This window comes from Sphingorhabdus sp. (genome assembly GCF_035329025.1).
In the GTDB taxonomy this organism is placed as follows: domain Bacteria; phylum Pseudomonadota; class Alphaproteobacteria; order Sphingomonadales; family Sphingomonadaceae; genus Sphingorhabdus_B.
Map to the genome: position 1 here is coordinate 1 of NZ_DAOLHN010000012.1, position 56368 is coordinate 56368.

The 56368-nt window shown below is 58.3% G+C and carries 59 protein-coding genes (1 of these 59 cut by a window edge); 27 read left to right on the forward strand and 32 right to left on the reverse strand.

Translation table 11 applies throughout. The annotated features are described in order from the left end of the window. The 3 genes from PKC81_RS04755 to PKC81_RS04765 all read left to right on the forward strand — a co-directional run. Nucleotides 1-1110, forward strand: a 1110-nt coding sequence (locus tag PKC81_RS04755; protein WP_324333634.1) for an AAA family ATPase, incomplete at its 5' end; no start/stop codon positions are given. A 158-nt stretch (nt 1111-1268) separates the two neighbouring features. Beyond that, entirely contained in the window at nt 1269-1574 is a 306-nt protein-coding gene (locus tag PKC81_RS04760) for a hypothetical protein (protein ID WP_324333636.1), read from the forward strand. A gap of 20 nt (nt 1575-1594) precedes the next feature. After that, nucleotides 1595-2215 carry a DUF3800 domain-containing protein gene (locus tag PKC81_RS04765; protein WP_324333637.1) on the forward strand — a complete coding sequence of 207 codons (621 nt, stop codon included), beginning with the start codon at nt 1595-1597 and terminating at the stop codon, nt 2213-2215. Here the strand turns inward: PKC81_RS04765 and rpoZ are convergent. After that, on the reverse strand, nt 2212-2556 hold the full coding sequence (rpoZ, locus tag PKC81_RS04770) for a DNA-directed RNA polymerase subunit omega (RefSeq protein ID WP_324333639.1): 345 nt from the start codon (nt 2554-2556) through the stop codon (nt 2212-2214). The genes PKC81_RS04765 and rpoZ overlap by 4 nt on opposite strands. 128 nt (nt 2557-2684) lie before the next feature. On the opposite strand from rpoZ, the gene PKC81_RS04775 reads away from it, so the two are divergent. Further along, nucleotides 2685-3893, forward strand: a complete 1209-nt coding sequence (locus PKC81_RS04775) for a cardiolipin synthase B (RefSeq protein WP_324333641.1) — start codon at nt 2685-2687, stop codon at nt 3891-3893. On the opposite strand, the gene PKC81_RS04780 is transcribed toward PKC81_RS04775, so the two are convergent. Further along, a complete protein-coding gene (locus PKC81_RS04780) occupies nt 3890-4516 on the reverse strand; it encodes a methyltransferase domain-containing protein (protein WP_324333643.1) in 627 nt (208 codons plus the stop codon). The two genes, PKC81_RS04775 and PKC81_RS04780, sit on opposite strands and share 4 nt — an antisense overlap. 140 nt (nt 4517-4656) lie before the next feature. On the opposite strand from PKC81_RS04780, the gene PKC81_RS04785 reads away from it, so the two are divergent. Both PKC81_RS04785 and PKC81_RS04790 read left to right on the forward strand, forming a co-directional pair. Next, entirely contained in the window at nt 4657-4980 is a 324-nt protein-coding gene (locus tag PKC81_RS04785) for an antibiotic biosynthesis monooxygenase (protein WP_324333645.1), read from the forward strand. Further along, the gene (locus PKC81_RS04790; RefSeq protein ID WP_324333646.1) at nt 4980-6290 is read left to right on the forward strand and encodes an MFS transporter; all 1311 of its coding nucleotides are present in this window, start codon (nt 4980-4982) and stop codon (nt 6288-6290) included. Before PKC81_RS04785 ends, PKC81_RS04790 begins: the two co-directional genes overlap by 1 nt. Here the strand turns inward: PKC81_RS04790 and PKC81_RS04795 are convergent, their stop codons facing one another. The 10 genes from PKC81_RS04795 to PKC81_RS04840 form a co-directional block, all read right to left on the reverse strand. Continuing rightward, a complete protein-coding gene (locus tag PKC81_RS04795) occupies nt 6291-6758 on the reverse strand; it encodes a CHAP domain-containing protein (RefSeq protein WP_324333648.1) in 468 nt (155 codons plus the stop codon). It lies immediately after the preceding gene. 159 nt (nt 6759-6917) lie between these two features. Continuing rightward, complete coding sequence (locus PKC81_RS04800; protein WP_324333651.1) at nt 6918-8927, reverse strand: 3-hydroxyacyl-CoA dehydrogenase NAD-binding domain-containing protein; 2010 nt, start codon at nt 8925-8927, stop codon at nt 6918-6920. 110 nt (nt 8928-9037) lie between these two features. Continuing rightward, the gene (locus PKC81_RS04805) at nt 9038-10240 is read right to left on the reverse strand and encodes a serine hydrolase domain-containing protein (protein ID WP_324333653.1); all 1203 of its coding nucleotides are present in this window, start codon (nt 10238-10240) and stop codon (nt 9038-9040) included. A 1-nt stretch (nt 10241) separates the two neighbouring features. Then, complete coding sequence (locus PKC81_RS04810) at nt 10242-11045, reverse strand: SDR family oxidoreductase (RefSeq protein ID WP_324333655.1); 804 nt, start codon at nt 11043-11045, stop codon at nt 10242-10244. A gap of 2 nt (nt 11046-11047) precedes the next feature. After that, nucleotides 11048-11821, reverse strand: coding sequence for an SDR family oxidoreductase (locus PKC81_RS04815; RefSeq protein WP_324333657.1), 774 nt, complete (start codon nt 11819-11821; stop codon nt 11048-11050). A 113-nt stretch (nt 11822-11934) separates the two neighbouring features. Then, nucleotides 11935-12996, reverse strand: coding sequence for a phosphotransferase family protein (locus PKC81_RS04820; protein WP_324333761.1), 1062 nt, complete (start codon nt 12994-12996; stop codon nt 11935-11937). 14 nt (nt 12997-13010) lie between these two features. Beyond that, nucleotides 13011-14102 (reverse strand): Zn-dependent alcohol dehydrogenase, encoded by a 1092-nt coding sequence (locus PKC81_RS04825; RefSeq protein ID WP_324333763.1) that lies wholly within the window; start codon nt 14100-14102, stop codon nt 13011-13013. Beyond that, nucleotides 14099-15385: an acyl-CoA dehydrogenase family protein gene (locus PKC81_RS04830; RefSeq protein WP_324333659.1), complete on the reverse strand. Its 1287-nt coding sequence runs from the start codon at nt 15383-15385 to the stop codon at nt 14099-14101. The genes PKC81_RS04825 and PKC81_RS04830 overlap by 4 nt, the downstream gene beginning before the upstream one ends. Nucleotides 15386-15433: 48 nt before the next feature. Further along, nucleotides 15434-16879, reverse strand: a complete 1446-nt coding sequence (locus PKC81_RS04835) for an MFS transporter (protein WP_324333661.1) — start codon at nt 16877-16879, stop codon at nt 15434-15436. Continuing rightward, entirely contained in the window at nt 16876-17721 is an 846-nt protein-coding gene (locus PKC81_RS04840) for an SDR family NAD(P)-dependent oxidoreductase (RefSeq protein ID WP_324333663.1), read from the reverse strand. The genes PKC81_RS04835 and PKC81_RS04840 overlap by 4 nt, the downstream gene beginning before the upstream one ends. A 163-nt stretch (nt 17722-17884) precedes the next feature. On the opposite strand from PKC81_RS04840, the gene PKC81_RS04845 reads away from it, so the two are divergent. From PKC81_RS04845 to PKC81_RS04865, 5 genes are all read left to right on the forward strand, one after another. Further along, complete coding sequence (locus PKC81_RS04845) at nt 17885-19045, forward strand: acyl-CoA dehydrogenase family protein (protein ID WP_115550098.1); 1161 nt, start codon at nt 17885-17887, stop codon at nt 19043-19045. Nucleotides 19046-19048: 3 nt separating this feature from the next. Then, nucleotides 19049-20185 carry an acyl-CoA dehydrogenase family protein gene (locus PKC81_RS04850; protein WP_324333666.1) on the forward strand — a complete coding sequence of 379 codons (1137 nt, stop codon included), beginning with the start codon at nt 19049-19051 and terminating at the stop codon, nt 20183-20185. Nucleotides 20186-20306: 121 nt separating this feature from the next. Next, a complete protein-coding gene (locus PKC81_RS04855) occupies nt 20307-21098 on the forward strand; it encodes an SDR family oxidoreductase (protein WP_324333668.1) in 792 nt (263 codons plus the stop codon). Further along, complete coding sequence (locus tag PKC81_RS04860) at nt 21095-22219, forward strand: serine hydrolase domain-containing protein (RefSeq protein ID WP_324333670.1); 1125 nt, start codon at nt 21095-21097, stop codon at nt 22217-22219. The genes PKC81_RS04855 and PKC81_RS04860 overlap by 4 nt, the downstream gene beginning before the upstream one ends. An 813-nt stretch (nt 22220-23032) precedes the next feature. Beyond that, nucleotides 23033-23386, forward strand: a complete 354-nt coding sequence (locus tag PKC81_RS04865; RefSeq protein ID WP_324333672.1) for a PilZ domain-containing protein — start codon at nt 23033-23035, stop codon at nt 23384-23386. 163 nt (nt 23387-23549) lie between these two features. On the opposite strand, the gene PKC81_RS04870 is transcribed toward PKC81_RS04865, so the two are convergent. Beyond that, entirely contained in the window at nt 23550-24425 is an 876-nt protein-coding gene (locus tag PKC81_RS04870) for a LysR substrate-binding domain-containing protein (protein ID WP_324333674.1), read from the reverse strand. 306 nt (nt 24426-24731) lie between these two features. On the opposite strand from PKC81_RS04870, the gene PKC81_RS04875 reads away from it, so the two are divergent. Beyond that, nucleotides 24732-27032 carry a CDC48 family AAA ATPase gene (locus tag PKC81_RS04875; protein WP_324333676.1) on the forward strand — a complete coding sequence of 767 codons (2301 nt, stop codon included), beginning with the start codon at nt 24732-24734 and terminating at the stop codon, nt 27030-27032. Nucleotides 27033-27123: 91 nt separating this feature from the next. Further along, entirely contained in the window at nt 27124-27561 is a 438-nt protein-coding gene (locus tag PKC81_RS04880) for a hypothetical protein (RefSeq protein WP_324333678.1), read from the forward strand. Here PKC81_RS04880 and PKC81_RS04885 read toward each other — a convergent pair. Then, entirely contained in the window at nt 27558-28091 is a 534-nt protein-coding gene (locus PKC81_RS04885) for a TetR/AcrR family transcriptional regulator (protein ID WP_324333680.1), read from the reverse strand. The genes PKC81_RS04880 and PKC81_RS04885 overlap by 4 nt on opposite strands. A gap of 92 nt (nt 28092-28183) precedes the next feature. Between PKC81_RS04885 and PKC81_RS04890 the strand changes: the two genes are divergently transcribed. After that, the gene (locus PKC81_RS04890; protein WP_324333682.1) at nt 28184-28618 is read left to right on the forward strand and encodes a hypothetical protein; all 435 of its coding nucleotides are present in this window, start codon (nt 28184-28186) and stop codon (nt 28616-28618) included. Here the strand turns inward: PKC81_RS04890 and PKC81_RS04895 are convergent. Then, entirely contained in the window at nt 28615-29286 is a 672-nt protein-coding gene (locus tag PKC81_RS04895) for a glutathione S-transferase family protein (RefSeq protein WP_324333683.1), read from the reverse strand. The genes PKC81_RS04890 and PKC81_RS04895 overlap by 4 nt on opposite strands. A 54-nt stretch (nt 29287-29340) precedes the next feature. Then, on the reverse strand, nt 29341-29550 hold the full coding sequence (locus PKC81_RS04900; protein WP_298604683.1) for a hypothetical protein: 210 nt from the start codon (nt 29548-29550) through the stop codon (nt 29341-29343). Nucleotides 29551-29746: 196 nt separating this feature from the next. Here PKC81_RS04900 and PKC81_RS04905 point away from each other — a divergent pair, with 196 nt between their 5' ends. The 5 genes from PKC81_RS04905 to PKC81_RS04925 all read left to right on the forward strand — a co-directional run bounded on the left by PKC81_RS04905 (nt 29747) and on the right by PKC81_RS04925 (nt 34892). Continuing rightward, nucleotides 29747-29953: a hypothetical protein gene (locus PKC81_RS04905; RefSeq protein ID WP_324333686.1), complete on the forward strand. Its 207-nt coding sequence runs from the start codon at nt 29747-29749 to the stop codon at nt 29951-29953. Between the two features lies 1 nt (nt 29954). Next, nucleotides 29955-31280 carry a sorbosone dehydrogenase family protein gene (locus PKC81_RS04910; protein WP_324333688.1) on the forward strand — a complete coding sequence of 442 codons (1326 nt, stop codon included), beginning with the start codon at nt 29955-29957 and terminating at the stop codon, nt 31278-31280. Nucleotides 31281-31363: 83 nt separating this feature from the next. After that, nucleotides 31364-32779 carry a DUF1800 domain-containing protein gene (locus tag PKC81_RS04915; protein ID WP_324333690.1) on the forward strand — a complete coding sequence of 472 codons (1416 nt, stop codon included), beginning with the start codon at nt 31364-31366 and terminating at the stop codon, nt 32777-32779. Between the two features lie 4 nt (nt 32780-32783). Next, nucleotides 32784-33908 (forward strand): DUF1501 domain-containing protein, encoded by a 1125-nt coding sequence (locus PKC81_RS04920; protein ID WP_324333692.1) that lies wholly within the window; start codon nt 32784-32786, stop codon nt 33906-33908. A gap of 81 nt (nt 33909-33989) precedes the next feature. Further along, nucleotides 33990-34892, forward strand: coding sequence for an aspartyl protease family protein (locus PKC81_RS04925; RefSeq protein ID WP_324333694.1), 903 nt, complete (start codon nt 33990-33992; stop codon nt 34890-34892). Here the strand turns inward: PKC81_RS04925 and PKC81_RS04930 are convergent. The 11 genes from PKC81_RS04930 to tgt form a co-directional block, all read right to left on the reverse strand. Then, nucleotides 34889-35797, reverse strand: a complete 909-nt coding sequence (locus tag PKC81_RS04930; protein ID WP_324333696.1) for an oxygenase MpaB family protein — start codon at nt 35795-35797, stop codon at nt 34889-34891. The two genes, PKC81_RS04925 and PKC81_RS04930, sit on opposite strands and share 4 nt — an antisense overlap. Nucleotides 35798-35848: 51 nt before the next feature. Continuing rightward, nucleotides 35849-36988 carry a serine hydrolase domain-containing protein gene (locus PKC81_RS04935; RefSeq protein WP_324333698.1) on the reverse strand — a complete coding sequence of 380 codons (1140 nt, stop codon included), beginning with the start codon at nt 36986-36988 and terminating at the stop codon, nt 35849-35851. Between the two features lie 25 nt (nt 36989-37013). Further along, nucleotides 37014-37787: an exodeoxyribonuclease III gene (xth, locus tag PKC81_RS04940; protein WP_324333700.1), complete on the reverse strand. Its 774-nt coding sequence runs from the start codon at nt 37785-37787 to the stop codon at nt 37014-37016. A gap of 31 nt (nt 37788-37818) precedes the next feature. Beyond that, a complete protein-coding gene (locus tag PKC81_RS04945) occupies nt 37819-38154 on the reverse strand; it encodes an iron-sulfur cluster assembly accessory protein (RefSeq protein ID WP_324333702.1) in 336 nt (111 codons plus the stop codon). A 104-nt stretch (nt 38155-38258) separates the two neighbouring features. Next, on the reverse strand, nt 38259-38975 hold the full coding sequence (locus tag PKC81_RS04950; protein WP_324333705.1) for a M23 family metallopeptidase: 717 nt from the start codon (nt 38973-38975) through the stop codon (nt 38259-38261). Nucleotides 38976-39085: 110 nt separating this feature from the next. Further along, entirely contained in the window at nt 39086-39883 is a 798-nt protein-coding gene (locus PKC81_RS04955; protein WP_324333706.1) for a ferritin-like domain-containing protein, read from the reverse strand. Beyond that, complete coding sequence (locus PKC81_RS04960; RefSeq protein ID WP_324333708.1) at nt 39874-40620, reverse strand: sulfite exporter TauE/SafE family protein; 747 nt, start codon at nt 40618-40620, stop codon at nt 39874-39876. Before PKC81_RS04960 ends, PKC81_RS04955 begins: the two co-directional genes overlap by 10 nt. A gap of 136 nt (nt 40621-40756) precedes the next feature. Continuing rightward, nucleotides 40757-41215: a peroxiredoxin gene (locus tag PKC81_RS04965; protein ID WP_324333710.1), complete on the reverse strand. Its 459-nt coding sequence runs from the start codon at nt 41213-41215 to the stop codon at nt 40757-40759. An 11-nt stretch (nt 41216-41226) separates the two neighbouring features. Next, nucleotides 41227-43917, reverse strand: a complete 2691-nt coding sequence (locus PKC81_RS04970; RefSeq protein WP_324333712.1) for a bifunctional [glutamine synthetase] adenylyltransferase/[glutamine synthetase]-adenylyl-L-tyrosine phosphorylase — start codon at nt 43915-43917, stop codon at nt 41227-41229. Nucleotides 43918-43920: 3 nt separating this feature from the next. Continuing rightward, nucleotides 43921-44226, reverse strand: coding sequence for a YdeI/OmpD-associated family protein (locus PKC81_RS04975; protein ID WP_324333714.1), 306 nt, complete (start codon nt 44224-44226; stop codon nt 43921-43923). Between the two features lie 15 nt (nt 44227-44241). Then, nucleotides 44242-45369 carry a tRNA guanosine(34) transglycosylase Tgt gene (tgt, locus tag PKC81_RS04980; RefSeq protein WP_324333716.1) on the reverse strand — a complete coding sequence of 376 codons (1128 nt, stop codon included), beginning with the start codon at nt 45367-45369 and terminating at the stop codon, nt 44242-44244. On the opposite strand from tgt, the gene PKC81_RS04985 reads away from it, so the two are divergent. From PKC81_RS04985 to PKC81_RS05015, 7 genes are all read left to right on the forward strand, one after another. Then, nucleotides 45368-45745: a DUF2282 domain-containing protein gene (locus PKC81_RS04985; protein WP_324333718.1), complete on the forward strand. Its 378-nt coding sequence runs from the start codon at nt 45368-45370 to the stop codon at nt 45743-45745. The genes tgt and PKC81_RS04985 overlap by 2 nt on opposite strands. Then, a complete protein-coding gene (gene prmC / locus PKC81_RS04990; protein WP_324333720.1) occupies nt 45742-46593 on the forward strand; it encodes a peptide chain release factor N(5)-glutamine methyltransferase in 852 nt (283 codons plus the stop codon). The genes PKC81_RS04985 and prmC overlap by 4 nt, the downstream gene beginning before the upstream one ends. Before the next feature lie 191 nt (nt 46594-46784). After that, nucleotides 46785-47480 carry a DUF4167 domain-containing protein gene (locus tag PKC81_RS04995; RefSeq protein WP_324333722.1) on the forward strand — a complete coding sequence of 232 codons (696 nt, stop codon included), beginning with the start codon at nt 46785-46787 and terminating at the stop codon, nt 47478-47480. Between the two features lie 137 nt (nt 47481-47617). Then, nucleotides 47618-48991: a DUF4139 domain-containing protein gene (locus PKC81_RS05000; protein WP_324333765.1), complete on the forward strand. Its 1374-nt coding sequence runs from the start codon at nt 47618-47620 to the stop codon at nt 48989-48991. Nucleotides 48992-49007: 16 nt separating this feature from the next. Next, nucleotides 49008-50558: a hypothetical protein gene (locus PKC81_RS05005; RefSeq protein WP_324333724.1), complete on the forward strand. Its 1551-nt coding sequence runs from the start codon at nt 49008-49010 to the stop codon at nt 50556-50558. Then, nucleotides 50555-52162: a hypothetical protein gene (locus PKC81_RS05010; RefSeq protein ID WP_324333726.1), complete on the forward strand. Its 1608-nt coding sequence runs from the start codon at nt 50555-50557 to the stop codon at nt 52160-52162. Before PKC81_RS05005 ends, PKC81_RS05010 begins: the two co-directional genes overlap by 4 nt. A gap of 263 nt (nt 52163-52425) precedes the next feature. After that, on the forward strand, nt 52426-53262 hold the full coding sequence (locus tag PKC81_RS05015; protein ID WP_324333728.1) for a LytTR family transcriptional regulator DNA-binding domain-containing protein: 837 nt from the start codon (nt 52426-52428) through the stop codon (nt 53260-53262). A 4-nt stretch (nt 53263-53266) separates the two neighbouring features. Here the strand turns inward: PKC81_RS05015 and PKC81_RS05020 are convergent, their stop codons facing one another. Both PKC81_RS05020 and PKC81_RS05025 read right to left on the reverse strand, forming a co-directional pair. Then, on the reverse strand, nt 53267-53665 hold the full coding sequence (locus tag PKC81_RS05020; RefSeq protein WP_324333730.1) for an acyl-CoA thioesterase: 399 nt from the start codon (nt 53663-53665) through the stop codon (nt 53267-53269). Then, on the reverse strand, nt 53646-53960 hold the full coding sequence (locus PKC81_RS05025) for a hypothetical protein (RefSeq protein ID WP_324333732.1): 315 nt from the start codon (nt 53958-53960) through the stop codon (nt 53646-53648). Before PKC81_RS05025 ends, PKC81_RS05020 begins: the two co-directional genes overlap by 20 nt. A 61-nt stretch (nt 53961-54021) precedes the next feature. Here PKC81_RS05025 and PKC81_RS05030 point away from each other — a divergent pair, with 61 nt between their 5' ends. Then, entirely contained in the window at nt 54022-54450 is a 429-nt protein-coding gene (locus tag PKC81_RS05030; protein WP_324333734.1) for a CBS domain-containing protein, read from the forward strand. Nucleotides 54451-54459: 9 nt separating this feature from the next. Here the strand turns inward: PKC81_RS05030 and PKC81_RS05035 are convergent, their stop codons facing one another. From PKC81_RS05035 to PKC81_RS05045, 3 genes are all read right to left on the reverse strand, one after another. Then, on the reverse strand, nt 54460-55170 hold the full coding sequence (locus PKC81_RS05035) for a hypothetical protein (protein ID WP_324333736.1): 711 nt from the start codon (nt 55168-55170) through the stop codon (nt 54460-54462). Nucleotides 55171-55318: 148 nt separating this feature from the next. Continuing rightward, entirely contained in the window at nt 55319-56056 is a 738-nt protein-coding gene (locus PKC81_RS05040; RefSeq protein ID WP_324333738.1) for a Bax inhibitor-1/YccA family protein, read from the reverse strand. A gap of 116 nt (nt 56057-56172) precedes the next feature. Then, a protein-coding gene (locus PKC81_RS05045) for an oxygenase MpaB family protein (protein ID WP_324333740.1) crosses the window boundary here: on the reverse strand, nt 56173-56368 show its end. The gene runs 1127 nt beyond the window's last position; 196 of the gene's 1323 nt are visible here — the last part of the coding sequence; its start codon lies beyond the right edge, outside the window; its stop codon occupies nt 56173-56175.

Below are 56368 nucleotides of genomic sequence, written 5' to 3' on the forward strand. Positions count from 1 at the left end.
AATGACGAGCGCGAGCAGACGCTGAACCAGCTGCTCGTCGAAATGGACGGTTTCGAGGCGAATGAAGGCATCATCATCATCGCCGCGACCAACCGTCCCGACGTGCTTGACCCTGCCCTGCTCCGCCCGGGCCGATTCGACCGCCAAGTCGTCGTACCGCGTCCCGATATCGATGGCCGCGTAAAGATTCTGGCCGTGCACATGAAGAAGGTGCCTTTGGCCCCCGATGTCGATCCACGCGTGATTGCACGCGGCACGCCGGGCTTTTCGGGCGCTGACCTCGCCAATCTTGTCAACGAGGCAGCACTACTCGCGGCGCGGCGTGGCAAGCGTCTGGTTGCCATGAAGGAATTTGAAGACGCCAAAGACAAGGTGATGATGGGGACCGAGCGCCGGTCGATGGTGATGACCGAAGACGAAAAGCGCATGACCGCCTATCACGAGGCCGGCCACGCCATCGTTGCGATCCACGAGCCCGCATCCGACCCGATCCACAAAGCCACCATCATCCCGCGCGGTCGTGCGCTGGGCATGGTAATGCGCCTGCCCGAACGCGACAATTACAGCTATCATCGTGACAAAATGCACGCCAATCTGGCGGTCAGCATGGGTGGCCGCGTCGCCGAAGAACTGGTCTTCGGTTATGACAAGGTCAGTAGCGGTGCTTCGGGCGACATCCAATATGCTACCAGTCTTGCGCGCGACATGGTGACCCAATGGGGTATGTCGGACGATTTGGGCCCGCTGCAATATGAAGAAAAGCAGGATGGCTATCTGGGCTATGGCTATAGCCAGCGCTCGGCCATGTCGGACGAGACCGCGAAGAAGATCGACGCCGAAATCCGCAAACTGGTAGAAGGCGGCTACGCCAAGGCTACCGCGCTGCTGAAAAAGCATCGCAAGCAGTTGAACCTTCTCGCCGAAGCTTTGCTCGAGTTCGAAACGCTGTCGGGAGACGAAATCAAGCAGCTGCTTGAGACCGGAAAATTCGAACGCGACGGTAGCAAGACCGTGCAACCGAAAGATATCCCGACTGTTGGCACCGCCATTCCAAAGGCTGGTCGGGGAAAGCGGACAAGCGTTGGTGGAACCAGCCCGCAAGGTGCGTGAGGTCACGGACTAGTACGCTGATTCACTTGCCATTCAAAATGGCGGGCTTACCGTCCAGCGGGTAACTGACTGGAGATTGGTATATGCGGAATATCGGTGCGTTTGCATGTTTTGTACTGGCGGGCCTTGCGCCCCCCGCCGTTGCTGGTCCGGGCGACATGAATGTTGCAACATTCCTTGCCAAAGCAGACGCACTGAAGGCCAGAGGTATGGGGGCGCTCGGTTCTCCAGACATCAAACTATTATATGGCGAAGCGAATGCGGCTGGCAAAACCTATCGCGAAACAATAGCCGCCGACAAGAAGGCCGGGCATACACCGCACAGCTGCCCGCCGAAAACGGCATCGCTAAATTCCGAACAGCTTCTTGCCCATTTGCGCACCTATCCGGCAGCCGTCCGGCCAAAGACAACGATCACGACCGCGATGTTCGATGCGATGAAGAAGCGCTATCCCTGCACTTGAACGAGCGCTAGCATCGCCTCATGCCAATATATTGTGACGAATCTGGTGGTGTCGGACGCGGAGTAATGACGCTGGCCGGAATTGACATTGAAGAGGACAGGGCTGAGGCGTTGATTGCGCGTTTCCGCACCGTTACCGGATATCACGGCGAGGTGAAGGGAAGCCGCATCGATTTCGCCGAACGCGCGCTGCTTTTCGAACTTGTCAAAGACAGCGAAGCGAAGATTTCAATTGGCATTGCGATATCCGCACTGGTTCCGGAAAAAGATGCCGACCGTGGCGATCATGACATTGATGTCTATGCAGCACTGCTGGAAGATGTGGTCGGCGCTATGCTGCCCGAAATTCCGGGCTGTGATAGCGTGATCATCGATGACGGACGGTACGGCCCCGAAACCTTGGCGGCAATCCGGGCCGATATTGCCAAGCTGGTTGGACCTTGTGGCACGACCCAACTCGAACACAGCCACCGGTTGGCGGGACTTCAGATCGCCGATGTTATCGCCAATACCTTTTTCAACCGTGCACTGGTAACCGAACGGCAGGGTCGGATAGCAGCTATCGCTGCGCCACTGCTCGAAAGTGGCCAGATAAAGCTGCGGGTATTGGGTGGCGGGGAAGCCCCCCCGCCTGCCGATTAACGGTCGTAGTCGCGGGCGACGCCGGCACTGCGGGCAGGCGCGGCAGCGGTCAGGCGAAGCGCTTCTGCCGATTTGGCGAGAGAGCCGATGTCATCAACTTCTTCGTCCTCGTCGACCTGAACCTTTTGCAGCGACTGCGTCAGGCCTTCCTTCAGATGTTCCGGACGGACGGTTTCTTCGGCGATTTCACGCAACGCGACGACGGGATTTTTGTCACGATCGCGATCAATGGTCAGCTCCGCACCACCGGAAATCTCGCGTGCACGCTCTGCAGCGAGCAAAACGAGGTCGAAACGGTTCGGAACCTTATCGATGCAATCTTCAACGGTAACGCGCGCCATGTCGGCTCCTGAATCACTTTGAATGTGTGGAAAGTCGAGCGCAAATAGGGGTTAGGGCCCGACTTGTCAACGGCAAGCACGCGCTTGCGCTGGTTGCGTGTCGCGGTGCGACCTCTTATCTGCCCTTTATGGAGGCATCGAAAACCGCATTGGATTTACCTGGAAAGCGGTTCGAAATCGCCGGAAATATTTTGCATATCCTGCACGATCCGCAGGAGCGACTGCAAAGCCTGCTATTGCTGATCGGGTCGGCGACACACAGCCTGACGCTAAGCATGTATATGTTTCACAACGACACCAGCGGAACCGAAGTGCGCGACGCACTGGCAGCGGCAGCGCTACGTGGTGTAAACGTCGAGGTGTTGGTCGACAGCTTCGGCTCGTCAAAAGTCCCGGCATCCTTTTTCCAGCCGATAGCCGAGGCAGGCGGCAGCTATCATTTTTTCAGTTCGCGCTGGCGGCTATCCTATCTGATCCGCAACCATCAGAAACTGCTGGTCATTGACAATGAACATGCCTTGATTGGCGGCTTCAACATCACCGACCAATATTTCGGACGACGCGGAGACGATAGCTGGGAGGATCTGGGCCTGACCATATCGGGGCCGGAAGTCGCACGAATATCGAGCTACATTTCCGAACTGATTAAATTGTCGGCGGATGGCGGCGTGCGGCTGCTCGCATTGCGGCGGTTGATCCGCACCTGGCAGCCGGGAACCGGACGGTTGCAGTGGCTGGTCGGCGGCCCCACCAACCGCATCTCGCCCTGGGCGCTGGCGCTCAAGCGCGACCTTCAAAATGCCCGAACGATAGACGTTGTTGCTGCCTATTTCTCCCCCACACAGACTATCCTGCGGCGGCTGGCGTCGGCAGCACGCAAGGGCGGCGAAGTGCGGCTGGTCCTGGCTGGCAAGACCGACAATGGCGCCACCATCGGCGCCGCCCGCATCCTCTATGGCTATCTGCTCAAGCGGGACGTGCAGATTTGCGAATATCAGCCGCAATTGCTCCACACCAAGCTGCTGGTGATCGACAATGCCAGCTATATCGGCTCGGCCAATCTCGATATCCGCAGCCTGTTCATCAACAAGGAACTGATGCTGCGGATCGACGATGCCGGGCTGGCAGACTATTTGCGCGGACTGGCCAGTCAATTGGCGCTCAAGAGCGAAGTGCAGACCCCGGAATTGCACCGCAACCGGCTGTCATGGTTCAATCGGCTGCGCTGGTCGCTCGCCTATCTGCTGGTCAACAGTGTCGACTATAATATCGGGCGGCGCATCTCGCTGCGCATCACCCAAATGCTGCAAAAGCGGCTACCGGGAAAGAAAGCTTAGCCTTTCCAGCCCCAGAACAAGTAACAGGGCAGCACATTCCAGAATTCATAGCCATTGTCGATGCGTTTGAAATGCGGTTCCATGAAGTCGCGCGCGCGGGCGCGGAACTGATAGACCAGAAACGCGCCGCCGGGGCGGATGGCCTTGCCGGTTTCCTCGGCAATCTTTGGTCCAAGATCTCCGGGCAGCGTCGAAAAGGGCAGACCCGACAACACATAGTCGGCATGTTCGAAGCCGAAGCCGCGGATGATATCATTCACATCTGCGGCAGAACCGTGCACCGCGATGAAGCGGCTATCCCGGAAATGCTTGCGCAGAAATTCGATGAAGTCTGGGTTGGTGTCGATTACCAGCAGTGTCGCATCCGGACGCATCCGGTCGAGCACAGGCTGGCAGAAGGTGCCAACGCCCGGGCCATATTCGACGAACAGTTTGCATTCGTCCCACTTCACTGGCGCGAGCATTTTCTGCACCGTCCAGCGCGACGAAGGGATGATCGAGCCAACCATCACCGGGTGCTTGAGAAAGCCTTTGAAGAATACGCCCCATGGGCCGAAAAATCGTTGCACCGATGTCTTGATGCGTTCGATCTTCGAAGTGATTGCTACCGAGCCGTCGTTCATCAATCCGCCTTAGGGCTGTAATACAGTGGTCATCTGCACTTGCAAATGCGCGCGCACGATGCAAGCCGGTTAAGCAAAAAAGTCTATAAAACGACCGCGCGGGGTTGCCCCAAACGTAAAGTCAATCCTATGGATGGACAATGCCGACCTATCCGCCTTCGACCGTTGCGGTCATCTTCATCGCCGAACGGACATTGGCGGATGATGCGGGCTATGCAGGTGCCGCCAACGCGATGGTCGCGCTTGCCAGCAGGCAGCCCGGATATCTCGGCATCAATTCAGCACGCGGCGATGATCGCATCGGTATAACCGTCAGCTATTGGGCAGATGAGGACGCTGCCAAGGCGTGGCGCGACAACACCGAACATGCGGCAATCCGCAATGCAGGGCGTGACCGCTGGTATAGCTGGTACGACTTGCATGTTGCCTCGGTCACGCGCAGCTATGATTGGGTTAAGCCATAATGCCGAAAAGCCCTGCTATTCCAGCCGATCGGGTAACGATCCTGTTCCTGGTGATGCTGGTCGCGGCAGCGGGCAACACCGCAATGCAATCCGCCCTGCCCGCTATTGCGAGCAAGCTCGACATTGCCGACGTCTGGGTCAGTCTCGCGTTCAGCTGGTCGGCTTTGCTCTGGGTGCTGACCGCGCCCAAATGGGCGAGGCTTTCGGACAAGCGCGGGCGCAAGGCGTTGATGACCGTCGGCGTCATCGGCTTTGCGGCGTCGATGGGGTTGTGCGGGCTGGTGCTGTGGCTGGGGCTGGAAGGCTTTATCGGGCCCGCTGCGACCTTCATCATCTTCGCCATATTCCGCAGCCTTTATGGCGGTTTCGGCTCTGCCGCGCCGCCAGCCGTGCAAGCCTATATCGCCGCGCGGACAGAGCGCGAGGAACGCGCCAAGGCGCTGTCACTGCTCGCCTCTTCCTTTGGCCTCGGCACCGTAATCGGCCCTGCCCTCGCCCATTTCCTGATTTTCGAGCCCTTTGGCTTGGCCGGACCGCTGGTGGTGTTCGCCAGCTTCGGCGTACTCGTGCTCATCGCACTCAAGCTGCGCCTGCCCAATGACACGCCGCGCTTTGCCGCGCGCGGGATCGTGACATCCTACCCCTCCGCCGCCTCGGTCAATCAGCCCGAAGTCGAGGAGGGCGTCGAAGAAGATAACGCCCTGCCACGAGAGGAAGTGCGCCTGCCCTGGCGCGATGAGCGATTTGCCAGCTGGCTGATCGCGGGCCTGATCGGCGGCCATGCGCAGGCCATCATGCTGGGCGTGGTGGGCTTTCTGATCCGTGACCGGTTGGGCCTGCACGACTTGCCCAAGGAAACGGTCGAGGCCACCGGTTCGGTGATGTTTGTTGGCGCGATGGCGACCTTGCTCGCACAATGGGGGTTGATTCCCATCCTGCAGATCGGTTCGCGCGCGTCTGTGCTGTGGGGTGCATTCCTTGCGCTACTCGGCATCACGCTTGTCGGGGTGAGCTTCGATTTTTACGGCATCACTTTGGGCTTTGCCTTGGCCTCTTTGGGGTTCGGTTTGTACCGTCCAGGCTTTACCACAGGCGCTTCGCTTGCCGTTCGCCGCTTTGAGCAGGGTGATGTGGCCGGCAAGATCGCATCATTGAACGGCTCGGCCTATATCGTCACACCCGCCATTGGCGTGGCCCTGTTCAACTGGTGGGAACCGGCGACCTTCATCCTGATTGGAGCGGCGCTGCTCTATCTGATTGTCTGGGGACGCAAGGCCCTGGACGATGCGCCCAAGCCGCTGGACGCCTGATCAAGCTTCGTTGCTTGAGCCATCCTTATAAATGAAGCCGTAAAGCGGATAGCTGGAAGTACCGAGGCCGTTTACCGGCGCGTACCAGACACGGACTTCGCTCCAGTCGCCTGCCGCCGAAACGTCGAGTACGCGTGCACCGCGTTCAATCTGGCCGCGACGACCATTGATTACTGACCAATTTGCATGGTCGATCAGAACTTCGCGGTCGGAAACGATTTTGCTGACCATGCCGACATGGCCAATCGGCATCGACCGGGTGGGCTTGAATGCGATTACAGCGCCAACTTTTGGCTCATTGCCCCGTTCATATTTGCCAGCCGCCTGACCCCACCAGGTTCCCGCATTGCCGAAAATCTCAATCCCCGAAACATCACGCGCAAAGGGAGCGCATTGCAGCGCCATCGCTTGAGCGGGAATGAGAAGGGCAAGTGCGCCAAGAGCGGCGACAAATTTCTTGCGGAACATGGAAAAGCGACCCCGAACCTTTATTTTGTATCAGCCTGATGGCCGGGACGGGGTTTCGCCACAATATCTAGTCGGTGACCCGCAGGAGTCGCGAGATGAACCGTTGTTCATATTCAGCCCATCGCCGGTGAGCCTCAACTCACCGGCGACGGTGCAAAGTCAGGCGGCTTTCGCCTTCAGCGATTCGGCAACTTTCACGCCTTGGCGCTCAAGCGATTCGACGATCTTCTTGGCCCCTTCAAGGTCGCCCCAGAACATCGGGCCACCGCGATAGACGGGCCAGCCATAACCATAGATCCAGACGACATCGATGTCGGATGCGCGCTGCGCCTTGCCTTCTTCAAGGATCAGATAGCCTTCATTGACCATCGGATAGAGGCAGCGTTCGATGATTTCCTGGTCGGTTATCTCGCGTTTCTGCATGTTCGAACGGCTGCGGAAATCCTCGATGATGGCAAGCGCCTCGGGGCTGGGCGTGCGATTGCGCTTTTCGTCATAGTCGTAAAAGCCCTTGCCGTTTTTCTGCCCGAAACGACCGGCAAGGCACATGGCTTCGCGTACATTGGTCGGCTCGAGCGAAGTATCGCGGTGCCAGCCGATATCCATCCCGGCAAGGTCGGCCATCTGGAAAGGCCCCATCGGGAAACCGAAATCGGTGAATACATTGTCGATCTGTTCGGGCGATGCACCTTCCATCAAAAGCGCATTCGCCGGAATCTGGCGCTGGCTGAGCATGCGGTTGCCGATAAAGCCGTGGCAAACACCTGCGACCACCGCAATCTTGCCGATTTTCTTGCCGATAGCCATCGCGGTTGCGAGCACGTCGTCAGCGGTCTTGTCGCCGCGCACAACCTCGAGCAGCTTCATGACATTGGCGGGCGAGAAGAAGTGCATGCCGAGCACATCCTGCGGACGCGAGGTCGAGGCCGCAATCTCGTTCACATCCAGATAGCTGGTGTTCGATGCGAGGATTGCACCCGGCTTGCAGATTGTGTCGAGCTTGCCGAACACGTCTTTCTTGACGTCCATGCTTTCGTAGACCGCCTCGATCACCAGATCGCAATCAGCAAGGTCTTCCAAGCTGAGCGAGGGCGTGAGCAGGCCCATCATTTTTTCGACCTGCTCGCTGGTGTAGCGGCCCTTGGCAGCCGAAGCCTCGTAATTCTTGCGGATCACGCCGACGCCGCGATCGAGATTTTCCTGCACCATTTCGACGATGGTGACCGGGATGCCCTTAGCCAAGAAGTTCATCGTGATGCCGCCACCCATGGTGCCCGCACCGATCACGCCAACCTTCTTGATGTCGCGCAGCTGGGTGTCTTTGGGCAGGCCGTCAATTTTGGCGGCCTGACGTTCGGCAAAGAACATGTGCCGCTGCGCCGCGGACTGGCTACCCGTCATCAGTTTCATGAATTCGGCGCGTTCGAATTTCAGGCCGTCTTCGATATTCGGATTTTCTGCCGCAGCAGCAACGCAGCGCAGGTTCGCATAAGGTGCATCAAAGCCTTTCCACTTGCGCGCATTTTCAGCCTCAAGCTTGGCGATGATGGCCGTGTCACCCTTGACGGGCAGGTCGCGGGTGTGGCGCGGGCCTTTTGCGACGCATTCGCGTGCGAAAGCAACGGCATCGGCAGCGAGACTGTCTTCTCCAGCCAGTTTATCGATCAGACCGGTATCAAGCGCCTTTTGCGCAGAGATAGGTTCGCCCAGCGAGGTCATGACGGCGGCCTGTTCGATGCCAACAAGGCGCGGCAGCCGCTGTGTGCCGCCAGCGCCGGGCAACAGGCCCAGCTTGACTTCGGGCACGCCGAGTTTCGCCGACGGCACGGCAATACGGTAATGGCAGACAAGGGTTGTCTCCAGACCGCCGCCCAGTGCCGTGCCATGGATTGCCGCGATCACCGGCTTGGTCGCGGTTTCGATGGTGTTGAGCACAGCATTGAAATCCGGGCCTTGCGGTGGCTTGCCGAATTCGGTGATGTCGGCGCCAGCGATGAAGGTTTGCCCTTCGCAGCGGATGACGACGGCTTTAACGCTGTCGTCTTTCAGACCCTGTTCGATACCGTCCGAAATGCCCTGGCGCACGTGCCAGCTGAGCGCGTTTACCGGCGGATTGTTGACCGAAAGGACGAGGATTTCACCGTCCTGCGAGGTGGTTACGGATTGCATATTACTTCCTTTCTGCTCCCCTCCCGCTTGCGGGAGGGGCTGGGGGAGGGCCTGAAACGAATGCGGTTGGACGGGCCCTCCCCTAACCCCTCCCGCTTGCGGGAGGGGGACTAAGCCGCCAAAGCCGCATACATCATTGTGCGAATTTCACGCCGGATCGGATAGGTCGATGAGGGCGCGAGTTGGGTCATGAAAACCATGATCAAATCCTCGACCGGATCGACAAGGAAGGCGGTCGAATACATGCCGCCCCAGTAGAATTCACCCTTTGAGCCTGCGAGCATCGTCGCCGCCGGATCGATATTGCAGGCAAATCCAAGCCCGAAGCCGATTCCGGCATTCTCCGCTTCACTGAACAGCGATTTCGAATGCTGGGTCAGGTCACCGCCGCCGGGCAAATGGTTGGCGGTCATCAACTCCAGTGTCTTGGGGCTGATTATCTGCACGCCATCGAGAGCGCCGCCATTGAGCAACATCCGGCAGAAACGATGATAATCGTGGACGGTCGAGGCAAGGCCGCCGCCACCCGATTCAAATTTCCACCCCTGCGCCCACAGACTGTCGGCACCGGCCTTGTCGGTCTGCACCATCTTGTCTTTGGGGTGGAACGCATAACAGGGTGGAATGCGGTGCGCCTGATCGGCCGCAACCTTGAAGCCGGTATCCTTCATCCCGAGCGGTTCAAAAATATGCTCGCGGAAATAATCGCCCAGCGATTGGCCCGAAATACGCTCTACCAATACGCCCAATACGTCGGTCGAAACCGAATAATTCCAGCAAGTGCCCGGATCGAATTCGAGCGGAATCTGCGACAGATGGTTGATGAAGCTCTGGCTGTCATTCTTCATCCAGTGCTCAAGCTCGGTCTTGCGATAGGCAGCGTCGACCGGCGTGCGTTCCTGGAAACTGTAAGTGAAGCCGGTGGTGTGGCGCAGCACGTCGATGATGTTGAGCCGTGTCGTGGGCGGGCGGCTGGTGAAGGGCACATTGCCACCGCCAGCCATGAACACGCCCAGATCGGCAAATTCCGGGATATATTTGGCGACCGGCTCGCTGAGCGCGACCTTCCCCTGCTCCACCAACTGCATGAAGGCGATCGAAGTGATCGGCTTGGTCATGCTGGCGATGCGGAAAATGGCATCAGGGTCAACGCCCGACGCCCATGTATGCGCGACTTCGTCACCACGCCCGATAAGCAGCGCGCCGAAGGGCAGCTTGCCACTGTCCAGATATTTGGCCTGAATATGCGCGCCGATGCGGGCGAGCCGATCGGGCAGAAAACCAAGTTCAAGTGCTGTGCTGTCGTCGCTCATGTCAGTGTGCCGTCTGTCCGAGAAGTTGCCGCGTAACCGGATGCGAACTGGTCAAACCACCGTCGACCGCAATCGCCTGACCGTTGACATAGCTTGCTTGATCAGAGGCGAGGAACAGTGCGACATTGGCCAGCTCCTCTGGTTGGGCCGCCCGCTTCAGCGGGTTCAATTGCCCCACCTTGTGCATCACATCCTTCGAACGGGCATAGTCAAAGGTCGGCTTGGTCATGCCGGTTTCGGTGAGCCCCGGGCAGATCGCATTCACGCGCACGCCCGATGTCGTCAGCTGCTGCGCCGCTGTCTTGGCGAGGTTGATAACGCCTGCCTTCGACGCCGAATAGGTCAGCGGGCCAGCCCCCGAATTGAGGCCTGCGACACTCGCGGTCAGCACGATGGCCCCGCCGCGCCCCTGATCGACCATCGCCTTGCCCGCATGTTTCACCATCAAGGCGGGGCCAATGACGTTGACGCGGAAGGTTTCGGCCATGGAGGCAGGATCGATTTCAAAGATTCCGCCCATATCGCCAATGATACCGGCATTGGCGAAGGCGACATTTACGCCGCCATAATTGGCTTTCGCGGTCTCGACGAGCTTCGCAACATCAGCCTCTACACCGGCATCAATCTGCAGCGCGGTGACGGTGCCGCCTGCTTCCTCGACCATCTTTGCGGTTTCGAAAACCGCTTCGGTCTTGTCACCTATGACCAGCTTCGCGCCTTCGGCAGCAAACCGTTTGGCAGATGCGCGACCGATCCCCGAACCCGCGCCTGTTATGATTGCAACTTTGCCTGCAAGTGCGCCCATGCTCATCCTCCTGAAATTGTATTGCCGCCGTCGATGACGATCGTTTGTCCTGTGGTAAAGCCGCCTGCCTTGCTGGCAAGGAATACCGCTGCCCCTGCGATTTCATATGGCTCACCGATGCGGCGCAGCGACGAGCGACGGGTTGAAATTTCCAACGTATCGGGATTCTCCCAAAGCGCGCGGGCAAAGTCGGTCTTGATGAGGCCCGGCGCAATGCAGTTCACGCGCACGCCCTTTGGCCCGAATTCATCGGCCAGATTGCGCGCCATCTGCATGTCGGCCGCCTTGGAGATGCAATAGGCACCAATCACGGTCGAGGCCTTCAATCCGCCCACCGACGAAACGATGGTCACCGAACCTGCACCACGCTCCAGCATTTCGGGTGCGACCATATGAATCAGCCAGTGGTTGGACAGGATGTTGTTGTCCATGATCTTGCGGAATTGATCGTCGCTGATCCCGGCGCTTGGGCCATAATAGGGGTTGGATGCCGCATTGCAGACCAAGGCAGTTATCTTGCCAAAAGCCTTACGCGATTCGTCTACCAGATGCTGCAAATCGTCTTTCGAAGATATGTTGGCGGCGATCGCAATCGCCGTGCCTGCACCATGCTTCGCATTGATTTCAGCAGCTACCGCTTCGCAGGCATCCTGCTTGCGGCTGGAGATGACGACCTTGGCGCCATGCTCCGCCATTTCTTCGGCAATCGCCTTGCCAATCCCGCGCGATGACCCGGTGATGAGGGCGACCTGCCCACTCATGTCGAAAAGGGACATATGCTCTCCTCTAATAACGTCGCCCCTGCGCAGGCAGGGGCCGCAGTAGGTTTACCCAAAGCTGGCTGCGAAAACTTCCAGCGGCCCCGGCCTTCGCCGGGGCGACGCGATGTTTAAGCCCCTGCTTTTACCGCAAATTCCAGCGCCTTGTCGACCAGCGGAGTCACGCGGTCGGACATCGCCTTGGCGTGCGCCGAACTGGCAGTGCCGTCGATCACGCGCTTCTTAATGCCCTGCATGATGCCCGCAAGGCGGAAGAAATTGTAGGCGAGGTACCAGTTCATGTCAGGAACGCTGTCACGTCCGGTCGCGGCGCAATAGCGTTCGACCATTTCCTCCAGCTCCGGAATTCCCAGCGCCTTGCGGTCGAGATCCTTGACGCCTGAACGACCGCCATTTTCGGTCACCCACGCCATCGCGACATAGGAGAAATCCGCCAGCGGATCGCCAATCGTCGACAATTCCCAGTCAAGAACGGCGAGGCATTTCGGACTGTTGCGATCGAAAATCGCATTGTCGATGCGGAAATCGCCATGCACCACGCTGGTGCGGGTCTGCTCGGGCAAGGTCGCAGGCAACCATTCGATCAGCCGCTCCATACCAGGCATGGTTTCGGTTTCGGACAGGCGATATTGCTTGGTCCAGCGATCGACCTGGCGGCCGAAATAATTGCCGGGCTTGCCGAAGTTTTCCAGACCGGCCGCTTCAATCGGCGTATTGTGCAGCTTTGCCAATACATCGAACATCTCGCAATAGACCGCGCGTCGTTCCTCGGGCGTGCTTCCCGGCATCGCGCCATTCCAGATGGTGCGGCCATCGACCATGCCCATCACATAGAACCAGCTGCCGATGACGCTGTCGTCGGTGCACAAGCCATATTGGCGGGCGACGGGGAAGCCGGTCTTATACATCCCGGCCTGCACCTTATATTCGCGGTCAACCGCATGGGCGGAAGGCAGCAATGGCCCAAAGGGCTTGCGCCGCAGTACATAATTGCCCGACTCCGCTTCGATCTTGTAAGTCGGGTTCGATTGCCCGCCTTTGAACTTGGTCAGGTGCAGAGGGCCTTTGAAGCCCTCCACATTTGCCTGCATCCAATCGGTAAGGCGGCCTTCATCAAGCTTGTCTGCACCCTCAGGCTCGACCGTGCCGACAAAGGCTTCCTCGGCATTCATTGCAGCGGCATCGCTCATTGATCAAACACGATAACACTGCGCGCGCTATCGCCCTTCTTCATCTTTTCGAAGCCTTCGTTGATCTGCTCGAGCGGGATACGCTCGGATATGATGCTGTCGAGATCGAGCAGGCCACGCATGTAGAAATCGACCAGCCGCGGCATATCGACCGGGAAGCGGTTGCCGCCCATGATCGCACCTTGCAGTTTCTTGCCCGAAAGCAGATCCATCGCTGACAGGCCAACCGAGTGGGTCAGCGGCATCATGCCAAGGATCGTTGCGGTGCCACCGCGGCGCAGCGATTTGACCGCCAGTTCGCCCGAAGCCGGACGACCGACCGCTTCAACCGCATGGTCAACGCCGCCATTGGTCAGATCGATGATCTGTGCAGCCGCATCGTCTGCCAGCGCATCCACCACGTCGGTTGCGCCGAGTTTCTTCGCCAGTTCGCGCTTTTCCGGGATCGGATCAGCGGCAATGATGCGCCCTGCCCCGGCAATCTTCGCGGCATTGATGGTCGCGAGACCAACACCGCCGCAGCCGACGACCGCCACGGTTTCGCCGGGCGTCACCTTGCACGCATTAAAGATCGTACCGGCACCTGTCGTCACTGCACAGCCAATGACCGCTGCACGATCCAAAGGCATTTCCGGATCGATGCGGGTGCAGGCATGTTCGTGGATGAGCATCATTTCGGCAAAAGCCGAAAGGTTGAGCATCTGGTTGACCGGCGAGCCATCGGGACGTGTAAGGCGCGAAGGCTGGTCGGGATTGCGGCGCGTGTCGGCCCCAAGGCAAAGCGACATGCGTCCGGTGACGCAAAATTCGCAATGTCCGCAGAAGGCGGAAAGGCAGGTGATGACGGCATCGCCGACCTTCACCGTACGCACTTCGGAACCCACCGCTTCGACGATACCGGCCGCTTCATGGCCGGGTACCGCCGGCAACGGGTGCGGATAGGTACCTTCGATAAAGTGCAAATCCGAATGGCACAGCCCGCAGGCCGCGTTGCGGATCAAAACTTCGTGCGGACCCGGCTTGGAGATTTGCAGGGTTTCGATTTCGAGCGGTTTGCCCGGTTCAATGAGGACAGCAGCTTTCATCAGCGTGTCACCGCCAGGCTGCCGCTCGACAGTTCAACACCGCCGCGAACGCCGCCATATTTGCCCAGTTCCATGCGAGCGATCGCACGGTTGTGGACTTCATCCGGACCATCAGCAAGACGCAGCGTACGCTGATGCGCCCAAGCCGATGCGAGGCCGAAATCTTCGGACACGCCGCCGCCGCCATGCGCCTGAATGGCATCGTCGATGATCTTCAGCGCCATATTCGGTGCCTGAACCTTGATCATCGCGATTTCGTTCGCCGCGGCCTTGTTGCCGACGGTATCCATCATCTGCGCAGCCTTGAGGCAGAGCAGGCGGGTCATTTCAATGTCGATACGTGCGCGGGCAATCCGCTCATGCCAGACGCTGTGTTCCGCAATGGTTTTGCCGAATGCGACACGGCTGGTGAGGCGGCGGCACATTTTTTCCAGCGCTTCTTCAGCAACGCCGATGGTGCGCATGCAGTGATGGATACGGCCCGGCCCGAGGCGGCCCTGCGCGATTTCAAAGCCACGACCTTCGCCGAGGATGACATTATCGACTGGAACGCGAACGTCCTTCAGTTCGACTTCCATATGGCCGTGCGGCGCATCGTCATAACCGAATACGGGCAAGTGGCGCAGGATGTTCACACCCGGTGCGTCCATCGGCACGATGATCTGCGACTGCTGCTGGTGCTTTTGCGCGCCGGTGTCGGTCTTGCCCATAACGATCGCGACCTTGCAGCGCGGATCGCCCAGGCCCGACGACCACCATTTGGTGCCGTTGATGACATATTCGTCCCCGTCACGGATCATGCGGGTTTCGATATTGGTGGCGTCGGATGAGGCCACGGCAGGTTCGGTCATCAGGAACGCCGAACGGATTTCGCCGTTCATCAGTGGAACCAGCCACTTCTTCTTCTGCTCGGCAGTGCCATAGCGGTGAAAGACTTCCATATTGCCGGTGTCTGGTGCCGAGCAGTTGAACACTTCGGAAGCAAAGCCGACACGGCCCATTTCTTCGGCGCACAATGCATATTCGACATTGGTCAATTGCGGGCCATCAAATTCGACCGTCGTGTCGAGGTGCGGGTTGGCACCCTGCGGCGGCATGAACAGGTTCCAGAGACCCGCCGCCTTGGCGCGCGCCTTTTCTTCTTCAACGACTTGAAGCACCTTCCAGCGCTCGCCGGTTGCATCTTCTTTCTTATAGTCTGCAACACGCGGACGGAGGTAGGTGTCGATATGGTTCTTGATGCGGTCGCGCCAATAGGTTTCGCGTTCGGTGAAGGTAAAGTCCATGCGAGTCGTCCTCTTTTTAATCGTCCGGTTAACTTGATTTCCTTGGGCCTATCCGGCCCCTGCTTCAACTGTTTTTTCGCCTTCGGCGAGCCGTCGCACCCGTTCCTCATGATCGGCACGGGTGATCGGGAATTTGCGGATCCGCCATATGGTGCCCAGCCCCAGCAGCGCGATCGTGCTGATATAGGCAATCACAAGGCTGTCGATGACCGGCCCGGGAACGGTAGCCGGATTGGCCTTCTCCGGAAGCCCGGCCATCGAGATGATGAAACCGCCAATCAGGATGCCCGCACCTGTCGCACATTTCTGCACGAACAAATTACCCGCATAGAGCAGCCCTTCCGAACGCCGACCTGTACGCTCCTCGGTCACCTCGACCACATCTGCAATCATCGACGCGACCGAAATCTGGATAATCACCCCCGAGCAATTGGCGATAAAGAAAAATGCGAACACCATTGCCGTCGAGAGATTGCTGCCGGTCTGCGGCCAGAAGCCGCCGAGAAACAGCAGGAACGGGGTGATCCAGAATCCCGCATTGATGAAAATGAAACGGAAGGCCGAATCCTTTTTTCCCCATTTTTTGTTAAAATAGGTGACGAGGAAAAAGGCGATGATGACGCTGCCGAACAGCAACCAAGGATAAGCCTGGAACCAGCGTTCGGGAAAACGCCAGACAAAGATGTACAGATAGTTGGACAGCACATAGGTGACCTGCGTGCTGACGGCGGCAAAGGCGACGGCGGAAATTAGCACCAGATAGGTCGGGTGTGAAACCGAGTGCCAGATCTCCCGCATCGCCTCACGCACCGTCGTGCGGTCAGGCTGTGTCGCAGGCAAATGGGCGAGCCGTTTATGCTGCCCGATTGCGGAGAGCAGGACGGTGAACGCCATCAGGCAGGCGCCGGTAATGCCGTACAGCCAATAGCCTTCAGCCAGCAGCTGCCCGACTTCGCCTTCCTTGTCCGAAACCAGAAACACGCCATAGGCAAGGAACAGCATCAGCAATCCGCCCGCCCATGCGAACAGATAGCGCAACCGCATCAGGCTGGTTCGCTCGTCATAATCCTGCGTCAGTTCGGGCAGGATCGCGACCGAGGGCACTTCGCAAGCCGAAACCAGCGTTCGAACGAAAATGGCCGTGACGACGAGATAGCCAAAGGCCTGCCACCCCTCCAGCCCTGGCGGGTGCCAGAGCAGCATCCACGAAGCAGCCAGCGGGACTGCGGCGAGATAGAGCCAGGGCAATCTCCTGCCCCAGCGCGAATAGGTTCGGTCGCTCATATGCCCGATAATCGGATCGGCAAAAGCGTCGACGACCATTGCAATCGCCAGCGCTGCACCAACGAGCCGGGCATCCATGCCGATGACCTGATTGTAGAACAGCAGCAGGAAGGTCGAAAACCCGTTCTCCTTCACGCCATAAGCGATGCTGCCAAAGCCGTGAAAGAATTTGATGCGCGTCGGGACGCGCCCGTCGGAGGTAATCGTCATTCCTGAGCCGCGCCGACGAAGCTTTCGACCGAGTCGAACATCGCAGGGGCATTTTCATCCCAGCTATGGCGCGGGCCGATGGTGATACCTCCATCGACAACCATATGTGTGCCGGTGATGAAGCGTGCTTCCGAACTTGCGAGATAGGCGACCATCGAGGCGATATCCTCTGGATTGCCCCCACCTTTGACTGGCTGCGCCGCATCGGCCACGCCATGAATGATGGCATTTGCCGCGTCTCGTTGTTCAGCCGGAACTTCGAGAGCTGAAGCGAAAATATTGGTCTTGATAAAGCCCGGGCAGATCGCGTTGACGCGAATATCAAATTTGGCGAGCTCGGCTGCGGCCATTTTCGAAAGGTGCAGCACGCCCACTTTTGCCACGGCATAGGCCGATGGCGAATATCCCGCGCCCAGCGCAGCAATGCTGGCGGTGTTGACAATCGACGCGCCTTTGCGGCCTTTCATATGCGGCACGGCATAACGAATCCCCATTGCGACCGAGCGCAACAACAGGTCCATCGTCCGGTCCCAGCCTTCGGGTTCGATTTCGTCAATCGGCGCGCGATCGCCCGCAGCACCGGCATTGTTGAACACGATGTCGATGCCACCGGTCTTTTCAGCGGCAAAGTCCATTAGCGCCTTGATATCATCGACGTTGCAGACATCGGTGCGCTTGAAGAATATCTTTCCGTTGGAGGTTGCTGCGAGTTCGCTTCCGCCCTCTTCATCGATATCTGCGGCGATTACGGTCGCACCTTCTTCGGCCAATCGAAGGCAGGTGGCCTTGCCAATGCCCGATGCAGCCCCGGTGACGACAGCCGTCTTCCCAGCGAATCTCATATTCCTCTCCTCATCCCGACTCTCTCGCCGCTATCCTGTCTGCTTAAAAAGGCGCGGTCAACGGGCGCAAAATTGCCGTTACGGAAAGCGCGCCTCACAAGTTGACGCTTGCGTAAAGCGCACAAAGAGACATAGTGATTCGGCACTTTTTAGGAGAAACCCGATGAGCGAGCTGGAAGCATTCCGGACGGAAATCAGGGCGTGGATAGAGGCAAACTGCCCGCCCGAAATGAAAACCCCGATCAAAAGCGACGACGACACCTGCTGGGGCGGTCGCAACTTCGTTTTCCAGAGCGAAGCGCAAAAACAATGGATGGAACGCTGCGCTGCGGCGGGTCTTACTGTGCCCGATTGGCCGAAGGATTATGGCGGCGCAGGGCTGTCGCCCGCCGAAACCAAAATCTTCCGACAGGAAATGGCACGCGCTGGTGCGCGCTCTCCGCTCAACAGCTTTGGCATCTGGATGCTTGGCCCCGCATTGCTCAAATTCGGCACCGAAGAGCAGAAGCGCCATTACCTGCCGCAGATCGCGCGCGGAGAAATCCGCTGGTGTCAGGGCTATTCAGAACCGGGCTCAGGTTCTGACCTCGTTTCGCTGCAGACTTTTGGCGAAGACAAGGGCGATCACTGGGTGGTCAATGGCCAGAAAATCTGGACCAGCTATGCCGACAAGGCCGACTGGATTTTCTGCCTTGTCCGCACCGACAAGGAAAACAAATATCAGGGCATCAGCTTCCTGCTGTTCGATATGACGACACCGGGCGTTACCACCAAGCCGATCAAACTGATTTCGGGCAATTCGCCCTTCTGCGAAACATTCTTCGACAATGTTGTCGTGCCCAAGCACCAGATTGTCGGCGAACTCAACCGCGGTTGGGATGTCGCCAAATATCTGCTCGGCCATGAACGCGAAATGATCTCGGGCATGGGCGGCGATGGCGGCACCGCCTCGCTCGGCGGCGGCTTCAAGGACGCGTTGGGAGATGAGCCCATTTTGCGCGCGCAGCTTGCGATGTTCGACGTCGAGAGCCTCGCCTTCCGCGCGCACAGCGAACGCTTCATGGACGAATGGAAAACCGGCACCGCGCATCCGGCCTATTCGAACCTGATGAAATATATCGGTACCGAACTGAACAAGAAGCGCCACGAACTTGTAATGGCTGCGGGTGGTTCAGACTATCTGGAATGGGAAAGCGAACGTTCGAATGGCGGCAAGCGCGCACGCGACTGGCTGCGCACCAAAGCCAATTCGATCGAAGGCGGCACGAGCGAAGTCATGCTCAACGTCGTCGCAAAACGCATTCTCGACATGCCGGGAGCCTGACCAATGGCGATGACCTATAATGAAGACCAGTCGATGCTTCGCGATAGCGCACGCGACTTCATGAAAACCGAAGCCCCCGTCGCGCATCTGCGCAAATATCGGGATATGGATTGCAAGGATGGCTTCAGCCACGATCTGTGGAAGCAATTTTCCGAAATGGGCTTCACCGGTATCCTGATTCCCGATGCCGATGGCGGGCTTGGCATGGGCCATGTCGAAGCCGGCATCGTGCTTGAGGAAATCGGACGTAACCTGTCGCCCTCGCCTTTCCTTTCAACCTCGGTGGTTGCTGTTGAAGCATTGAAGGCTGCCGACAAGGCAATGCGCGACCGCTGGTTCCCCGGCATCCTTGCAGGCGAAACCGTGATCGGCATCGCGCTGGAAGAAGGCAAGAAGCACCATCCCGAAAAGATCGCGGTGAAGGCCGAACGCAGCGGCAATGGCTTCAAGCTGAGCGGCGCAAAGCAGTTTGTCGTGCAGGGAAGCTCCGCCGACATGCTGATTGTTGCCGCCCGCACTGGTGGTGCCGTTGGCGAAACCGATGGCCTGACGCTGTTTGCGGTCGACAAGGATGCAGCGGGTCTGTCGATGGATGCCGCGCGCACCGTCGATTCCGCGATGGCGGCACGTGTCGCATTTGACGGCGTCGAAGTAACCGCCGACGCCGTGATTGGCGATGTCGATGGCGGCTGGGCCGTCCTGTCCAAGATGCTCAACGCCGGACGCACCGGTTCCGCCGCCGAAATGGTCGGCGTTGGCACTGGTGCGATGGATCTGACCTTTGACTATCTCAAACAGCGTAAGCAGTTTGGCCGCGTCATCGGTGAGTTCCAGGCATTGCAGCACCGTGCAGCGCATCTTTATGGCGAGATGGAAATGGCGCGTTCGGCAGTGCTCAAGGCGCAGAACTTCCTCGACGAGGAAGATCCGCGTGCGGAGCTCTACGCCTCGGTTGCCAAGGCCAAGGCTGGCCTCGCCTGCAGCCTCTCTGTCCGCGAAGGCGTGCAGATGCATGGCGGCATCGGCATGACCGATGAATATGATATCGGCCTCTATATGAAGCGCGACCGCGCTTTGGCCGAGTTCATGGGCGACATCTATTTCCATGCCGACCGCGTGGCCAAACTGAACGGTTATTAAACTCCCCTCCCGCTTGCGGGAGGGGCCGGGGGAGGGCCCCAAGCCTTACACACGGCTCGCTGCGCTCGTCCCCTCCCCTAACCCCTCCCGCAAGCGGGACGGGAATAAAAAGGAGATCATCATGGACTTGCAAAAACTGTTCAGCCTTGAAGGCCGCATAGCCCTTGTTACGGGCGGTTCCAAAAATTTGGGTCGTCATATGGCCGAGGGTTTCATCGCGGCAGGTGCCAAGGTCTATATCAGCTCACGCAAAGCGGACGCCTGCGAAGCGACCGCAGCAGAACTGGGCCCCAACTGCATCCCGCTGCCAATGGATGTCTCGACCGTTGAGGGCTGCAAGGCACTGGCGGCGGCATTTGCCGAGCGTGAGTCAAAGCTCGACATCCTCGTCAACAATGCAGGCGCCGCATGGGGCGCACCGTTCGAGGAATTCCCTGAAGCGGGCTGGGACAAGGTCATGGACCTCAACGTCAAGGGCCCCTTTTTCCTGACCCAAGCGCTTTATCCGCAGCTCAAGGCCGCAGCATCGAAGGCGCATCCGGCGAAGGTCATCAACATCGGTTCGATCGACGGCATCCGCCTGAACCCATGGGAAACGTACAGCTATCACGCATCCAAGTCGGCGATACTCTATCTTACAAAACGTATGGCCGCGCGGTTGGTGCAGGATCAGATCAATGTCACTGCGATCGCCCCGGGTGCTTTTGCATCCGACATGAACAAGGCCGCTCGCGACCATGGCGATGCGGTTGCCAGCAACATTCCGAACAAGCGCATCGGGGTTGCCGAGGACATGGCAGCGGCCGCGATCTACCTCGCGTCGGATGCGGGCAACTATGTGGTCGGCGATACGATCACCGTCGATGGCGGCGTGGCCCACGCCAATATCGGTTCACCGAGCATCGACGCGTGAGCGTCCAGGGCGTTGCAGAGGGCAAATTTGCGGGCGTCAAGTCCGTGATGGAAGCCAGTCTTGCAAGCGGTGCCGATCTGGGAGCCTCGTTCTGCGCGACAAAAGGCGGCGAGACGGTGGTCGATATCTGGGGCGGCCATACCAATCCGGCCAAATCGCGCGAATGGGAACGCGACACCATCGTCAACGTCTATTCAACAACCAAAACGATGACCGCACTGACAGCACTGTTGCTTGCCGACCGTGGGGTTTTTGACCTGCACGACGAGGTCAGCAAGTTCTGGCCCGAATTTGCTGCAGAGGGCAAAGGCGACGTCACAATTGCGCATTTGCTCAGCCATTCGGCAGGCCTTTCGGGTTGGAAAGAGCCACTGCAACGCGAAGATCTGTACGACTGGTCCAAATGTACCGATCTGCTGGCGCGGCAGGCGCCGTTCTGGAAACCCGGGACCGCACCAGGCTATCACGCGTTGACGCAAGGCTATCTCGTCGGTGAAGTAATCCGGCGCGCGACCGGAAAAACTGTCGGTACCGTGTTCAGGGAAGAAATCGCCGAACCACTCGGTGCCGATTTCCATATTGGATTGCCCGCCAGCGAAGACGCCCGAGTCGCCGAACTGGTGCCACCACCGTTTGCGGTGGGCGCACAGCCCGGCTCCGAATTGCAGAAGAATATGGCGACCAATCCGGGTATCGATGTCGGCGAAACGGCAAAACGTGCATGGCGTGGCGCGGAGATTCCGGCTGCTGGCGGTACAGGCAATGCCCGGTCTGTAGCGGAAATTCATGCCATACTGGCCAATGGCGGCGTCGGAAAAGGAAAGCGCTTCCTGTCAGACGCCGGGTGTCGCCGCGCACTCGAATGCCAGGTTGAAGGTACAGATCTTGTTCTTGGCATCCCCGTGCGGTTTGGCATGGGTTTTGGCCTGCCGGGCGGCATGGTGCCATTGCCCAACCCCAATAGCTGCTATTGGGGCGGCTATGGCGGTTCGATCGCCATCGTCGACATGGATACACAGACGACATTTTCTTATGTGATGAACCGGATGGAGGGCACCACTACGGGCGATGCCCGGGGATTCGCGCTAGTGATGGCGACATGGCAGGCCATGGCCGCATAAATCCATAAGTGCAAATCGCGCAATTCGAGGTCAGTTGCATTTCGTGCAACTGACCTTTTTCTTTTCGCAATTGCACAATGAACCCCCAATCGCCAAATGCGGGTCACCGAAAGCGAAACTTTCGAAACACATTCTGACCGGCGAGCATCTCCTCCTCCTCTCCCCCGCTCGCTGATCAAGACGAACGGCCTTCATGCACAGCGTGGAGGCCGTATTCGTTTGTGGCTTAATGTCGCAACAGCGATGTATTATTTCCCCCCCGCGACATGCATCTTCTTGTTCTCCATTTTGTCCACCGCAAACCCCTCCGCCTGTGGATAAGTCGCAAGATTCCCGTTGCCCGACTCAGGGTTCGATGAGACCTTTCAGTTGTCAGGCAGGAAAGCCGGAAAGCGAAGTGGAACGGAAACGGGAAGCAGAGCGGAACGAAAGAACTGTCAGATACCTCGCCAGAGCGTTTCAGAAGCGAAAGTGGAAGAAGCAGGAAAGCAGAGGTTGCTGCCGGACAACGAACGCCATGTGCGGGCCGAGGCCTCACCGCCAAAAGCCAACGCCGGGCAGGATACCGAAAGCAGTCAGGCAAACTGGCGACCCTTCGGGGCCGCCAGCGAGCCGGACGCCGGAAAGCGGAAAGAATGGCCCTTGAGGCCAAGGACTTCCAGGATCAGGCGCAGTGGGCGCTGGTAGCAATACCAGCGCCCATTTATGTTTTAGGCGGCCATTCCACAGGCTGTTACGGCATGACACTCCGTAATTGCTCCACCCTTCAATCAAATTTTCACAGTCATTGGTTACGTTCAGCGCTCAATGAGCATGCGCAAAACTTTTGGGAAACTCGGGAAGCGGTCGGTTGCACGGCTGACAATCGAGTTGGATGCGGGTTTGGTGCTGCCAGAACGTACAGCGCGTTGTACGCTTGAAAATGTGTCGCGCACCGGCTGTCGCTTACGAACAACTGAACCTCCACGCATCGGCGCAACCATTCTGGTTAAGGTCGAGCGGATTGAAGCGCTAGGTTCGGTAAGTTGGGTGAAAGGCGAACGATGTGGGGTTGCTTTCGAAGAACCACTGGAGACTCGTTCACTCGAGCGGATTCGCTGGATAATCGACAATGACAGAAATCATCAGAACAACAGCCTGGCCCACGCTGCTGCTATCTGGCGCTGAACGGAAAATCCGAGACCGAAATTTGAAAGGCGTGACGCGCGTCACGCGTTGAGAATCGATTCCCCTGCCAATCGGGCGTTGCGACCCGGTTGGCATGGATCTCCCTATGCCAACATCCTGCCGAGGGCGGGGTTCACACCACCCCGCGCCTCGGCCTTTTATTTCAAACCCCGGATTTAAGCAGCCAATCGTGGAAAATACGCACTGCACGCTGCTTCAACGCGCGCGGGCGGCAGACAAACCAATAGCTGTAAGGGCTCTCGACCTCGGTATCGAAAAGCCGAACCAGTCGAGGGTCTTTGGCGTCTGAAAAATGGCTGCCATGCATGATTGCCACGCCCAGCCCATTCGCGGCGGCTTCAAGCATCAGTGGGCCGCTGTCGATATGGTCTATTGCCGCAGGCTTCAGCCGCGGTTCCCCTACCGCTTCTCGCCACGCATTGAATATCAGCGGCATGTCGCTGTGTACCAGCACGGTCTGATCCTTTAAATCGGCCGGTTTCTTCAGATTGTGCTCTTTGGCCATGCTATCCGATGCGATGGCGTAAACATTATTGCGATCGAGACGGACGGCATAAAGACGCGGATCGACCTGGTCGGCAATGATGATTGCCGCATCGACCACATCGCCCAGTAGATTTTCAGCATGCGCCGAGGTGTCGACATCGATGTGCAACTTAGGGAACAACTTGCGCAGTTCCGGCAGTTTCGGAATCAGGCGTTGCGAACCGAAAAGCGGCAATACGCCAAGGCGCAGTCGATATTCGCCACCCTGCCCTGACAATTCCTCGACGGCGTCGGCCATCGCCTCCAACGCGGGTTCAATCGCTTTTAGCAGCGCATGACCCTCGGTGTTCAGGATCATTGCCTGTGCCTTTCGTTCGAAAAGCGGCTTGCCCATGAAATCTTCGAGCGCCTTGATTCGCCGACTCAAGGCTGGAGGCGATAGTGCCATTTCGGATGCTGCAGCCTTGGCGGAGCCCAATTTGGCAATCCGGACAAAGGCTTCTAGCGAGCGCAGCGGCGGCAATCGGCGCATTTGGGGAGAACTCTCTAATTTGTGCGGCGCAAAAATGAAGCGAACCGAACATTGCTTCAGAATTTTACCGGTTTTCGTTGAGTTGAAAGCTAATTCGGATTGCAAAAATTGCAACCCCGATTGTTTTCTTCGCACTTGCACAAAAAACGAGACGACTACATATGGGTCGGGCCTTACAGGCATCCTCTCCTAAAGTAAGACTTTTCAAAGGCCGGGTTTACTCCCGGCCTCTTTTTTTGCCCGTTGCCCCGTCCAGTCTGCCACCCTATCTTGAAAATCAGGGGCTTGGACCAAAGGTAACCGGATATGGCAAAGCAAAAAAACAGCAAACTCCAGGTTGCCAATGCCCGGCCCGAGGATTCGGGGCGCGGACTTGCCCGCCTGTCGCGCGAATTCATGGCCGAACATGGCCTGCAGCAGGGCGATGTTATCGAGATTATCGGTAAGCGAACAACCGTCGCAAGAGCCTTTGACCCTTACCCGGAAGATGAAGGCCTCGAAGTCATTAGGCTCGACGGCTTGCAACGCGCCAATGCTGGAGCCGGTGCAGGTGACCATGTGGAGGTCAAGAAAACTACGTCAATCGCTGCGAAGCGCGTCGTTTTTGCGCCAGCCCAGCCCGAAATCCGCCTCGAAGGACCGGGCGATGCCCTCAAACGCAATTTCATCGGTCGCGCGCTGTTGGCCGGAGATGTTGTTGCGACCCACGGCCAACAGCGTGTCGCGCCCGAAAATATGCCGCCGCAACTGGCGCAAATGCTGGCGGCACCCGCCTTCGCGCTCACTGAAATCCGTCTGACGGTGGTGTCAACCACACCCAAGGGCATCGTCCATATCGACCAGGATACCGATGTCGAGCTGCGTGCTGAATATAGCCATGACGGCGATGTGCGTCGCGCGGATGTTACCTATGACGATATTGGCGGCATGGCCGATACCATTCGCCAGTTGCGTGAAATGGTCGAGCTTCCCTTGCGTTATCCAGAGCTGTTCACCCGGCTGGGCGTCGATCCACCGCGCGGCGTATTACTGCATGGCCCGCCGGGAACCGGCAAGACGCGTCTTGCCCGCGCGGTTGCAAATGAGAGCGAGGCCGAATTTTTCGTCATCAACGGCCCCGAAATCATGGGATCGGCCTATGGCGAATCCGAAAAGAAACTGCGGGAGATTTTCGCGGCAGCTACCAAGACCGCTCCTTCCATCCTGTTTATCGACGAGATCGATTCGATCGCCCCGTCACGGGACAAAGTGCACGGCGAGGCCGAAAAGCGGCTGGTCGCACAGTTGCTGACGCTGATGGACGGGCTGGAGCCGCGAACCAATCTGGTCGTGATAGCAGCAACCAATCGGCCTGAAGCCATCGACGAAGCGCTGCGCCGCCCAGGGCGCTTTGACCGCGAAATCATTGTGGGCGTTCCCGATGAAAGCGGTCGACGCGAAATCCTGGCGATCCATACGCGCGGCATGCCACTCGATGCCAAAGTCTCACTGCGCGAACTGGCGCGAACGACCTATGGCTTTGTCGGCGCAGATCTCAACGCCCTCAGCCGCGAGGCAGCGATTGAATCGGTCCGGCGCATCATGCCCAAGCTCGATCTTTCAACCGGAACAATCCCGGCCGAAGTGCTGGGGAATCTGAAGGTCACCCGGGACGATTTCCTCGAAGCGCTCAAGCGCGTCCAGCCTTCGGCAATGCGAGAGGTGATGGTTCAGTCGCCCAATGTCCGATGGGAGGATGTCGGCGGTATCGACGAAGCGCAGGCAAAACTGAAGGAGGGAATCGAGCTCCCCCTCAAAAACCCAGACGCCTTCCGCCGTCTCGGCATCCGCCCGGCCAAGGGGTTCCTGCTTTACGGACCGCCCGGAACCGGCAAGACCTTGCTGGCTAAGGCGGTGGCGCGAGAGAGTGAGGCCAATTTCATCTCGACCAAGTCATCAGACCTGTTGAGCAAATGGTATGGCGAGAGCGAGCAACAGATCGCCCGCCTGTTCGCGCGTGCGCGGCAAGTAGCCCCTACGATTATCTTCATCGACGAGATTGACAGTCTTGCGCCCGCAAGGGGAAGAGGTGCGAGCGAACCGCAAGCGACCGAGCGCGTGGTCAATACTTTGCTCGCCGAGATGGACGGTCTGGAAGAATTGCAATCCGTTGTCGTCATCGGTGCAACCAACCGGCCCACGCTGATGGACCCGGCATTGCTTCGTCCGGGGCGATTTGACGAGCTGGTCTATGTAACCGTACCGGACAAGGGCGGCCGTCGGCGCATTTTAGGGATTCACACGGCCAAGATGCCGCTCGGTAAGGACGTCGATCTTGACGAAATCGCCGAGCGCACCGATCGCTACACCGGTGCCGATCTGGAAGACCTCGTCCGTCGTGCCGGCTTGTTTGCTCTGCGCGAAGGCGGAAGCGACGCCAACGAAGTGCGGATGACCCACTTTAGCCAGGCATTGAACGCCAGTCGCGCAACGGTTTCTCCCGAAATGGAGGAGGAATATCGATCGATGGAGACCAAACTCAAACAGGCGGCGCTGGTGCCCGAAGGCATGGGTTTCGTCACGCCGGGAATGATAAAGCCGGTCAAGGCGTCAAAGCACGAACCCTGACCGCAGCATTTTTTGCACCGGTTCAACGGAGCATTAGCATAGGCACCCAATTGGTCTAAGTTTTCACCAACCTGATCAAGGGAGCAAAAATGTGAAGCTATCGACTTCTCTGTTTGTGAGTGCCGGGTTGGCGCTGCTCATTGCGATAGCTCCCGTCTTGATAACCTTCGCCGCAGCTATCATCGCGCAATCGGCAGGCTGCCAGTTAAATGAAGGCATGGCGCACCGGTGCGTTATCGCAGGAAAGGATTATGGACAGACGCTATATGAAATGGGCGTTGCCTTTTGGTTGTTCATGCTGACCGCATTATACTTGCCCGTCGCAGTCGCTCTGGGTGTTGCTGCCTTTATCAACATTGTTCGCGGGCGCGAAGATCCATATAAAAATGGCAAGACCGGCTGGGTATTCTGGCTGTTAATGGCATCCGCTTTGCTGTTTCCAATACTGGGCACGCTGTCTTTTATTTTGGCGGCTATCGCAGGAATATTGGTCTGGAACCGGAAGCGGAGCGCGGCGCCGGAGAGCTAGTCCAGACTTCGGTTGGCGACCTCATGCAATCCGATCGCGCGGACCAGCATCATGCCCTCTATAGCGACCAGTAATTTGGCCGCATCGCGCGCGCGCTCCGCATCATTTTTTGCCGCCAGTTGCGCCTCGCCCCAGGCAAGAAAGCCCTGCCCGATTGCGGCGGCGATCGGCGAGTAAAGCGGATCACCTCGCGCAGCCCTGCTCGCCAGTTCGATCCAGATACACATATATGGCCAGAAACGATCTTCAAAAAGTAAGCTCGCGAGTCTTTTCTGCAGAGCGGGCAGCGGCAAGGGCTCCGGTGCGGCGTGATCCGCCATCGCTATAGTCATGCGTTCGGCAATGCGCTGGAGCGTGGCAGCCAGCAATTCGGATTTATCTGTAAAATAGTAGAGCAACATACGATCGCTGGTACCAGCGGCCTTGGCCAACGGCCGCAAGCTGGCCGACACCAGACCGTGCGCAAGCACATGGTCGGCCAGCCGGTCAACAATTGCGGAACGCCGTTCGTCTGTTTTGCTTTGTTCCATCCAGCCCTGCTTATGCGCAATTAACTCTTGTAGCGACCGTTACGTTATTGTAGCATCCGCTACATACTTTTTCGGACAGGAAAGAAAATGCTATGTCAAGCTTTTGGCAAAATTGGTTCAAACTTTGGGCATGGGGCGTGATTATCTTCGGTATTGTACTGGCAAGCGGCGCATTTGCGGCAACCGAAGGGTTGGTGCGGCCGGTATTCGATATGCTTGGCAACCCCTTCCCGGCGGTGCCTGACGCGCATCATCGTTTCTCTCTGGGACTGATGGGTGCAGTCAGCATAGGCTGGGGTTTGACCTTGCTCGGTGTGTTCAAGGCCATATTCGGACTGACCCGCGACAGCGCCACCCCTTTCTGGCGCGCCGTGCTGGTGGCAACGGTAGGATGGTATGTGATCGACGGTTATATTTCGTACGCAACCGGTTTTGCGCTTAACATCGTTTCGAACACGTTGCTCGTTGCGCTGCTCCTGATTCCGCTGATCAAAAGCGGCGCGCTACGGGACACTGCTCCAGCTTAAAAGTCGACCTGCTCATAATAGGGCGGAGGCGTGATCGCCTCCATCCTCTCGGATAGCAAAGGCCGGAAACTCGGGCGGCTTTTGAACATCGAATACCAGCTCTTGGTCTGCTCGTGCCCGCTCCAGTCAATCCCGCCCAGATAGTCGGCAACCGAAATCTGCGCGGCGGCGGCAAGATCGGCCATGCTCATTGTCGGGCCCGCCATCCACGCGCGGTGGTCGATAAGGTAATCGATATAGTCGAGGTGCCCGTTCGCCAGCCGCATCGCCTCGCGCAGCACGGTGCTGTCGGGTGGCTGCCGATGCACCAGCCGCTTTTTCATCCGCTCATGGAGCAACGGTGCGGTGACATCCCCATAAAATTGCTGATCGAACCAGGCGGTCAGGCGACGGATTTCGGCGCGGTAGGCCGCAGAGCCACTGATCATCGGGGCGGTGTCGCTGACCTCTTCGATATATTCGCCAATCGCGACGGAATCGCACAAGGTCAGGTTGCGCGCCGGGTCTACCAGAACCGGCGTGCGCGCCGCAGGGTTCATGTAGAGGAATTCGTCGCGATGTTCCCACGGATTTTCGCGCACCAGGCTATAGGCAATCCCCTTTTCGCCCATTTGCAGGCGCACCTTGCGCGAAAACGGACATAGGGGAAATTGCAGGAGCTGCCACATGGCGGCCCTGTTAGGGATTCTGCGTCAGAAATGGAAGCGCACTGTTGGCGCTTTTCAGTGGATAGTGCCCAATGAGGTTTCAAGATTGAGCAGGATTACCAGCCGTTCAATCTGACGCCAGCGGCAATAATGCAAATGGTTGCCAACATTGCGGCTCTTTTCGGCACGTTCTGCCGCTTCAAGCCCGGCCTCAAACCCAAAACGGGCAATCAGGGCCTGCGCCTCGCTGACATCGCGGGCGTTGACATAAAGCGGCAGATACATGTTCGAGTGCGACCTCTTGGTTATTGAGTGGCAGGCTGACCGGGGTGTGGCCTGCCTGCAGGGACGCTTTTACCCGCAATCGGTAGATGAAGCCTTCCAGCACGTGGTTACCGAAGCGTTAGCCAGATCTGTTCGAAACAGATGTGTTGGCTTGAAGGCTTGCCCCCGCCCCCCATATGGTGGCAAAGACCGAAATATGACCATCCCAGACAATAAGCCTTCATCCGATCGCCCGCGCTTTGGCGGCGGCATTTTCCTGTTTATCGGCCTACTGATCGGTTCGATTGTCGGCATTGCGATGAACGAGGCTTCGATCGGGATGGTTGCAGGTTTCGGAATTGGTGGCCTGTTGGCAATACTGGTATGGATATTCGATCGCAAACGTGCAGAGGAAGGGCGTTAACATGCGCAAGCACATCTTTGGATTCCTGGCGTTTCTGCTCGTCCTTATCGGAATCGGCGGATGGTATGCGACCCGCCCCGACGTCGCGCAGCTATCGCTCGATAAGGTGACAGGTCCGAAGCCTGAAATCACCGAAGCGCGCGAGCAGATGTTCCCGACCGTTTCGGTCGCGGAGGCCGATCGCTGGAAGGCGGGAGAGGCCCCGACCGCTGCCGAAGGACTAGTCGTTGAGCGCTTTGCCGAAGGTCTTGACCATCCACGCAACATCTATGTGCTGCCCAATGGCGACGTGCTTGTCGCCGAAACCAATGCCCCCGCCAACCGCATGAAAGGCATCGAAGGCTGGATTGCGGCAAAACTGTTCGAAAAGGCTGGCGCAGCCGTACCTTCTGCCAACCGCATCACCCTGTTGCGTGACGCCGATGGCGACGGCAAGCCCGAGGTGAAGAGCGTGTTTCTCGAAGGGCTGAACTCGCCCTTTGGAATGGCCTTGGTTGGCAACATCCTTTACGTTGCAAATACTGATGCCGTTATGGCTTTCCCTTACAAGGAAGGCGACACCAAGATTACGGCCAAGGGTAACAAGATCCTTGAACTCAACGCCAAGGCGCCGAACAACCATTGGACCCGCAACCTTGCGGCCAGCGCCGATGGCACGAAACTCTACATCGCCGTAGGTTCGAATAGCAACATTGCCGAAAATGGCCTCGATCAGGAAATTGGCCGTGCACGGGTGATCGAACTCGACCTCGTTACCGGTAAAAGCGGGGCGTACAGCTCGGGCCTACGCAATCCGGTCGGTCTTGATTGGGATAGCCAGGGGCAACTGTGGACGGTCGTCAACGAACGCGACATGCTGGGTTCGGACACCGTACCGGATTATCTTGCGCTGGTCGAATTCGGCGCGGACTATGGCTGGCCGCACCATTATTGGGGCGGTTATACCGACCATCGTGTCAAACCCGGAAAGCCCGAGAAGCGCGAATATGAACGTCGCCCCGACTATGCGCTTGGCGCGCACACCGCGCCGCTTGGCCTGGTCTTTGCCGACCGGGCAAAGCTGGGCGGCGCATTCGCCAGCGGCGCCTTTGTCGCACGCCACGGGTCCTGGAACCGGGTACCGAAATCCGGCTATGACGTGATTTTCGTGCCGTTCAAAAACGGCATGCCCACCGGCCAACCGCTCAATGTGCTGACTGGATTCCTCGACAAGGAGGAGAAAGCACAAGGCCGCCCGACGATGCTCGCCATCGACAAAAGCGGCGCGCTGCTGGTCAGCGACGATGTCGGCAACATCATCTGGCGGGTGCGCGCGAAAGCCAAATAAAAAGCGAAGGGTTTCGTCAGCTCGTCCGTTTAGGGAAAAGACCCTGCATTTTTTGGGGTAGCCTTGAACGAGGAGGACAGTCGATGGCCATCGAAACGGCAATTGCCCTGAATCGCTTCGGGTTGGGTGCGCGGCCCGATGCCGCACCGCTTGCCAACCCCAAACGCTGGTTGATCGACCAGATGGCGAAATTCGATCCCAGGCCCGCTGCCATTTCAGCTCTGCCGCCCCGAAGCGAATTGATTACCGCCATCAAAGACCTGCGTATCGAAAATCGGGAACGCAAGGCTGCAAAGGCCGATGGTGCCGATGCAGCCGAACTGCAATTCAACGAATATCGCAAGGCGTTGCGCGATCAATATGTCGCGGCAGTTGATACCCGCCTCGGCGTCGCGCTCGCTTCGCGACAGGATTTTGCCGAACGACTGGTACATTTTTGGGCAAACCATTTTGCGATTTCGATCGACAAGATTGTGACGGTCGGCCTTGCGGGCAATTTCGAGTTCGAAGCAATCCGACCGCATATTTTCAGCCGTTTTGCCGATCTACTCAAAGCGGCAAGCTGGCATCCAGCAATGCTTCTATATCTCGATCAGGCGCAATCGATCGGACCCAACAGCGTGCTTGCACAACGTATCGGTTCGCGTCGCAAACGCGAAATTGGACTCAACGAAAATCTCGCTCGCGAAATTCTGGAACTCCATACACTGGGCGACAGAACCGCCTTTAGCCAAGCAGACGTCACCGAATTTGCCCGCGCTATGACGGGCCTCACGGTCGGCGGACTGGGTGAACGCCGATTGCAGCGCATTCTGGGCAGCGACACCAAACCGGGTGAAGGCATATTCGTCGACGCGCTGCACGAACCGGGAAAGCGCACGATTGTCGGGCGGAGCTATGCGCAAAATGGCGCCAAGGCGCTGGATGCCATCCTATCGGACCTTGCTACCCACCCGGCAACGGCGCGGCATATCGCAACCAAACTGGCGCGTCATTTTGTCGCCGACGATCCGCCCCCTGCGCTGGTTCAAAGACTCGAAGCCAATTTCGTCGAAACAGGCGGTGATCTTGCCACGCTCTATCGCACCCTGATAGAAGCGCCCGAAAGCTGGGCCCAGACGGGGACCAAGTTCAAAACCCCATGGGAATGGACGTTGTCATCGTTGCGGGCGCTTGGCGTTTTAGAAGTGCCCGGACGCGAGCGGGCCGCTGTCGCGTTGTTCAACCAGATGGGTCAACCCGTTTGGAAACCGGGCTCGCCCAAAGGCTATGGCGATATTGCAGCGGACTGGGCGGGACCTGCGGGGCTGATGCGAAGGGTCGAAACTGCAGGCCGTTTTGCCAAGCTCGCCGCCAACCGTGTCGATGCGCGCAAACTTGCCCCCAGCATCCTTCCCGGCACCCTTTCGCCAATGACCGCAGAGCATATTGCCCGCGCCGAAAGCCCCGAGCAGGGCCTCGCGCTGCTGCTCGTTTCCCCCGAGTTTCTTCGGAGATAAGCCCATGATCTTCAATCGACGCCGCCTGATCCTTTCCGGGCTCGCATCTACTGGAGTTGCGATAGCTCCGCGCATGGCCTTTGCCGCAGCCGAAACCGACCGGCGCTTCATCTTCATCATCCAGCGCGGCGCCGCCGACGGACTTGCCATCCTCGCGCCAACGGGTGATCCGGCGTTTGTTGGCGCTCGAGGTGAAATCGCAAGTGAGGCCACGACCGGGACAAAGCTCGACAGCTTGTTCACCTTGCACCCGCAAATGACCACGAGCGCCGGGTTGTTCGCGCAGAAACAGGCGGCTTTCTATCATGCCATTGCCTCTGGCTATCGTGAGCGTTCGCATTTCGACGGGCAGAACATGCTGGAGACTGCAGGAACCCGGCCCTATGGCCGCGACGATGGCTGGCTGAACCGCTTGTTAAGCCTGCTGCCAAAAGGCGAGAGCAAGGCGATTGCCGTTGCTAATGCCATTCCGCTCGCATTACGCGGACCTTACACCGTCAGCAGCTACGCCCCCTCACGCCTGCCCGATGCCGATACCGCGCTGATGGAACGGGTAGCGATGCTCTATGCCGAGGACGCCCAGCTCGCGCCGCTTTGGCAAAGCGCAACAGCGACAGAAGCTATGGCGGGCAGCATAGACTCGGGCGCCGGTCGTGGCGGCAATGTCGCAGGAAAGCTCGTCGCCAGCCTGATGGCCGGGGCCGACGGCGCGCGTGTTGCAATGGTCGAGACAACAGGATGGGACACACATTTCAATCAGGAAGGGCGTTTGGGCACCGTGCTGAAAGGTGTCGATGAGATGATCGACACTATGCGCAAAGAAATGGGACCCGCATGGTCCAAAACGCTGATATTGGTCGCCACCGAATTTGGCCGCACCGTGCATGTGAACGGCACGCGCGGCACCGATCACGGCACGGCATCTGCAGCAATGCTGTTCGGTGGTGGCCTAACCAACGGCGGAAAGATAGTCAGCGACTGGCCGGGCCTTGCAACAAACCAGCTTTACGAAGGCCGCGACCTCAAGCCGACGATGCGCTTCGAGATGGTGGTCGTGGCTGCCCTTTCGGCGCATTATGGCATTGACGCCGAAAGGTTGCGACGAACTGTCTTTCCGGATTTTGCCTGAAAAGTACCGGTGTCTTAACAGTATTGACTAGCCGCACACATTCAATCACCGTATTAATACGCTAATACGGAGTAACCTGTTTTGTCCAAGTCCCCGAAGAAAATCCTTTTGCTGGCAACCAGCCTGTTCGCAGCGGCCACAACAACAACCGCTTGCGCGCATACCACTGTCAAAGATGCTGATGTCTGTCGCGCCGATGCCGATGTCGACTCTCTATTCCGCGTACCCTTTCGAGTGGTCGATGGGCGCATCTACGTCGATGTCATGGTCAACGATAAAGGGCCTTTCGCATTTGCAATCGACACCGGTGCCAGCGGACTGGGTCGCTCGGATGCCAGCCTGACAAAAGCCCTAACGCTGCCCATCACCAATGGCGGCCTAACGAGCGACGGTGTTGCGACGGCCAGCGTCGATATGACCCGCTTCGAATCTCTCGAAATCGGCGGATATCGGAGAGAAAATATAGAAGTCATCACCCGCGACTATAGCAGTCGCCTTTCAGCGGAAGCCGCGATATCGGGTATTATCGGTCGAGACTTTTTCGCTGATGGCGTGCTGATAATCGATTATCCGACCCGCACTTTATCTTTCAACCGCTCACTCGAACTACCGGCAGACGACGCACAGGTCGTCACCTATGAACGTCCATTTCGCATCCCCGTATCGATCGGCAATGTCGAAACCGAAGGGCAAATGGATACGGGTGCCAATGTTGAATTTATAATGCCAAAATCACTTTTCGACAAAATCGGCGGTGGACCGTTGCAGGCCGCCGGAGATGCGACATTGACCAATACCAGCCTCGAAACACAGACCGCGCTGGTGCCTGGCCCATTCCGTTTCGGCGGCGCCGAATTTACCAACATCAATGTTCGCGTTTCTGAGCGCTTCCCCGAACTTATGGTCGGTGCCCGTGTACTGCAACACCACAAAATCCTGATCGACCAACGATCAAAACGGATCGCTGTCTGTAGACCGGACTAAGCGGCGGCCAACTCAGTGGCCCTTAGCAACCGCTGCTGCTCGGCGGAGCGCAAATAAAGAAAGTTGCTTGGCAACCCCAAACGCACACAGGCCTTTGCGGGCGGGGATTCAGGATCATGCTTGCGCTCCGCTGCGCGCGCTACCAGCTTGATGGCGATGCGGTCGGCAAAGGTGAGATCATATTCACGGCCCAATTCCAGCCGATCGCGCACCAGCGGTGGCAGGATCGAGACAGCAGCGCGCGCCAGTGCCCGGTGCAGGAAGCGTGGTATTTGCGGCGCGGCCTTACCCGACTGGATGATATCGAGAAACTCTGTGTTGATGGGATGCGGTTCGAACCGTCGGGCCAGCTTTTCCATCATGGCGAAGAAATCGGCACGGCTGTTCACCTTGTTCTGTACACCGTAGAGTTCGGCAACAGCTGTTCCTTCGCGGTAGAAGCGTTCCTGATCCTCGACCGACAAAGGCGCAACAAAGCGGTCGTAAGCAGTCAGGAAGCCATAGCCTGCGGTTGCGCTGACCCAATCGAGCAGCTCTGGATCCTTCGCCGAATAGGCGATGCCGCCGGGCGTTTCACCCTGCACCTTGGCGTGCATGCGGTTGACCCCTTCGATCACGCGGCGGGCGGCAGCCTGAGGCCCATAAACACCGATCATCGCGGCATAGCCGGTGCGCTCGGATCGGCCGATGGGATCGACCTTGTAGATCGAATGGTCCCACACGCCCGAACGGATGCGCGGATCGGCAAATTCCAGAAGCACGGCAGCGACCCCGCCAATGCCCAGCGCAATCTGGTTCTTGTACACCCGCCACGCAACCGAATCTGGCCCCAAAAAGGCAGGCGCGCCAGCGGGCTCGCTGTAATCGAAGGGCGGTAAAGGCTTGCGGATCGGTGCGTTCATCATCAATCCTTCCTCGGGATCAGTTGATTTAATCGCGTGATTAAACGCAGCCTGTCAAGCTTCAATCCCGTAAGCTGTTCGTTCCAGCGCGCCAAAGAAACCCAAGGCGCCTGCATCGCCAAAGGGCGCGAGCTGGCTCATCATCACCCCGCCAACGCCATTAGCGGGATCGATCCAATAATAGCTGTTAAAGATACCAGCCCAGGCCAAGCTGCCGGGCGCGCGACCATTGGGGCCCTGCTCCGGATTGATTAGAAAGCCGAGGCCCCAGCCGGTGTGCTGGTCGGGGAACGTGTCATAGGGTTGGGCGAGATCGGGCATCGCTGAACCCATAAAGCCAGCCCGCAGCGGCGCGACTTGGTTGCGCGCCATTTCAGCGACCGTTGCTTCTGCCAGCACACGATGTCCGTCTAACTCGCCACCGCGCAGCATCATGCGCACGAAGCGGCCATAATCATGCGCGGTCGACGACAGCCCGCCGCCGCCCGCATCGAACTCGCCACCGCCAAGGAACATCGGCTGGATGGCGAGATCGCCCTCCGGTGTGCGGGCATGCACCTTGGCTGCATCGTCGGGAAGTGCATCGAGAAATGCGGTCGATGACATGCCGAGTGGATCAAGCAGGTTGGATTGCAGATACTGACCGAGCCGCTTGCCCGATGCAGCCTCTACCGCCAGCCCGACCCAGTCAGTTGCAACGCTATATTCCCAATTCTCTCCCGGATCGAACAGCAGCGGCATCTGGATAGATGCCAGCGAGCCCGGTGCCGGCATTCCGGTCGCGGCGAAATAGCGCAGCACTTCCGGGCGGATGAAGAAATAGCCGAGCCCCGCCGTGTGCGTCAGCAAATGGCGGAGCGTGATCGGGCGCGATGCAGGGCGCAATTGCGGTTCTCCGCTGTCGGAAAAGCCGGTGAGCACTTGCGGATCCGCCAATTGCGGGAGCAGGTCGCCAATGGGTGCATCCAGATCGAGTGCGCCGCTTTCCACCAGTTGCATTGCACCGGCCGACACGATTGCCTTGGTCATTGACGCTATCTGGAAGATCGTGTCGATTTCCATTGCCGCTCCAGTCGTCGCATCGGCATGGCCGAACGCCTCGACAAGGCGAACGCCGTCGCGGTCCGCGATTAACGCCACCGCTCCGGGCAATCCGGATTCGGCAAAAGCCTTCTCAAGTACTTGTCTGCTCATAGACACTCCCCTCCCCTGTTCTGTTTCAGTCACCCAACTCAATCCATGTCGGGGCATGGTCACTCGCTTTCTCGCGACCTCTATGGTCCTTGTCGACGCCGCAAGCACGCAGTCGATCCGCCGCGACCGGGCTGAGCAATAGATGGTCGATACGAAAACCATGGTCTTGCTGCCAGGCGCCTGCCTGATAGTCCCAATAGGTCCACACCCGCCCTTGCGGAAAATGCGTGGCCAGAGCGTCGGTCCAGCCATCGGCGAGCAAAGTGCGATAGGCGGCGATGCTTTCCGGCTGACGCAGCGCATCGTCGAGAAGCGCCTTGGTCGACCAGATGTCATGATCGTGCGGGATGACGTTATAATCACCCGCGAGCACCACCGGCAGTTCAAGCACCGCCAATTCCGCTGCACGCGCACGCAGGCGCTGCATCCATTTCAGCTTGTAATCGAACTTAGGCCCCGGCTGGGGATTGCCGTTGGGCAGGTAGATGCTGGCGATACGAACGCCATGCACTTCCGCCTCCAGATAGCGCGACTGTTCATCCTCCGGATCGCCCGCCAAACCGCGCCGGGTTTCGACCGGTTGGGCGTCGCGTGCGAGGATGGCCACACCGTTGAAGCTTTTCTGCCCGTGCCAGATCGCGCCATAACCAAGACGTTCAAACTCAGCGACAGGGAAGCCTTCGTCCTGCGTTTTGATTTCCTGCAGGCAGGCTATGTCGGGCCGGGTTTCGTCGAGCCATTCGAGCAGACGCGGCAGACGCGCTTTGATGCCGTTGATATTATATGTAGCGATACGCATGTTGCGACCCTAGCGAGGGGTCAGCCGCTCATCAAACCGAAAAGCTGGAACCGCAACCGCAGCCCGACTGGGCATTGGGATTGGTGACCTGAAAGCTTTTGCCACCAAGCGATTCAACAAAATCGACTGCCGAGCCACGCACCAGATCAAGACTGACCGAATCGACAACCAGTTTTGCCTCACCCGATTCGGCGATGACATCATCGGCTTCGACCGCATCGGCCAGACCGAAACGGTATTGGAATCCTGAACAGCCGCCACCTTCAACCGATAGGCGCAGCAAAGGCGCCTTACCGAGCTTATGCGCGATTTCCGCTACGCGTTTCGCGGCATTTGGCAAAAGCTGGATGTCGGGAGACATGGTCATGTCCTATATGTAGGGACAAACAAAAAGGGCGGCAAGGTGTCTCCACGATGCCAGCCCCAGATTACACCCTCTCCCAAAGGTGATGCGTTTACGGTCGGTAGTGCTTATTCAGCTGGACCGCCCATAGATTTGGTATCAGCATCCTTGGATGCAATCAAGATATTTGACACTTTTGTTGCACTCTCAAGGAAGCTGGTCGGATTGACCGGCTCGCCAGCGATGCGGACTTCATAATGCAGGTGGCTACCGGTCGAACGGCCGGTCGAACCCATGAAACCAATGATGTCGCCCTTGCGGACACGCTGGCCCGAATAGACGTTCATTGCTGAAAGATGGCCATAGCGGGTCTGGATGGCATTGCCATGTTCGATTTCGACATATTTGCCATAGCCGGAAACCCATTGTGCGCGGCCGATGATACCATCGGCGGTTGCGTAGATCGGCGTACCGATGGGGCCTGCAATGTCGAGACCTTTGTGATTCTTGCGGCGACCCTGAAAGGGATCGGTGCGATAGCCATATTGGCTGGTCATGCGCATCGATTCGACGGGGTTGATTGACGGAACGGCAACCTGAGATTTGCGCGCGGATCCACTCACCTGGCCCCAGCCATCGTGAAGAGCGCGGAATTCGGGATCGGAAACGCCGAGTGCAGTCTTGTTCGAAGCGACATCTTCCGGCTTTACGCGGAAAGCGTCAGACGCAGCGGCGGCGGAATTGGCAAGTGCAGGTGTAGCAACCGAAGCCGAAGCGACGAGGCTAGCTGCAAGTAACACTTTTCCCATCAGTGATTGGCCCGAAGCCAAAACGCTGTGTACCATGTGTAATTACGACCCTTTGTTGCAATCCCGCATTTGCGTACGGGACTGATCCCCAAATTTGCGGCAATTATTTGCCTACCCCTTATGTGCCATTGGGTCTGGCTGGGCCGTCAGGACAATGCAACCTGCATGTAATAATCCCGCGTTAAACCGGCCTTCGAACGCGCCGAGTCGTTGAACGGAGGCTTAACAGCCCCCCGGAAGTGGCGGTTTACCAGCACTTTCCAGTAAGACTTTGGTAATAGTTCGGCATCGCGACATCCCGATTCAAACCATTTCGTTCCCGCCGAAACATGGCGGATTTCGTCGGTAAAAATGCGCTGGAGGATGCGTGCCGAGGCCGAATCGCCCTGCGCCTCGAATCGCTCCACTGTCGCTGGCGTCACGTCGAGACCACGGGCTTCGAGCACCATCGGGACGATGGCCAAGCGCGCCAGCGCATCGTCGCGTGTCGCGTAAGCCGCCTCCCAAAGCCCATCATGCGCGGGCATCGCGCCATAGTGACTGCCGAGTTGTTTGAGCCGCCGGTCGAGCAATGCGAAGTGCATCGCCTCGTCAGCCCCCACACGCAGCCAATCATCGGCAAATTCGCGCGGGAATTGCCCACCGAACCGCCCCAGCAGATCGAAAGCAAGATCAATCGCGACAAATTCGATATGCGCCAGTGCATGCAACATGGCGATCCGCGCTCGCTCGGATCCGGCCCTGCGGCGCTTTGGCATGAAACGTGGGGCCAGCAGTTCGGGATGATCGGGTCGTGCCGGATAATCTGGCATTTGGGTGTCGAAACTATGTTCCAGCCGACCCAGCCGCCAATCGCGAGCAACCGCCCGTGCCCGCATCAGCTTCGCCTGCGGGTCGGCGGTTTCGAGCACCGATTTGCACGCTTCACCCAGCGTCAGAACCATAAATTCCAAGCCTTCCAGAGATAGAAGACGCCAATGGCAGTGACGATCCATGCCGTCCAGCGCTTGAAATTGGCGTCGCTCAACCGATCGAGCACCCAACCGCCCGCAGTTGTGCCCAGCATTGATGCCGGGATCGCCAAAGCAAACACCCACCAAGGCGGCACCCCTCTGCTGCCGGCAGCCAGCAATGGTGCGCCATAGACAATGATCTTCGCCAAGTGGCTGAACACCTGCGTTGCCGCCTTGGTCGCGACGATCTGGTGGCGGTTCAACGCGGTTCGCACAAAAAAGATATCGAGCAACGGCCCAGCCACACCCGCGCTCAGGTTCAATGCAGTCACCAGAAACCCTGACATCAGCGCGTGCGGCGTTTTGGAGGCATCAAGCTGCAACCAGCCTTTGGGCAGCCACACCAGCATAGGTACGAGCCCAAGCAACAGAAACAGGACGGGCTTTGAAGGCATGAAGCCGATGGCCAGCACCACACCCGCCGCAACCGCAGACGCGAGCGCATAGTTCCATAGGATTGGCCAGGCGATGTGCTCGCGGTGCAGCACCGCGCGCCAGCCATTGGCGACAAGCTGCAGCAATCCGTGGGTCACGAATGCCGCCGACACCGGCAAGACAAGCGCCAGCGCACCCATCAGCACCAACCCGCCAGCCATCCCGAAAATGCCCGATAGCAGGGCTGTCAGGAAAGCTGTGATGACGAGGAAGAGGGCAATGGGTGTGGTCATAAAACATTAGTCTGTATTACAAACAATGTGTCACCCCCGACTGATCGGGGGTCCATGGTCTGAATTGTCGGTATAAACCGCATCAGCGGACCATGGATTCCCGCTTTCGCGGGAATGACAGTTATTGGAAATCGACTCAAAGCGCCTTCACCGCCTCCAGCACCTCCGCCGCGTGCCCCTTGACCTTCACATTATGCCAGACACGCGCGACCTTGCCGTCCTTGCCGATCAGGAAGGTGCAGCGTTCGATGCCCATATATTTCTTGCCGTACATCGATTTTTCGACCCACGCGCCCATCTGTTCGGTGGCATCGCTCTCTTCGTCGGAAAGTAACGAGACCTTCAGGTCATATTTATCGGCAAATTTGGTCAGCTTGGCGGGTTTGTCCTTTGACATGCCGTAAACGGTAGCGCCTGCTTTCGCAAATTCGCCCTGCAACTCGGTAAAGTCCTTCGCTTCATTGGTGCAACCAGGAGTGTCCGCCTTGGGATAGAAATAGAAGACAAACGGCCCCTTCAGCGCGCCTAGCGCCACATCATTGCCAGCGCTGTCTTTCACGGTCACGGCGGGGAGGGTATCGTTGACATCAGTCATAATTTTTCTCCTTACATTCCATTTTTCAATCTTGACGCGATGCCCTGCCATTCGGCGGAAATGATACCCCGCGCAGCGTCGACAGCCTGCACAACATCACCCCAGTTGGTGAAGCCCAGCGCCTTCGCAACTACGGCTTGCGCTGGCTCGGGCGGAACCTCGCAATCGGGCGCTACCAGCCGCAGCATGACGAGCAACCGCGTCAGTAACGCCTGCGAAGGCGCAAATCCTTCCGGCAAAAGCCCCGTAGCGATCAACGCATCGGCGGCGCGATCAAGCTGCGGATGAAGGCCCTGCCCGAACCGCAGTTGCAGCGCGTGGATGACAAATTCGGCGTCGACCAAACCACCGGGCAGCAATTTTACGTCGAGCGCGCCCTTGGGTGGCTTGTGCGTCGCCATGTCGCTGCGCATCTTGATGATGTCGTCCGCCAGTTTGCCTGCATCGCGGGGCATCGCCAGCGTTTCGTTGATTATCGCTTCCAACTGCGCTGCAGATTGCGCCGATCCATAAACCGGTCGCGCGCGGGTGAGCGCCATATGCTCCCACGTCCACGCCTCTTCGCGCTGATATTTGGCAAAACTTTCAAATGAAACGCAGAGCAACCCTTGCGCGCCGGAGGGCCGCAGTCTGGTATCGACTTCGTATAGCGCGCCCGATGCCGTCGCGACAGTCAGCGCGCCCACTGCACGCTGTGCCAACCGGTTGAAATATTGCGTAGCGCCCAAAGGCCGAGGGCCATCGGATTCTTCGCCATGATCGCCTGAAAAAAGCAGGATGAGGTCAAGATCCGAAGCGTGCGTCAGCGCTTCACCACCGAACCTGCCCAGCGCCAGAATCGCGAGCTCACCACCTGGCACCTTGCCATGGGCACGCTCGAACTCGGCGACAGTTGCCGCAGTCAGTTTCTCGACCGCGATTTCCGCGAGCATTGCATAGGCGTGCGAGACCGCGAGCGGGTCTTGTTGCCCCTCGACGAGCTGGACACCAAAAGCGAAGCGTTTTTCGCCGACAAAGGCCCGGACAAGATCAAGCAAAGTCTGATAATCGTCATCGACTATCCGCGCTTCCAGCTCATCCAGCAGAGCATCCCGGCTTTCAGGCAGGCGGAAGGCGCTGGTATCGATCAACCCTTCCAGCAACTCGCCGCGTCGCGCCAACGCATCGGCCAGCGTCGGGGCATAGCTCAAAATGTCAGCCAGCAATTGCAGCAATGCTGGGCGGGCATCGAGCAGGTTGAAGAAATTGATCGCGCTCGGCAGCGCCTCGATCACATTGTCGAACCGGGCGAGCGCATTGGACGGGTCCGGTGCTTTGGCCAGCGCCTCCATGATTTTCGGAAGGACGGTTTCGAACGCCTCACGCGCTGAGCTGGAGCGGATTGCGCGCAACTGGCCGCTGCGCCAGCGCGCCAGTCTTTGGGCAACGGCTGGCGGATCGGCATAGCCCAGCGCTGAAAGCTGATCCTCCAGTGGCAGGCCATCATCGGCAAGCCGCTTTGTGCTCTCATCTTCCGCGCCAGCCAGCCCGTCATAGATCGCTCCCACACTGGTCACGACCGGTTCGAGTAGAGCGACCAGCGCTTCCCCATCTGTAAGCCCGTGCAACCGCGCCGCGCGATCAAGATCGGCGGCATTTTCAGGCAGGCTATGCGTCTGCCGGTCGTCGAGCATTTGCAGCCGATGCTCGACGGTGCGCAGCAGCTGATAGGCCGACGACAGCGTTTCCGCTTCATCCGCACCGATCCGATCGCGCTCTGCCAATGTGGCCAAGGCCGTGCGGGTGTCGGCCATGCGCAGGCCGGGGTCGCGCCCGCCGTGGATCAACTGGTGCGCCTGCGCGAAAAATTCGCATTCGCGTATCCCGCCCCTGCCCCGCTTGAGGTCGTAGCCGGGGCCGAGTACTTGGCCCTTGTGATAATGATCGCGGATCTGCCCGCTCATCTTGCGGATATTGGCGAGCTGGCCAAAATCAAGACTGCGCCGCCAGACAAAGGGCTGGATGCTTTTGAGGAAATAGTCTCCCAACGCCTTGTCGCCCGCTGCCGCCCTTGCGCGGATGAACGCCGCCTGCTCCCATGCGAGCGCGCTCGATTCATAATAGCTGATCGCTGCTTCAACCGGAATCGCGATGGGCGTGACCTCGGGCGAGGGCCGCAACCGCATATCGACGCGGAAGACATAGCCATTTTCATCGCGCGCGCCGAGCAGTTCGATAATCCTGCGCCCGATGCGCACCGCGCTGTCCGCGACATCCTCGCGCTCGCGATGTGGTAGTGTCTCCGGATCGTAGAGGAAGATCGGGTCGATGTCGGAGGAATAGTTCAGTTCCTGCCCGCCATGTTTGCCAAGGCCAATCACGGCGAAGCCTTGCACCGGAGCATCGGGGACGCGCTCGGCGAAGGCGGCCGCGATTGCGGTTTCGAGCGCGCTGTCGGCGAAGTCGGAGAGGATGCGGGTGACGCGCGTCAGATCCCAAACGCCTGCAAGGTCAGCAATCGCCGTGACCAATGCCACGCCTTGCCGCCTTTTGCGCAAGGTGGCAGCGGTGTCGTTTTCGACCGTTATGGAAAGCGCCGCGGCCAACGCACCCTCAAAGTCCTCACGCGCCAGCAGAGCCACCAGTTCCGGCTGGCGCTCGATCAGCTGATCAAGGAACGGGCTGTTCGCCCGGGCAATCGATATGGCTTGGGAGACAGGCAAGGCTTAACGACGCTTTTTTTCGATGAGGGCGTTTTGCTGCCATGCGCTGGGGGCCTTATCGGTGCGGTGGATGCAGCCGGGCCAGCAGCAGGGGCGTTTCTTGCCTTCTAGCAATTCTTCGCCTGTGCGCCTTATGCGCCGCGCACGTGTCGCGGCTTGCTTGGCATCCTCTACCCAACAAATGAATTCGTTGCGCCCCAAAGGCGTAATGCTCTGCCAAAGCCCAAAAACTGCCGCATCGGCAAGCAATGCTTCGCGCAAATCGTCAGGAAGCTGATGGACTGTGCCTTGGGCAATATCTTGAGCCATGATCGATAACTACCGCTATTTCTTCAGATAGTCCCGCCTGAATTCGGCGGCGAAGGCGGCAAATCGGCCCTCTGCTATTGCCGCGCGCATTCCGGCCATCAGCGACTGGTAGAAATGCAGATTATGCTGCGTCATCAGCATCGCCCCCAATATCTCGCCCGAACGGACAAGGTGATGCAAGTAGGCGCGGCTCCATGTGGTGCAGACCGGACAGTCGCAACGCTCATCGAGCGGACCCTGATCCTCGGCATGCTTGGCATTGCGGATGTTGACCGGACCGTTACATGTAAAGGCCTGCCCATTGCGCCCGCTGCGCGTCGGCAGCACGCAATCGAACATGTCGATCCCACGTTCGACCGCACCGACCAGATCGTCAGGCTTACCCACGCCCATCAGGTAGCGGGGTTTGTCAGCGGGAAGCATGTCGGGCGCATAATCGAGGCAGCCAAACATCGCCTCTTGCCCCTCGCCCACCGCGAGCCCGCCGACAGCATAGCCATCGAAACCTATATCGATCAGCGCATCGGCGCTTTCCTTGCGCAACTTCTCGTCGAGTGAACCCTGCTGGATACCGAACAGGGCGGCGCGCTCGGCATGCTCGCCACCGCTGTCGAAGCCATCGCGCGAACGCTTGGCCCAGCGCATCGAGAGCGCCATCGATTTCTCCGCCTCTGCGCGCGAAACGCCATTGGCGGGGCATTCATCGAACGCCATCACGATATCGGACCCGAGCAATCGCTGGATTTCCATCGAGCGTTCGGGTGACAGCATATGACGCGAGCCGTCGAGGTGGCTTTGGAAGGTCACGCCATCCTCGGTGATCTTGCGCAAGCTCGACAGGCTCATCACCTGATAGCCACCACTGTCGGTCAGGATCGGTCGGTCCCAGCCCATGAATTTGTGCAGGCCGCCCAGCCGTGCCATGCGTTCCGCCGTCGGGCGCAGCATCAGGTGATAGGTGTTGCCGAGGATGATGTCCGCACCGGTCGCACGCACCTCGGCTGGACGCATCGCCTTCACCGTCGCCGCGGTGCCGACAGGCATGAAGGCAGGCGTGCGGATTTCGCCGCGCAGCATCTGGATGCTTCCGGTGCGGGCTTTTCCGTCGGTTGCGTCTATCTTGAAATCGAATCGGGATTGCATGCGCTTCGCCATAGCTGGCATAATCTTTTCGCGCTATTGGGGGCGCATGGGGCCCGACAAACAACCGGAATTGTTGCATTATGCTGGGCTGCTCGCCGCTGCGGCAAGCCTTTCGGCGTGCGAACGCCCCGCGACCACCGACATCCAATATGACATGAATGACCGCGGCCTTGTGATGCCCGAGCCACAAAAAGCCGACCGAGAGAAATGCTATGGCATCGCTTTGGCGCAATATAATGATTGCGCGGCGGGCCCGGGAACCGACTGTGCCGGAACCGCGACAAAGGATTATCTGCCCGAACGGTGGAAATATGTCGCTGTCGGTGAGTGTGAACGGCTGGGTGGAACCTTGGAGCAAAGGTCGCGCGCCAGATGAGCATCTCGGCCTCTCAACAACTGGTCGCGGCCACGCAGCTGCTGGAAAGAGTGAGCGACACACCCCGGCTCGATGCCGAACTGCTGATGGCGCATGCTTTGGGCCTGAGCCGAAACAACCTTTTGTTGCGCGCACGCGATCTGACCCCTCCAGCTGAATTTGATGCGCTATTGCAACGGAGGCTGGCGCATGAGCCTGTCGCCTATATTCGTGGCTATCAGGAATTCTGGGATCTGACTTTGGTCGTGACCCCCGATGTCCTGATCCCGCGCGGCGACAGCGAAACCTTGATCGAAGCGGCACAAAGGCATTTTGCGGGTTCACGTCCGCCGCATCGGATACTCGATCTGGGCACGGGTTCGGGTGCGCTGATCCTAGCGGGGTTGTCGATTTTCAAAGAGGCGCAGGGCGTCGCCATCGATGCAAGCGCGGAGGCGCTGGCGGTGGCGCAGAACAATGCTGAGCGATTGGGCTTTGGTGATCGGGGCCGCTTTTATCGCCGCAGCTGGCGAGACGCAGGCTGGGCAGATGATCTGGGGCGTTTTGATCTCATCCTTTGCAATCCACCTTATGTCGAAACCGAAGCCGAGCTGGCGCCTCAGGTTCGCGCGCACGAACCCGCCTCTGCGTTGTTCGCAGGTGCAGACGGCCTAGACGATTACAAGCTGCTGATTCCGCAAATTTCCGCACTGCTCACCTCCGGTGGCGTGGCAATATTCGAGATTGGCCAAGGCCAGGACGCAGCTGTCACGAAGCTGGCAAAAGAGCAAGGCTTCGCCATCCAGCCACATCGCGACCTTGCGGGCATCATCCGCGCATTAAGCCTGTCTAAGCCCGGCAGTGGATAAATTTAGCTTGGATTCGCCGGATAGGCGGGCTAGGGCAGTCATAGCTTCACAGCGATGTGGCCGGAAACCGGCCCTTTTTGGGAAGCTGCCCCAACGCATCGACGACATAGAGGGGGACCGCACAGGGCGGTCGCGTTACGGGCACAACACACGGAAATTGGGTTGTTTTATTACAGGACAGGTTCGTCTTTATGAATAATCGGCAGACCAGCCGCCGTCGCGGCCGGAGCAATAATCGTACGCAGAATAATAACCGCAATGGCTACGATCATCAGAATCGCATCGACAATCGCGCGCGCGGAAACGCTGCGCAGATGCTCGAAAAATATAAAAAGCTGGCGCAAGACACCCAGTTGAACGGTGATCGGGTACAGGCGGAATATTATCTGCAATTCGCGGACCATTATTTCCGCGTGCTCGCCGATTTCCGTAGCCGTCAGGAAGAAAACCGCCCGCAGCGCAATGAATGGCGGAATGATGACCGCGAAGGTGGCGATTGGCGCGATGACGAGCGCGACAATGAAGGTGGCGACATCGCCGAGGAAGCAACCGATGGCGTCGATATCGAAGCTGATCTGCGTCAGGGCGATGATGAAGACCGACGCCCGCAGCGGACCGACAATCGCGAGCGCAACCAGCGCAACGACCGGAATGATCGCAACAACAACCGTAACCGTCGCGATCGCAATGACCGCTATGAAAGGAATGACCGTCAACAGCCGCGCGAAACTGAGGTAGTAGAATCCGGCCTCGATCTCGCCGTACTGCCGCCTGCTATTGGCGCTGCCAATGACGAGGACGTAACGGTTGCGGAAGCAAAGCCCGCCCGCAAGCCGCGCGCGCGCAAGCCCAAGGCAACCGAAGACGAAACTGTCGCTGCTGAGTGAGCTAGTCTCGTCGGGACCGAATCGCACCGGTTCATTAAGGCTCTGGTCAGGTTGAGAAAAATACTTCATCCGATAGCGACCACTATCGGGGGAGTTTCATTATGCGTGCAGCCTGGCTCTTGGCATTGGGAGGCGCGATGGCTGCGCCGATATTGGCTCAGGACGCGACAACAGTTGCTGTTCCCGGCGGCGAAACCGCACAGGGCGATGTCGCGGTTACCATATATCAGAACGGGCAAAGCCTCGTCCAAGACACACGTCGCCTCAATATGCCTGCCGGGCGTTCCAAACAGGAATTTCCTGACGTTTCCGCGCAAATCCGGGCAGAAACGGTTACGCTGACGGGCCCCGGCATCGGCATTGTCGAACAGAATTTCGATTACGACCTGTTGACCCCCGCCAAGCTGATGGAAAAGGCGGTCGGCCAAACCGTAACGCTTATCCGTACCAATCCGGCGACCGGCGCTGAAGTGCGGGTCGCGGCAAAGGTGCTTGCGGCCAATGGCGGCGTGGTATTGCAGATCGGCAACACCATCGAAGTGCTGCGCGACGATGGCCTTCCAGTGCGTGTGATTTTTGACAAAGTGCCCCCCAATTTGCGGGCCCGCCCGACGCTTTCAGTCACTCTTGAATCGAAAGGCGGTGTTACGCCAACAACGCTCACCTATCTGACCCCCGGCCTGGGCTGGACCTCCGATTATGTGACGCTGTTCGATGATGCCAAGCAGACCATCGACGTTCAGGGCTGGGTGACGCTGACCAACAATACCGGCACGGACTATACCAAAGCCGATGTGCTGCTGGTCGCAGGCAACACCAATGGCGGCGGGGGGCGACGCAATATGACGACCCCTTGGAATGGCTCGACCGGAACCATCGACGAAGCTGGAACCGAGAGCAATGACCGCGAACGGCTGGGTGACTATTATCTCTACCCACTCGCCGAACGCACCACGATCGCCAATGCGCAGCAGAAGCAGGTGAGCTTTCTCGACGTGAAAGCAGCACCAGCTCGCAAGGCCTATGAATTCAACAATGGCTGGCTGGCCACCAATGAAGCAGCCAGCGCTTCGTCTGTGCTCAAATTTTCAACTTCACGCGCTGGCGGCTTGGGTGACCAGCTGCCAGCAGGAACGATGCGCGTCTATATGCGCGACAAGCGCGGCGACCCGCAATTTATCGGTGAAAGCCGGATTGAAGCCACCCCAATGGGCAGTGCCATGTCCATTCGCACTGGCGAAGCTTTTGACCTTAAGGTGAAGACTATTGTCGAGGAGCGCACGCGAATCAATTCCAGCCGCTGGAAAACGAAGATGCGCTATGAATTCACCAATGCGCGCAACGAGGCCATTACGGTCGACTTAGGACAGTCGGGCCTGTGGGGTGATGTCCGCATCCCCGAGCAAAGCCAGGAAGGGAAACGTGTGTCCGCCGACCGTGTCGAATGGAGCGTTGCTGTTCCAGCCAATGGCAAGGCGACGCTGACCGCGACTTTCGACAGCCGGTATTGAGGCCGAATTGCGGGCGTTGCTCGCCTTGATTGCATTTGCAGTCGCGACCCCGATCGCGGCGCAAAGTGTTGTTGTTTCGCCATCGGCAGAGACCATTTCCATGACGGTCTATCGTGATCCGTATCGGGGCGAAGGTGCGATTAACCGCAACTGGCCGGGTGGATATGCACTGATTACCGAAACCCGAACGATCAACATTCCGGCTGGAGAATCTGTCATCCGGTTCGAAGGCGTTTCCGAAGGGCTGTTTCCCGAAACGGCCATTGTCACGGGCTTGCCCAATGGAGTGCGCGAAAAAAACCGGGACGCGCGATTGCTGTCCCCCGCAGGACTCGTCGACGCCTATCTCAAGCGGCAAGTCACACTGACCCGCACTGACAGGGCGACAGGCAGGGTGCGTGAACAAACTGCACTCGTCACATCGGGCCCTGACGGTGGCGTAATCGTTGAAGCCGAAGGCGGCATTGAAGCGCTTCGCTGCACCGGACTACCCGAACGCATGCGATATGGCCGGCTGCCAAAGGATTTGTCGGCAAAGCCGACGCTTTCAGTCATCACGAACAGCACCCGTGCAGTAAAAGCTACGGTGACGCTCAGCTATATGGCAGGCGGATTTGACTGGCAGACGAATTACGTGCTGAATGCGGGTAAATTTGCCGATGACCATAAGGTTGCCTTGGACGTGTTCGGCTGGCTGACCATTGCCAATGGCGGCGCACAGAGTTTTCCCGACGCCAATTTGATGGCGGTCGCGGGCAAGCCCAATCGTGTAGGCAATGCGGTGCTTCCCAAAGCACCGCTGCCGCAACTGGTGCTCAAATGCTGGCCTGCACAGCGCACGCATGAGGTGCCCTTCACCCTGCCCTATACCGAGTATGCCGACGAAGATTTCGCCTATGAGGAAGAAATACAGGTGGAGTCGGCACGGCTGTACGCCTTGCCCACAACTGCCCCACCGCCACCTCCAGCCGCTCCGGTTGCCGCTGTTGTAGCCCAGCAGGAAGAATTGGGCGACTTGAAGCTTTATCGCGTTCCCGAGCGGGTTGATGTAAACGCCAAAGGGCAAAAGCAGGTTGCGATGATTGTTCAGCCCAAGGCTGGTTTTCGTCGTGTGTACAAAGGACAGTCCGTCTATAATGGCTGGCATCAGCCGCTGCTAAACCTCAGCCCGGCACTGGTCGGAGAAAACAAGAAGGACAAGGGGCTTGGCCTGCCGCTACCTTCGGGAAAAGGCATGGTTTTTGAGAATACCGACATGGGTAACCAACTCGTCGGTGAAATCACGGTGAAGGATCGGGCTGTTGGTGACGATATCGACTGGTTCCTGCCGGCTACGCCAGTTGTCCGCGTCAACACGACACTTGCTCTGCAGACCAAGAAATCACGTAGCTATCGGCTCGTCCTTTCCAATTCCAATCCGTATGCAGTCAGTGCCGAAATCAAATTCCCCGACACGCTACGAAACCTGCCAGAAGGCATGCGGCGCGATGAAGGCATTCCGACTTGGTTTGTCACCGTCCCTGCCAATGATAGCTCGGAGATCATAGTCGAGGTTCCACTCCAATGATCAAGCGTGGCGCGATTGTCGTTTTGGCGTCGATTGCACTGCCATCGCCAGTTTTTGCCCAGTCCGTAATATCATCAGACGGACCCGAGACTGTCTCGCTCACCGTTTACCGTGCGCCTGACCGGGGAGCGCAGCCGATCAACAAGAACTGGCCACAAGGCTATGCGCTGATCACCGAGACCCGGACTGTGACGATACCGGCAGGCGAAAGCCTCATCCGGTTCGAAGGCGTGGCTGAGGGCATGTTTCCCGAAAGCGCGATCGTTACAGGGCTGCCCAAAGGTGTGCATGAGAAGAACCGCGATGCCCGGCTTCTGTCCCCTTCAGGCCTAGTCGATTCCTATTTGACGCGACAGGTGTCGCTGACCCGCACCGACCGGGCCACCGGAGAGGTCCGCCAACAAGAAGCGGTGATTACTGCGGGACCGAATGGCGGCGTGATATTGCAGACGGCGGACGGCTATGAAGCGTTGCGCTGCACCGGCCTGCCCGAACGCATGTCCTATGGCCAACTTCCGCAAGACCTGTCGGCCAAGCCCACCCTTTCGGTCATCACGAACAGCGACCAACAGGTTACCGCGAAACTGACCCTAACTTACATGGCATCGGGGTTCGACTGGCAGGCCAATTATATTGCCCATGCCAAACCGCTCGACGCCGACAGTGTCGGCAAGGGGAAGATCGATGTGTTCGCCTGGCTGACCATCGCCAATGGCGGCAATCAAAGCTTCGTCAACGCCAACAGCATGGCGATCGCAGGGGAGCCCAATCGCGAAAGGCGGGCCGAACAGCCGCGACCGACGGGTAGCGGGCTATCGCTCCAATGCTGGCCCGCGCAGCGCACACATCAGGTGCCATTCAGACCAGCCTTCAACCCGGAACAAGATTTCGGACAGGATAATCGTGGTGGTGTGATGTACGAATCTGCTGTCGCGGTGACAGCGATCGACGGTGAAAATATAATCGTTACGGGCTCCCGTATGCGAGCGGAGAAAATGGCACAGCCAAAGGCTGTCATCGTCGCCGAGCAGGAAAATTTGGGCGACCTGAAACTCTATCGTATTCCCGAGCCCGTCACCGTCAACGCCATGGGCCAGAAACAGGTCGCGATGATTGTCAAACCGGATGCGGTTTTTGAACGGGTCTATTCCGCCAATGTCGATGACTTCTATGAGGACGATGGTTTGTCTATCCCCATGTCGATCCGGCTGCGCAGCGACAACAAGACCGAAAAGGGATTGGGCCTGCCAATGCCATCGGGCCAGCTCCTGCTATTTGAAGACAGCCAATTTGGCCCGTTGCTTGCGGGAGAGTCGGTAATGTCCGATCGCGCTGTCGGCGACGAAATCGATCTCGGCATCGGATCGTCAAGCGACGTTCGCTATAGCCTTACGACCATCACGCGCACGAAGACGCGGCAAAAACTAAAGGTCGATATCACCAATGCGCGCAACGAACCGGTCAATGTCGAAATCGAAATTCCCTATGAGCTGAAGGGTAGCCACAAGCATATCCCGAAAATTGACGGCATGCCGACCTGGAAAGCCACTGTGCCTGCCAACGGGGAAGCCAGTCTATATTACGAGCTAAAGCTGGAAAACTGAAGCGGACGAAGGGGGCTTCGTCCGCTTCCAAGGTTGTTCGACTCTCAAATCGAAAAAGAGGCGCCGAGCGGTTTAGAGCCCGACGACATCGGCACAATGTCGCCGTGAACTTGCGCACGCAATCGCGAATTCGCGAAGCACGACGAAACATTCGCGAATGACGCGTGCAATTTCACGAAACGCGAATGAGTTTCGACTTTTTCCACAAGCTTGTGAAGATTGGAAAAAACTGGTACGAGAATTGAGGAAGTGGGGAAAACCCTATGACTTTGAACGGATTTCTGGACTATTGGTGCTCACTCGACTGGCGGCATCAGCTCCGTCACCTCGCACAATATCTCCTGATTGCGGTTTTGCTGGTCTTTGTCTCTCCATTCGGCATGTTTCCTGACCAGCCACTCGTCAGACTTAGCTATTGGTTTGCCATTCTGTCCATCTTCGGCATGGCGATGATGCCGGTTACTGCGAAAATCATCCGTTCAACCGGGGCCTTTGACGATTTCAGCCGATGGAGCGGGATATTCGGCTGCGTACTCTTTGCTACGATACCCATGACATTCATCGTCCACGCGATAGAATATTGGGGTTGGTCAATCGCTGCGGCGCGTTTGGGTGATGCTGTCACCCCCATGCGCCCTTCGCGCGATGCGGCCGGGCTGATTGCACTTTTCTCACAGTTGCTGGTGATCAACCTGCTTGCCATCGGGGTCAATGCGCTGTTCATCCTGGCACTTCATGGCTTGCAGCCTGAAGCCCGTAATAGACCCCCTGCGGGGATGCGTTTTCTTTCGCGACTTCCCGACCGTTTGGGAACGCAGTTGCTGCATCTGCAAATGGAAGACCATTATCTGCGAGCGACAACAGTACGCGGGGCAGACCTTATCCTGATACGTTTCCGCGACGCGCTGCAGGAGCTTTCCGATTATGACGGTCTACAAGTCCACAGATCCTGGTGGGTCGCATGCGACGCTGTTGAAAAGCTAAGTCGCCAGGGTCGCAAGATCGAACTGCTGATGGTCGACGGCACGCGCATTCCTGTTTCGGCGGGCTATCGCAAAACAGTCGAAGAAATGCTGCTGGGCAAGGTCGTAAAAGACTGACCGCTCAAGCCTGCGGGGGTAACGGCCTCGGCCGGTGATGCTCATCAAGCGCGACAAAGGTGAACAGGCCCTCGGTGACCTTGACCTCTTGTTCTCCTCTGTCGCGCGTCGCAAGGACTTCTATTTTGATCGCCATCGAGGTACGCCCGCGTCGTTCAAGCGACGCATAGACCGAGATGATATCGCGCAGCAGAATCGGTGCGATGAATTCCATCTTTTCAATCGCAACTGTCGCACACGGCCCTTCGGCGATCCGCCCCGCAACGATGCCGCCTGCGATATCCATTTGCGCCAATACCCAACCGCCAAAAATATGGCCATTGGCATTGATATCTGCAGGCCGCGGGACAACGCGGAGGATCGGGTCACCACGCACCGGAAGGTTATGGACGATGCTGCTCATTCTCGTCGTCCGCCAGATCAGCAAAAGGATCTTCTATCGCCTCGTCATGTCCCGTTCCGCTGGAAAGGAACACCAGCCCCATCAGCGCCGACATCAGCATCACCGAAAAAATGATGCCTGCTGCAGTCGCAATATAGAGGTGGATCGAGATCAGACCATATTGAAACCAGAACAGGCCAAGCGCTGCTCCGGTGAGCACGAGCGTGAAGGCGAACATCCACCCCATCAGACGGCGATAGCGCGCCCAGGCAAAGGCAGCATATTCGGGATTATCAAGGCGGGAGGGTCGAGTCATTTTATCCTGCGCCGCGTCTATGCTATGTACAGCGTCGGAGCAAGACGAATGGGAGGACTCGATGACGATTGCCATCATCCTGCAAGGCCGCGAAGGCGCGGTTTTCACAGCATCTCCGGACGAGTCGGTAGAAACAGTGGTCGCACGACTCGCTGAAAAACGGATCGGCGCGTTACCCGTTGTCGAGAATGGCGAAGTGCTTGGAATATTCTCGGAACGCGACGTGATCTATGGGCTTGCCAGCCACGGCTCGGCGCTCATGGCCAAACAGGTAGGCGACGTCATGACTGCGCCAGCAATAACCGTTACCGCAGATACGCCGGTATTGTCCGCCCTTTCACTGATGACGCGGCGGCGTATCCGGCACCTTCCTGTTGCTGACGGGCTCCAGATTGTCGGTTTTGTATCGATTGGCGATCTGGTCAAATACCGCATCGAAAAGATCGAGGCCGAAGCCTCGGCGATGCGCGACTATATCCAGATGGCCTGACGCCGACTGCTATTTGGTCGAAACTGTGGTCACAACTGCAGGAGCATTAGCTTGTGCGAGCGGCTGCGGACCATAACGCGCATTCCACTCGACGATGTCGACTTTATATTTCTCGAATGCGTTGTAAAAGTTGATGAAGACCGCATCCAGGTCGGCCAGCGCGCCAAAGCTATACTCAGGCAGCGCCGTCGAAGGTATCGCAATAATTTCACGCGATTTCGCTAGCGATTTGTCGCAGAACTCTGCGCGCACCGGCGGCAGGGCAAAATAGTTATACAAATCCGTTGAATGGGTGTCGCGCACACGAAGCGCATTCTGCCCCCGATAGCGTTTCACATATTCGGCATCGACCGCCTTGTTGGTCTGCGCCAGGCGGGATTTGTGAACCTGCAGATAGCGATTGTAATTCTGCGCAATCTCTCCCCAGACGGGGCCTTGGCAGTTCAACGCGGCAACGTTGAGGCCGGACCGCAAGTGCCAGATATATTCTTCGCGAGAGAGATTGCGATTAGGTGTTATGCGCACGCCATCCACGCCCAGCGCGGGAATTTTCATCGTCACTGCGGCCCCACCCGGAGGCAGAGGCATGGGAGGAATAGCGGGTGCGGGAGGCGGAGCGACTGGCCGCGGCGCCACCACAACGGGTTTGGGTGCAGGCGCACATGCAGCGGCCAGCAATGTCAAACCGACAACAAGCGAACTCCGACCCAAATTACGCATGTTCAAATCACTCCCGCGAACCCGATTATTTCTTTCAACCTGTCAACACGATTAACAGCCGAAAATAAAGCGCCCATCGGCGAAATGCACAAAGAAAAAGGCCCAGTGGTTTCCCACCGGGCCTTCTCGTTCTGCCGCATAAGCAGAATTAATCCCGGTCGCCCAAGAAGCTGAGCAGGAACTGGAACATGTTCACGAAATCGAGATACAGGTTCAGCGCCCCCATGATCGCAATCTTGCCGAGCGCTTCATGGCCAGCGAAGTAGAAATATTCGCTCTTGATGCGCTGGGTATCATAAGCCGTCAGGCCTGCGAAAATCAGCACGCCAAGGAAGCTGATAACCCAGCCCATTGTGGACGAACCCAGAAAGATGTTGACGATCGACGCGAGCAACAGACCGACCACACCCATGATCAGGAAGCTGCCCCAACCAGTCAGATCCTTTTTGGTGGTGTAGCCCCACAGGCTGAGCGAAGCGAAAGCCGCTGCCGTCACAAAGAAGGTGCGAGCAATCGATTCCCCTGAGTAAACAAGGAAAATCGTCGACATCGACAGACCCATGACCGTAGCAAAAGCCCAGAACATAGCCTGCAATGCGCCGGTGGACAGCTTGTTGATGCCAAAGCTCATCACCATGATGAAGGCGAGCGGTGACAGGATGATCAGCCAGCGCAGCGGCGTTGCCATCACCTGCGCGGCCATTCCGCTATTAGCAAACAACATCGCGACGATGCCGGTGAGCAAAACGCCCGACGCCATGTAGTTGTAAACCTTCAGCATATGGGCGCGCAGCCCGGCGTCGACTGCCGTTGAGGCAATCGGCTTGCCATCAATGGTAACGCCCGCCTGGGTTTGCGTTACCCGCGGATCAGACCATTCAGCCATTTCAAACGTCTCCTCAATATAGCGGCACCATAGCCGCCTAAGCCCGCAATATTGGATGAAATCGTTCCAATTTCAAGCGAAACCGGACTCAGCACGGCCCGTTTTGGACCAAGGCCTCAACTGGTCGCCGGGCGATATTGCGCCGCGTCGGTCGTAAATTCGGCATGACCATAGTCCGCCAATTGCCGTCGCAGCCGCGAAACCAGCAACTGGTCGGCCACTTCACCAAGTACCGGCAGCCGCGAAGCAACCTTGTGGCCGAGCGTCTGGCCGATGATCGCCGCCATGGTTGCAGCGTATAGCGCCTTGTCT

Excerpts from the sequence above, each read along its gene's own strand:
- PKC81_RS04815 (WP_324333657.1), bottom strand. The coding sequence starts at position 11,821 with ATGTCCCTTTTCGACATGAGTGGGCAGGTCGCCCTCATCACCGGGTCA.
- PKC81_RS05025 (WP_324333732.1), bottom strand. The coding sequence starts at position 53,960 with ATGACTCGACCCTCCCGCCTTGATAATCCCGAATATGCTGCCTTTGCC.
- PKC81_RS04960 (WP_324333708.1), bottom strand. The coding sequence starts at position 40,620 with ATGACCACACCCATTGCCCTCTTCCTCGTCATCACAGCTTTCCTGACA.
- PKC81_RS04840 (WP_324333663.1), bottom strand. The coding sequence starts at position 17,721 with ATGAGATTCGCTGGGAAGACGGCTGTCGTCACCGGGGCTGCATCGGGC.
- PKC81_RS05020 (WP_324333730.1), bottom strand. The coding sequence starts at position 53,665 with ATGAGCAGCATCGTCCATAACCTTCCGGTGCGTGGTGACCCGATCCTC.
- PKC81_RS04865 (WP_324333672.1), top strand. The coding sequence starts at position 23,033 with ATGCGCAAAACTTTTGGGAAACTCGGGAAGCGGTCGGTTGCACGGCTG.
- PKC81_RS04875 (WP_324333676.1), top strand. The coding sequence starts at position 24,732 with ATGGCAAAGCAAAAAAACAGCAAACTCCAGGTTGCCAATGCCCGGCCC.
- PKC81_RS04945 (WP_324333702.1), bottom strand. The coding sequence starts at position 38,154 with ATGACCATGTCTCCCGACATCCAGCTTTTGCCAAATGCCGCGAAACGC.
- PKC81_RS04785 (WP_324333645.1), top strand. The coding sequence starts at position 4,657 with ATGCCGACCTATCCGCCTTCGACCGTTGCGGTCATCTTCATCGCCGAA.
- PKC81_RS04895 (WP_324333683.1), bottom strand. The coding sequence starts at position 29,286 with ATGTGGCAGCTCCTGCAATTTCCCCTATGTCCGTTTTCGCGCAAGGTG.
- xth (WP_324333700.1), bottom strand. The coding sequence starts at position 37,787 with ATGCGTATCGCTACATATAATATCAACGGCATCAAAGCGCGTCTGCCG.
- PKC81_RS04975 (WP_324333714.1), bottom strand. The coding sequence starts at position 44,226 with ATGGCTCAAGATATTGCCCAAGGCACAGTCCATCAGCTTCCTGACGAT.
- PKC81_RS04800 (WP_324333651.1), bottom strand. The coding sequence starts at position 8,927 with ATGCAATCCGTAACCACCTCGCAGGACGGTGAAATCCTCGTCCTTTCG.
- PKC81_RS04820 (WP_324333761.1), bottom strand. The coding sequence starts at position 12,996 with ATGAATGCCGAGGAAGCCTTTGTCGGCACGGTCGAGCCTGAGGGTGCA.
- PKC81_RS05010 (WP_324333726.1), top strand. The coding sequence starts at position 50,555 with ATGATCAAGCGTGGCGCGATTGTCGTTTTGGCGTCGATTGCACTGCCA.
- PKC81_RS04920 (WP_324333692.1), top strand. The coding sequence starts at position 32,784 with ATGATCTTCAATCGACGCCGCCTGATCCTTTCCGGGCTCGCATCTACT.
- PKC81_RS04765 (WP_324333637.1), top strand. The coding sequence starts at position 1,595 with ATGCCAATATATTGTGACGAATCTGGTGGTGTCGGACGCGGAGTAATG.
- PKC81_RS04935 (WP_324333698.1), bottom strand. The coding sequence starts at position 36,988 with ATGAGCAGACAAGTACTTGAGAAGGCTTTTGCCGAATCCGGATTGCCC.
- PKC81_RS04760 (WP_324333636.1), top strand. The coding sequence starts at position 1,269 with ATGAATGTTGCAACATTCCTTGCCAAAGCAGACGCACTGAAGGCCAGA.
- PKC81_RS04830 (WP_324333659.1), bottom strand. The coding sequence starts at position 15,385 with ATGGACTTTACCTTCACCGAACGCGAAACCTATTGGCGCGACCGCATC.
- PKC81_RS05040 (WP_324333738.1), bottom strand. The coding sequence starts at position 56,056 with ATGGCTGAATGGTCTGATCCGCGGGTAACGCAAACCCAGGCGGGCGTT.
- PKC81_RS04835 (WP_324333661.1), bottom strand. The coding sequence starts at position 16,879 with ATGACGATTACCTCCGACGGGCGCGTCCCGACGCGCATCAAATTCTTT.
- prmC (WP_324333720.1), top strand. The coding sequence starts at position 45,742 with ATGAGCATCTCGGCCTCTCAACAACTGGTCGCGGCCACGCAGCTGCTG.
- PKC81_RS04995 (WP_324333722.1), top strand. The coding sequence starts at position 46,785 with ATGAATAATCGGCAGACCAGCCGCCGTCGCGGCCGGAGCAATAATCGT.
- PKC81_RS04985 (WP_324333718.1), top strand. The coding sequence starts at position 45,368 with ATGCGCTTCGCCATAGCTGGCATAATCTTTTCGCGCTATTGGGGGCGC.
- PKC81_RS04810 (WP_324333655.1), bottom strand. The coding sequence starts at position 11,045 with ATGGGCGCACTTGCAGGCAAAGTTGCAATCATAACAGGCGCGGGTTCG.
- PKC81_RS04780 (WP_324333643.1), bottom strand. The coding sequence starts at position 4,516 with ATGAACGACGGCTCGGTAGCAATCACTTCGAAGATCGAACGCATCAAG.
- PKC81_RS04930 (WP_324333696.1), bottom strand. The coding sequence starts at position 35,797 with ATGATGAACGCACCGATCCGCAAGCCTTTACCGCCCTTCGATTACAGC.
- PKC81_RS04955 (WP_324333706.1), bottom strand. The coding sequence starts at position 39,883 with ATGGTTCTGACGCTGGGTGAAGCGTGCAAATCGGTGCTCGAAACCGCC.
- PKC81_RS04965 (WP_324333710.1), bottom strand. The coding sequence starts at position 41,215 with ATGACTGATGTCAACGATACCCTCCCCGCCGTGACCGTGAAAGACAGC.
- PKC81_RS04845 (WP_115550098.1), top strand. The coding sequence starts at position 17,885 with ATGAGCGAGCTGGAAGCATTCCGGACGGAAATCAGGGCGTGGATAGAG.
- PKC81_RS04915 (WP_324333690.1), top strand. The coding sequence starts at position 31,364 with ATGGCCATCGAAACGGCAATTGCCCTGAATCGCTTCGGGTTGGGTGCG.
- PKC81_RS04910 (WP_324333688.1), top strand. The coding sequence starts at position 29,955 with ATGCGCAAGCACATCTTTGGATTCCTGGCGTTTCTGCTCGTCCTTATC.
- PKC81_RS04890 (WP_324333682.1), top strand. The coding sequence starts at position 28,184 with ATGTCAAGCTTTTGGCAAAATTGGTTCAAACTTTGGGCATGGGGCGTG.
- PKC81_RS04905 (WP_324333686.1), top strand. The coding sequence starts at position 29,747 with ATGACCATCCCAGACAATAAGCCTTCATCCGATCGCCCGCGCTTTGGC.
- PKC81_RS05015 (WP_324333728.1), top strand. The coding sequence starts at position 52,426 with ATGACTTTGAACGGATTTCTGGACTATTGGTGCTCACTCGACTGGCGG.
- PKC81_RS04850 (WP_324333666.1), top strand. The coding sequence starts at position 19,049 with ATGGCGATGACCTATAATGAAGACCAGTCGATGCTTCGCGATAGCGCA.
- PKC81_RS05030 (WP_324333734.1), top strand. The coding sequence starts at position 54,022 with ATGACGATTGCCATCATCCTGCAAGGCCGCGAAGGCGCGGTTTTCACA.
- PKC81_RS05000 (WP_324333765.1), top strand. The coding sequence starts at position 47,618 with ATGGCTGCGCCGATATTGGCTCAGGACGCGACAACAGTTGCTGTTCCC.
- PKC81_RS04870 (WP_324333674.1), bottom strand. The coding sequence starts at position 24,425 with ATGCGCCGATTGCCGCCGCTGCGCTCGCTAGAAGCCTTTGTCCGGATT.
- PKC81_RS05035 (WP_324333736.1), bottom strand. The coding sequence starts at position 55,170 with ATGCGTAATTTGGGTCGGAGTTCGCTTGTTGTCGGTTTGACATTGCTG.
- PKC81_RS04900 (WP_298604683.1), bottom strand. The coding sequence starts at position 29,550 with ATGTATCTGCCGCTTTATGTCAACGCCCGCGATGTCAGCGAGGCGCAG.
- PKC81_RS04855 (WP_324333668.1), top strand. The coding sequence starts at position 20,307 with ATGGACTTGCAAAAACTGTTCAGCCTTGAAGGCCGCATAGCCCTTGTT.
- PKC81_RS04805 (WP_324333653.1), bottom strand. The coding sequence starts at position 10,240 with ATGAGCGACGACAGCACAGCACTTGAACTTGGTTTTCTGCCCGATCGG.
- PKC81_RS04795 (WP_324333648.1), bottom strand. The coding sequence starts at position 6,758 with ATGTTCCGCAAGAAATTTGTCGCCGCTCTTGGCGCACTTGCCCTTCTC.
- PKC81_RS04775 (WP_324333641.1), top strand. The coding sequence starts at position 2,685 with ATGGAGGCATCGAAAACCGCATTGGATTTACCTGGAAAGCGGTTCGAA.
- PKC81_RS04790 (WP_324333646.1), top strand. The coding sequence starts at position 4,980 with ATGCCGAAAAGCCCTGCTATTCCAGCCGATCGGGTAACGATCCTGTTC.
- tgt (WP_324333716.1), bottom strand. The coding sequence starts at position 45,369 with ATGCAATCCCGATTCGATTTCAAGATAGACGCAACCGACGGAAAAGCC.
- PKC81_RS04950 (WP_324333705.1), bottom strand. The coding sequence starts at position 38,975 with ATGGTACACAGCGTTTTGGCTTCGGGCCAATCACTGATGGGAAAAGTG.
- PKC81_RS04885 (WP_324333680.1), bottom strand. The coding sequence starts at position 28,091 with ATGGAACAAAGCAAAACAGACGAACGGCGTTCCGCAATTGTTGACCGG.
- rpoZ (WP_324333639.1), bottom strand. The coding sequence starts at position 2,556 with ATGGCGCGCGTTACCGTTGAAGATTGCATCGATAAGGTTCCGAACCGT.